The sequence below is a fragment of the Clostridium lapidicellarium genome (assembly GCF_041224415.1).
Lineage (GTDB): Bacteria > Bacillota > Clostridia > Clostridiales > Clostridiaceae > Clostridium_B > Clostridium_B lapidicellarium.
In genome coordinates this window covers 115,344-157,184 of record NZ_JBGFFE010000004.1, presented here as the reverse complement: position 1 = coordinate 157,184, position 41,841 = coordinate 115,344, and the positions used below count along the sequence as shown (strand labels likewise).

Here is a 41,841-nt window from a genome sequence, read left to right as displayed (position 1 = left end):
TTTAACAAGGGAGGGATTTTTATGAGTGGAAAGGCCCTTGGTATTATAGAAACTGTTGGAATGGCTGCAGCCGTGGAAGCTGCAGATAGTTGTGTGAAATCAGCAAATGTAACTCTTATAGGTTATGAACTGACAAGAGGGAGAGGCCTTGTAACAATAAAAATAGAGGGAAATGTAGGAGCTGTCAAAGCTGCAATAAATGCGGCAAAAGTAAGTGCAGGCAAAGTCAATAAAGTTTATTCCAGTGTTGTCATACCAAGGCCTGCAAAAGATTTAGACAGTATCATAAAGTCAAAATATACGGTCGGTCTTGAAAAAGATCGGGAAAATTTAAATTCAGGAGAAGAGAAGAATTCCGACGTAGGGGAAAAACCTGAGGAAAAGAAAAGTCAGGAGGTTGAAATTGAGTATGATGCCGGTGCCGTTTATGACCAGCAGGATGAAAAACCTTCTGAAGATGAAAAAATTCAAGAAGAGAACTCAAAGAAAGACAAAAAGGAAGATAAAGAAGTATGTAATATATGCCATGATCCCAAATGTCCCAGAAGGAAGGGGCAGCCGAGGAACCTGTGCATCCATTACAAGAAGACAAAAGAAATACAGGAGGGTGACAGAGAGTAATGCAGGTCAGTGAAAAATTTGTAGAAGATCTAGTAGCAAATATAGTAAATGAAAGTAAAATTAAGAACAAGGAATTTTCCATACCGGTAGGTATATCAAACAGGCATATTCACGTTACCCAGCAGGATCTGGAGTGTTTGTTCGGCAAAGGGTATGAGCTCACGGTCAGGAAGGAAGTAAAACAGCCGGGCCAGTTTGCCGCAAACGAGACTGTTGCCATTGCAGGTCCCAAAGCATTTTTCCCAAAGGTGAGGATTTTGGGTCCGGTTAGGAAGTACAGCCAGATTGAAATATCCAGAACTGATTCATATAACCTGGGAATAAAGGCCCCGGTCAGGAAATCCAGGGATCTTGGAAATTCTGAAACTCTCACAGTGATAGGTCCCAGGGGAATTCTGGTTTTGAAAAATAAAGTTATATGTGCCAGCAGGCATATCCATATGCTCCCCTACCAGGCCGAATCCTACGGTGTAGAGGACGGAGACATGGTGGATGTGGAAACCAAGGGCCCCAAGGGAATTATATTCAAGAACGTACTTATACGGGTGAGCAACGCGTCCGCACTGGAATTTCACATAGATACGGACGAAGCCAATGCGGCAGAGCTAAAGAGCAGTGACTTGATTAGAATAATAGGTTTGAGCAGGTGATTAAATGGTAAAAAATGTGCTTGATCATGCGAATTCATTTATCGCAGAGGTGGAAAAATCTTTTCAAAATCCACATAAGGTACCTGAGGATCAGGATCTGAAAGTTGGAGTTGACCTTGGAACTTCAAATATCGTAGTAACGGTGCTGGATAAGAACGACAGGCCCGCTGCCGGGAAGCTGTATTCTGCCAGTGTTGTGAGGGACGGAATAGTTGTGGAATATCTGAAGGCGGTAGACATAGTCAGGGATTTGAAGAGGAAACTGGAAAATATCCTGGGGAGGAAGCTCGAGCATGCAGCTGCGGCCATACCACCCGGAATAAGTTCCGGCAATACCAAGGTTATTTCAAATGTAGTGGAGGCTGCCGATTTTACAGTCACAGACATAATAGACGAACCCACTGCGGCTGCGGATGTTTTGAAAATAGATGAAGGTGCGGTAGTGGATGTAGGAGGTGGGACCACCGGGATATCGGTATTGAAAGGCGGAAAAGTGGTACACTGTGCAGACGAACCTACGGGAGGACACCACCTGAGCCTGGTGATAGCCGGTGCACTTGGCATGGATTACGATAAGGCGGAAAAATATAAGATTGAAGAAGAGAACTATGACAGGGTGTTTCCTCTGGTGAGGCCGGTAATTGAAAAAATGGCAGATATAGTACTTAAAAATATCAAAGGTTATGATGTAAATACAATTTACCTGGTGGGCGGCACCTGCTGCTTGAAAAACATAGAGAGCATATTTGAAAAATATACTGATATAAGGACTATCAAACCCTGCAACCCCCTTCTTGTGACACCTGCGGGAATTGCCATGAATGATGCCGGCATATGAGAAGCCTGCACGGGAGATATGTAAGCGAGGTGAACAGATGGATATAGAAAATTTGGTGAGGACCATAGCTGAACGAATTATAGGCATGCTGGACAAAAGGGTGCTTGTGTTTATATCGGGAGGGGCTGTAAATTTAAAAGATATATTTGAAACGCTGGCTTCCATGGATATCCTCAAATATGACATAGTCATGACGAAATCCGCAGAGAAAGTTATTCCCGGAAAATATGTAGACGGCCTGAATGGAAGGTTGATAGACTGTAAGGAGGAGATGACAGGTGCGGTAAGAAGTGATGATCTGGTACTTGTGCCTGTCATGACTAGAAACACCCTGTCTAAATGTGCCCTGGGCATAGAGGATAACCTGGTAACCACAGGTATAGCGGAATCCCTTATGATGAACAAGAAGGTAATTGCAGTATCGGACAGTTTTGATCCTGAAAATCCGAGGAATATGAGCCTGGGACTTAGTAAAAACAAGGCCTATAATAGATTGATATCGAACTACAGAGATAATTTGTGCAGCCTCGGGGTTGATTTTATCCGGGGAGATGAACTGAAAGGGACTTNACAGTTTTGATCCTGAAAATCCGAGGAATATGAGCCTGGGACTTAGTAAAAACAAGGCCTATAATAGATTGATATCGAACTACAGAGATAATTTGTGCAGCCTCGGGGTTGATTTTATCCGGGGAGATGAACTGAAAGGGACTTTGGAAAATGAATTTATTCTTTTAAACGGACGCGGCGGCGGTCCGCTCACAGAGAGTAAAAAAGAAGACGGCGTGCCTCCCGCTGCCGGCAGTGATCTGGCTGGTACGGGCAGAATATTATCTCATGTTGTAACTGCAGAGGATATTTTAGCCAATATGGATTCAAGGGAAATTTATATAAAAAGAGACTCGCTTGTAACTCCTCTTGCAAAAGATTATATGGACAATAATAATATAACTGTGAAATATTATTGAACACCTGAAATTGATCCGAACGCTACCATTGCTAATACTCCCAGCTTTTCAAAGTGGGAGATAAGCACTGCTACGCGCCTGGATAAGTTCTTCTAAGGTTAAGGTGGAGAAAACATTTTTTATAAGCAAACTCCACCTGGACCTAAGAATCACTTGATGAGAGGGGGATATACATGTTTTTAGCCAAGGTAGTTGGAAATGTCGTTTCCACACAAAAAAATGAAAAACTTACAGGAAGCAAACTGCTTATAGTCAAGAAAATAGATGAAGATGAAAATATAATAGGCGAGCCTGTTGTTGCCATAGATACAGTTGGTGCTGGAGTCAATGAAATTGTAATTGTAGTTACGGGAAGCGGAGCCAGGAATGCAACCGAAGTGGGAAACAGCATACCTGCGGATACCTCCATTGTTGGAATTGTGGATGAAGTTGAATGGAATAAGCACTAGCATGGCATTTAGGTGGTGATTTATATGAAAATATACACTAAGACTGGTGATAAAGGGACTACCAGTTTAGTAGGCGGTGAGAGAACAAACAAATATGATTTGAGAGTATGGGCCTATGGAAGCATAGATGAGGCAAATTCATCAATTGGTCTGGCAAGAGCTTATGTTAAAGATAAAAAACTGAAAGATAAATTGTTAAAGATACAGAAAACTCTCTTTGAGGTTGCAGCAGAACTGGCCTCACTTGGAACCGAAAATTACAAGGATCGAATAAAGGATGAAGATGTTGTATCTCTGGAAAACACTATAGATGAACTTGACAAGATGCGTCCCATACAGAATGGATTTATAGTGCCAGGCGGAACTGTGGAATCTGCCCACCTTGATGTGGCAAGAACGGATGTGAGAAGGGCAGAAAGGTATATATCTGAACTAAAAAACCATTACGAGGTAAGCAGCAATCTGCAGAAATATGTAAACAGGTTATCAGATGCTATTTATGCTGTAGCTAGATATTTTGACTATAAGGATATTTTAAAGAAGGCAAAAGAAAGATTGGCTGAATTTACAGATAATGAGAGAAATCACAACGGCGGCGGTTCTGAAAATGGACTGTTGGTAAAAAAATCTCTCAATAGGGAAATTGCCAGTTATATAACTGAGAAATGTATAGAAAAGTCTAAGGAAATAGGAGTTCCGATGGTGATATGTATTGTGGATTTTGATGGCAATGTCATAGTAATGGAACGAATGGATGATTCTCTGCTGATAAGTTTGAAAGTTGCTTTCAAAAAGGCGCATACAGCTGCAGCACTTAAAAGCCCGACAGGAGATTTATATGATGCTTCGCTGCCAGGAGGGGATTTCTATGGACTTACTCATGATGGAAACGTGCTGACTTTTTCAGGGGGATTTCCTTTAAAGGTAAATGGCAATATTGTGGGAGCTATAGGAGTTAGCGGAGGTACAGTAGATGAAGATACTAATGTTTCAAAATATGGAGNCGGATACCTCCATTGTTGGAATTGTGGATGAAGTTGAATGGAATAAAAACAGCAGAAAATAAAAGTTTTTGAGGAGGTAATAAGAGATGGAATTAAATGGTAGTGATTTATCCCAGATAGTAGAGAGGGTATTGAAGGAATTAAACGAGAAGGACACTAAGAAACAGGAAGTGAGCGACGGAGTATTTGGCAGCATGGACGAGGCTATAGATGCAGCCTATGAAGCCCAGAAAAAATTTAAAAATTATACTCTGGAACAGCGTGAGAGATTTATAGCTGCCATGAGGAAGGCAACAATGGACAACGCCATGTCACTTGCCAACCTTGCCGTTAAGGAATCTGGAATGGGGAGAGTTGACCATAAGTATTTAAAATTGAAACTTACGGCTGAAAAGACGCCGGGCACGGAAGTACTTAAGCCAGAGGCTATCACAGGTGACAAGGGACTTACTTTAATTGAGCGTGGGGCTTTCGGTGTAATAGGATCCATAACACCGTCCACAAACCCGGTATCAACTGTTGTCTGCAATGCAATATGCATGCTGGCCGGGGGGAACACTGTGGTATTTTCACCTCACCCCGGATCTTTCAAGACATCTGTGACAACCATGAAAATTTTAAACAAAGCCATAAGGGAAGCAGGCGGTCCGGACAATTTGCTTACTGCAGTGTCGAAACCTTCACTTGAAAATACAAACATACTTTTAAAGGACAGAAGAATAAGGATGCTCGTTGCCACAGGTGGCCCCGGAATAGTAAAGATGGTGCTTTCTTCCGGGAAAAAGGCCATAGGTGCGGGTGCAGGAAACCCTCCTGTAGTGGTTGACGAAACTGCAGATATTGAAAAGGCGGCAAAGGACATAATAAATGGATGCAGCTTCGACAACAATTTGCCCTGCATAGCTGAAAAGGAAGCAATAGTCGTAGGAGACGTGTACGAGGATTTAATTGGACATATGAAGGAAAACAGGGCTGTCTACGAAATAAATGATGCCCAGGCTGGGAAACTGGTAGATACGGTTTTGAACAGGGACAGCCAGACGGGAAAATACTCTATAAACAAGGCCTTTGTAGGCAAGAGCGCCAAATATCTGATGGAGAGCATAGGTGAGAGGGTTTCAGATGAAATAGAGTGCCTTATATACAGGGCCAAGAACTCTCATCCATTTGTACAGCTTGAGCTAATGATGCCCATACTTTCCATAGTCAAGGTCAAGGATTTTGATGAAGCTCTGGAGACAGCCGTAGAAGACGAACATGGCAACAGGCATACTGCCATAATGCATTCGAAGAACGTGGATAATCTGACTGCGATGGCAAGGGCAATAGACACAACCATATTTGTGAAAAATGCACCTTCCTATGCAGGAATAGGATTTGGTGGAGAGGGCCCCACCACATTTACCATAGCCGGACCTACAGGTGAGGGACTTACAAATGCAGTTTCATTCACAAGGATTAGAAAATGCACCATGGTGGATTCCTTTAGAATAATTTAATCTTTACATGTGCAATCAGGGCAATTAAAATTCCGTGATATAATTATTATATCATGGAATTTTTTAATTCATTTTGAAATAAAATTTTGCTGCAAATACGTTAAATATTAANATTCACAAGGATTAGAAAATGCACCATGGTGGATTCCTTTAGAATAGTGTAGATGAAAGATAAAATAAAGTGTCATATAAATTCCAGTAATATATCTCTTTGCTGGAATTTATAATTTTTTGACACAATTAAAGATAAAAATTGTCTTTTCGATTCATGCAGGACTTGTAGATTTTGCTGCTCCCGTATTTTTAAACGGGAAAGTTATTGGAAATATGTTTGGGGGACAAGTTCTTACCGAAAAACCGGATGAAGATAAATTCAGAAAGATAGCAGGGGAGATAGGTGTTGCTCCAGAAGAATATATAAAAGCTCTTAGGAAAGTCAAGATTGTAGAGAGGGATAAGGTGGAAGCTGCCGCAAATGTGCTGTACATGATTGCAAATGTGCTTTCAAAATTGGGATACAATCAGTATAAAATGAAGAATTTGAGCCAAATTGCAAATGAAAATTTGGATCAGATAGCTGCATCTGTAGAAGAACTCTCTTCATCTGCCGTAAGTGTATCGGAAAATCAGCAGTCCCTCAATAAGGAAATACAGAATATAAGGGAACTTTCGGAAAAGATCCATAAGATTATAGGATATATAAGAAATATTGCAGATCAGACAAAGATGTTAGGATTAAATGCAGCTATTGAAGCTGCAAGAGCTGGAGAATATGAGAAGGGTTTTGGCGTAGTAGCTGATGAAATAAGAAAACTCTCGGATAATTCCAAAGAAACAGCTGAAAATATTGTAAAGCTCACTTCAAGCATTCAGAAGTCGGTTTCAAAAACCGTGGAGGTTTCAGCTCACACTCTGAAGGCCAGTGAGAATCAAGCGGCATCTGTTGAACAGATCAATGCTAGCTTACAAGAGGTGCTCTCTTTAGTATCCAATATGAATGAAATGGCACAAAAACTTAAATAATTTTAATCCATTGGAAGTAGCACATGTAATTAAAATATGTCAAATTATCAAGTATATGAATGATTAAATAAAGGTAAGCATGGATTAGAAAAACATATGGGATATGATGCATTCGCAATTAAATTGTCGTATTCCGTTAAAAATAGCCTTAAAGTCTTGAAAAGAAAACTGTTATAAAAGTGAATAATAATATATAATCATTCCATACTAAAGTTAAGGTAAAATTTACTTTTAGGGGTGCAAAAAATGGTATCTAAATTGGGAAGATTATTAATTGGCAAAAGTTTGAAAACCAATGAGTTGAAATCCGAAAAATTCAATGTATTTTGGGGACTGCCCGTATTGTCAAGCGATGCAATATCCTCTGTAGCATATGCGGGTGAAGAGATACTTTGGGTTCTCATACCTGTTCTGGGTATAATGTCGTATAAATACATGTTTTATTCGGCACTTTGTATTGTATTTTTAATGATTTTAGTCACACTTTCATATAGACAAACTATAGATGCTTACCCTCAAGGGGGGGGTTCCTATATTGTCGCCAAGGATAATTTGGGAACAATTCCCGGACTTGTGGCAGGGGCATCTTTAACTATTGGCTATATTTTAACGGTGGCTGTAAGTACGTCTGCAGGTACGGCAGCTATAATTTCTGCAATACCTGTATTATTGCCCTATAGGGTTGCCATAACATTGTTGTTTATATTTATTATAACTATAGGTAATTTGAGAGGGATAAGAGAGTCCGCCAAGGTATTCGGCACTCCCACTTATTTATTCATGGTCGTCATATTGATTATGATATTTTTTGGAATATTTAAAGTAAAGGTACTGGGATATGTACCCAAGCCAATTTATAAAATACCTCCGGTAGTTTCCGATATAACCGTTGTATTGTTTTTGAGAGCCTTTTCTTCAGGGTGTACGGCACTTACTGGAATAGAAGCGGTGAGTAATGGCATCCCAAACTTCAAGGAACCTTCACAGAAAAACGCCAAGAGGGTCCTGGAGCTTCTTGCGCTGGTAGTGCTTGTGATATTTGGGGGAGTTTCCTATCTTGCTACCTTGTACCATGCAGTGCCTAATCCCAATATGACCGTGGTTGCCCAAATAGCTCACCAGGTATTTGGAGGAACCGTCATGTTCTATTTGGTTCAGGCAACTACTGCCATTATACTCATAATGGCCAGCAATACTGCATTTGCAGGATTACCGCTGCTTTTGGCCTTCATAGCCAAAGACGGATTTGCTCCAAGACAGTTTGCCAAAAGAGGTAAAAGACTTGGATACTCAAATGGGATAATAAGCCTTGGATTGGTATCATCTCTGCTAGTTATTATGTTTCAGGGAGATACTCACTATTTGATGCCCCTATATGCAGTGGGAGTTTTCATATCCTTTACGTTGTCCCAGGCGGGAATGTTTAAAAGATGGATAAGACTTAAAAGCAAAGGCTGGATCCGCAGGGCTGCCATAAATGGTATAGGTGCACTTGTTACTTTTGCGACGGCTGTCATATTGGGAATAACTAAGTTTTTGAGCGGAGCATGGGTTGTATTCGTACTGACGCCTCTGATAGTTTATATTATGATGGCTATTAAAAATCATTATTCTGAAGTGGCCAGACAGTTAAAACTTCCGGTGAGCGAAAGGCCCAAGGAAAAGGTGGACTTGTCCAAACAAAAACGATATGTAATAGTACCTATAGACACTTTAAATAAATCCTTCCTGAAAGCACTAAATTATGCCAGGACCATTTCGGACAATATAATAATTTTTCATGTGTCTGTAGATGATGAAGCTACTGCCAGACTTTTGAAAAGGTGGCATGAATACAATGTAGATATACCAATAGTGGTAAAGAAATCTCCCTACAGGAGTATATTGGGTCCCCTGGTTAAATTTATCAAGTCAGAGGAATATGCAGCAGGACCCAAGGACACTGTAACAGTGGTTTTAGCCCAGCTTATAGTTACGAAATGGTGGGGCAATATCCTTCATAACCAGACGGCACTGTTTATCAGGACGATGCTTCTCAGAATGAGAAATATAGCCGTAGTTACAGTTCCATATATAATATTTGAAGATTGAACATATAAGACGGCATTTTGTCGTCTTTAATTTTTTTTATAAAAGTTGTTGATTATTTGTAGTAGTTGTGTTATCATAGTTTACATATTCAAGTGGACATGTGTATTTTATTTACGGACAAGGACGGGATTTTTTATGAATGCTAGGTTTCTTATAATTGATGCCAGGATACTTCCAGATATATTTACCAAGGTAGTAAAGGTAAAGGAACTTTTGAGAACTAAAAAGGTAAAGGATATATCAGAAGGGGTAAGACGTGTTGGAATAAGTAGAAGTACTTATTATAAATATAAAGATGCAGTTTTTTCATTATCCGAAGGTATAGTTGGACACAAGATAACGGTTGGTTTGGTTTTAGCCCATAAGGCAGGTACCTTATCCAAGATACTTGATATAATAGCTCAAAAAGAGGGCAACATACTCACTATAAATCAGGACATACCTATTAATAATGCTGCAACTGTATCTATAACTTTTGATGCCTCTAAGCTTGAAATAGAGGTGAACGAGCTGTTGGGATATATAAGAAATTTGAAAAATGTCATAAAAGTTAATTTGCTTGCAGTAGAATGAATATGATTTTGTTCTTATATGGAAAAAACCATGACGAGGAAGAGTAAACAGTAAACCGCTTTTAGAGAGGGGAATTCACAGGCTGAAATATTCCCCAGGTATGAACTGTCGAAAACCACCTCTGAGTTGTATATTGAAGTTTAAACAATAGATATTTCCACAGGTCTGTGTTAAAGACGTAGAGATGGCAGTTGATTTTACTGCCAATTTGGGTGGAAACGCGACAAAAACTCGTCCCATGATGGGGGGAGTTTTTTTTATTTAATGATTTTGGCTATTGAATAAAAAAAGGGGGCTTTTAAATGATAAATATAGCAATGCTGGGTTATGGGGTAGTAGGAAGCGGCGTGGCTGAATTGATATTGAGGAATAAATATAAGTTCAAGCGTAAGCTAAATGAAGAACTGGTATTGTCAAAGATCTTGGTAAGAAATATTGAAAAACATGCAGATAATAGGAATTACAGACTTTTAACCGAAAATATAGACGATATTTTTAAAGAAAAAGTGGATATCATAGTAGAAGCTATGGGAGGGCTTGATCCTTCCTATGAATATGTGAAAAGAGCTTTAAACATGAAAAAACATGTAATTACGGCCAACAAGGACTTGATTGCAGAGTATGGATATGAACTTCTGAAATTGGCTAGGGAAAATGGGGTTACTATTCATTTTGAAGCAAGCGTAGGAGGTGGTATACCCCTGTTAAAGCCGATAAACGAGTGCCTTGTGGGGAATCAAATAAAAAGTATAAAATCCATATTAAATGGTACTGCAAATTTTATATTATCCAAAATGAACCATGATAAAATGAGCTATGAAAATGCTCTGAAACTTGCACAAAAATTGGGATTCGCAGAATCAAATCCCGAGGCTGATGTAAAAGGATATGATGCCGCTAGAAAGCTCTCCATCTTGTCAACTATTGCCTACAACAGGAGAGTGAACTGGAAAGATATAAAAGTCAAGGGAATTGACGGAATTGACAGCGATGATTTTAGGTATGCCAAGTTGAAAAAATGCAGTATAAAACTTTTGGGGATCAGCAGAGCTTTTGAAGAAAGTGTATATGCCTCTGTTATGCCGGTGATGGTAAGAGAAAATTCACTTCTTGGAAATATTGAAGATGAATACAATGGAATATTAGTAGAGGGCGATGCAGTCGGAGATGTGATGTTCATGGGAAAGGGTGCAGGTATGTTTCCGACAGCCAGTGCGATTTTCGGTGACATAGCAGATGTGATTGAGCATAAAAGTGAAGAGCCTGTTATATTCGGCAAAGAAAGGGCAAGGGTGAATGGAAACTGGGGACTGAAGAGCAAGTGGTTCATGAGGATAAAAACAGTTAATAGGGTTAAAATCATAGAGAGCCTCTCCATGAATTTTAAAAAATGCTATATTTTATCCAATGATTTTTCAGAAAATAGGTACGAGGTGGTAGCTTTTGTAATCTCAGATAATGAAGATACTTTAGACAATTATATTGAAAAAGTAAAAGACGAAAAATATGCTGGCTCAATAAAAAAAATTTTGGTTTTGGATAAGGAGTGATTGAGAGATGACTAAGATAAGAGTTAGGATTCCTGCAACTACCGCCAATATGGGACCGGGATTTGATACTTTGGGTATGGCCCTGAGATTGTATAATGAAATTGAGGTTGAGGAAATAGATGGACAAACAGAAATATACAACGGCGGCCTGAAATCAGAGAAGGATTTTAAAGATAATCTCATATATGAAAGTATAGTTAAAACTATGGATGAACAGAAATACCCCTATAGGGGGTTTAAAATAAATGTAGTTAGATGCGACATACCTATTTGCAGGGGGCTGGGCAGCAGTTCCGCCTGTATAGTTGGCGGTATAGCAGCTGCCAATGCTATTATGGGAAACAGGATGAACTTGGAAGATATGATTGATCTGGCTGTGAAAATAGAAGGGCACCCAGATAATGTGGTGCCGGCTGCTTTGGGCGGGATGTTAGTATCTCTTAAAGCAGGGGGAAAGGTAAAGTATTCAAGGGTAACTGTTCCAGATGAATTGAAGTTTGCCGCAATGATACCATCTTTTCAAATTAATACCGATTTTTCGAGGAAAGTGCTGCCGAATACCTATTTGAAAGAGGACTGCATATTCAATATATCGAGGTCCGCCATGCTTATAAGTGCACTTTATAACAGTGAATTTGATAAATTGAGAATATGTTTCGGAGATAAGGTGCACCAGCCTTATAGAAAAAATTTAATAAAAAATTCTGAAGCCATATTTAAAAGGTCGAGAGAGCTTGGCTCTATAGGTGAATTTATAAGTGGCTCCGGTTCCACACTTATGGCTGTCCTTGATAAAAATACAGACGAGTTTGTGGAATCCATGAAAGGTTTTTTGGATGAACTGGAAGATAATTGGAATGTGATATTGCTTGAGCCGGATTTAGAGGGAGTTAAAATTGACATCTAGAGGTTATATTTTTTTTCATACCCTAATAATAATATATAAATAACGTAAATAGGGGTGAAAAAAATGAGATACACACGGTATGATTTAAAAAAGGATAAAAATTCTAAAACTTTCGTGATTTTGATATCGTCAATACTTTTGTCAGCATTTATACTGGGGACTTTTATATTTCAAGTTATGTTGAAAGATCCAGGCAATTTAAACTATGAAGGCACATCCCAAAGTACTTCCACCTTAAAAAAGGGAGATATAAAATTTATAGCTGTTCAAGGTGGAATTTACAGAGATAAAAATAATGCGGAAAAAGAAAAAGAGCTGCTTTCTAAATATGGACTTCCCTTTTATATTGCAGAGCCGGATAAGACAAGAGTTTTTTTGGGAATTTTTCTGCAAAATGATGCGGATAAAATTATGAAATCTCTCAATGGACAAAATGTGGAAACCTCAAAGATGGTGTTTACAGTGAAGCAGGAAGATGTGTGCAATACTGAAATAGTCCAGATAATAGATGCAAACTTAAAAATATTAAATAAGCTTTCATCAAAAGATGTAGAGTCCATACAAACTTCCGAACTGAAGAAATGGTGTTCTTCTCTTGAAAAGGACAGGGCTGCAGGCGGTAAAAATAAATTGGTTTTAGACGAATTAAACGAATATATAAATAAGCTTCCAGGGGAAATAACGAAGGACAACAGTGAGGAAAATTATGTTTATCTGTTTAATGTATTGAAAAAGATAGGTTCCAATTGAACTTAGAATATTTTAGAGGCTATTATCATAAATGGCATGTATTAGTATATGAACTAATACATGCCATTTATGTATATTGAATTAAAAAATTTTTTTTAACAATAATATATATACTTGTTTATGCATTTATTAAATGATAAACTATATAGGATATATTATTAAGGTAGGGGGTTTTGTGTGAAAGGGTCGGGGAAGAAAAGAGGGCTCTTATGGATTTTTATATTTCTAGGAGCTGTATTGGGAAGTATTCTTGGAAATATTATTGGAAGCAGCTTGAGCTTTTTAAACTTTTTTAGAGATTCCTATGCAGTTGGGATGTCTAAACCCTTAGTTTTAAATCTGAAAGTTATAGTATTGACTTTTGGTGTAAATTTTAAAATAAATATTATGTCTATAGTGGGCATAATTATGGCTATAATATTATATAGAAGGTATTAGGAAGTGATGGCTTGAAAATTGTATTGGCTTCGGCTTCTAGCAGAAGAAGGGAACTTTTGAAAAGATTGGTAAAGAATTTTCAAGTGATAGTAAGCGATTTTAATGAAGATTCTGTTGCTTTTCAGGGGGATTGTTCCTCATATGTCATGAAATTGGCTGAAGGCAAGGCCAAAAATGTATGTAATAAATGTACATGTAGAGATTCAATAATAATAGGATGTGATACAGTAGTATTTCTTGATGGAGAAATAATGGGGAAACCCAGCGGCAGCAAGGAAGCTTTTTGTATGTTGAGGGCCTTGAGCGGAAAGGAACATCAGGTATATTCTGGAATATCGATTGTAGATAAGAGTTCTAATGAGATCTATAGTGATTTTGCATGTACTAATGTTAAATTTTCTAAAATAGATGATAGACAGATAGAAAGATATTTAAAAACCGGAGAATATAAAGACAAAGTGGGATCCTATGGTATACAAGGTTATGGAGGAATTTTCGTAGAAAAAATTCACGGATGTTATTACAATGTAGTAGGATTACCTTTAAATAAGTTGTATAATATGTTAAGAAAGATGGGGGTAAATTTATAATAGGAGTTTTTAAATGAATAATATGTTGAAAATTATGGATTTACCGGAAAATGAAAGACCAAGGGAGAGGCTGTTTAGATATGGATCAGAATCCCTGTCCAATGCGGAACTTTTGGCTATAGTACTTGGATGTGGTACTAAAAGAGAAAATATAATATCACTGAGCAGCAGAATTATAAAGAATAGTAGAGGACTAAATGGGCTTTTCAATTCTAGTCTGGAAGATCTTACCTGTATTTGTGGTGTGGGAAAGGCAAAAGCTGCCAAGATTATGGCGGTAGTTGAATTGTCAAAGAGATTTAGATCCTATAAAGGTGGAAATGATTGCAAAATATGTAATCCTGAGGACGCAGCAATGCTGGTTATGGAGGAAATGAAAGAGTTAAAACAGGAATATCTCAAAGTGGTGATATTGAACACCAAAAATGTAGTTATAGGAATTAAGAATGTATTTATTGGGAGTTTAAACTTTTCCATAGTTCATCCAAGAGAAGTGTTTTTTTATGCAATAAAAAAGAATGGCGCTTCCATAATAGTTTGTCATAATCACCCTTCAGGAGATCCATCACCCAGCGATGAAGATATAGATGTGACTTATAGATTAAAAAAGTGTGGTGAGCTTTTAGGTATACAGTTGATTGACCATTTGATAATAGGCGGGGGAGTATACGTAAGTTTAAAAGAAAAAGGAATTTTGAGAGATTGAAAGGAGAAAATATAAATGGGATTTTTTGGAATGACCAGAGATATGGGAATTGACTTAGGGACAGCTAATACGCTGATATATGTTAAAGGGAAGGGAATAGTGCTTAGGGAACCTTCTGTAGTGGCTATAAATATAAACAGCAATGTTAAAAAGGTGATGGCAATAGGTAACGAGGCCAAAGATATGATAGGAAGAACACCTGGGAATATAGTTGCTGTCAGGCCGCTTAAAGATGGAGTTATTGCTGATTTTGACGTAACTCATACTATGCTTAGGAAATTTATAGAAAAGGTAAGTCCTAAATCGGCATTCACAAGCCCTAGGATTTTTGTGTGTTTCCCTTCAGGTGTGACCGAAGTGGAGAGAAGGGCTATAGAGGAAGTTACAAAACATGCAGGTGCAAGAGACGTACTTCTCATGGAAGAACCTATGGCAGCTGCTATTGGGGCTGGTTTGCCTGTAAATGAGCCAACCGGAAGCATGATTGTGGATATAGGAGGTGGCACCACGGAGGTTGCAATAATATCTCTTGGAGGAATTGTGACAAGCAAATCTTTAAGAATTGCAGGAGATGAATTGGATCAAGCCATAATAAGCTACATAAAAAAGGAATACAATCTTATGATAGGGGAAAGAACGGCGGAAAATATAAAGATTGAATTGGGTTCGGCCTTTGAAATGGATGAAGAGGATAAATCCATGGAGATAAGGGGAAGAGATCTGATCTCGGGATTACCTAAAGTTATAAATATAACTGAGAGTGAAGTTAGAGAATCTTTGAAAGAGCCTATATCGGCTATAATCGAAGCTATAAAGACCACACTTGAGAAAACACCTCCGGAACTTGCATCAGATATAATGGACAAAGGAATCATGCTGGCGGGGGGAGGAGCTATGCTTAAAGGACTGGATTTGTTGATAAATCAGGAAACCCACATGCCTGTTCATATAGCTGAAGCACCCCTTGACTGTGTTGCACTTGGTGCGGGGAAAGCCCTAGATACTATTGATAAAATAGTAGCTAGTAGAAAATAGTGATAAGCCATGAAATTTTTAAAAAATAAGTTGATAGTAACTATAATAATACTTTCAATTATATTTTTGATTCTAATTCCTTTTAGTATCAGGGGCGGCGGCAAATCAGTCTTAAGAAATGGTATAGGTGTTACTTTTAACCCAATTCAAAAGGGTTTGTATGGTTTTAACAATGGGATAAAAAACTGCATAAGTTTTATTATAAATTTTTCTGAGGTAAAGGATGAAAATTTGACACTGAAAAAGGAAAATAGTTTATTGAAGAATAAGCTAGTAGAATATAATTCTTTAAAAAATGAAAACTCGCAGCTCAGGAAAGAACTTAATTTTAAAAAGCAGAGGGCAGAATATAGTTATATAGGTTGTGACATAATAGGCAAAAGTGCTGATGGGATTCTGGATGAATTTGCAATAAATAAGGGAAGTGCGGACGGAATAGGCAAGCAGATGGTTGCTGTTACTGCAGACGGCCTTGTGGGTCAAGTCATCCATGTGGAGAAGAACTGGTCCATAATTCAATGCCTGACTAATGAAAATCTGGCAGTGGGAGGCACAGTTGCAGGCTCATCAGCCTCAAGTGGGGCAACTAACAGTGGTATTGTGAAGGGATATAAGGACAGTGAGAATAAATATCTGGCCAAACTTTATTATCTTCCCCCGGAATCCACCATTAAGAAAGGCGATCAAATCTTAACTTCGGGAATTGACAATTCATATCCCCAGGGAATAAGAATTGGTTCTGTAATAAGTGTAGAAGATGATAAGGGAGAGGTAATGAAAAATGCTGTGATAAAACCTTATGTAAATTTTGATAAAATTCAGGAACTGCTCATAGTGGTTCCCAAAAATAAAGTGGATATTAAATACTAGGGTGGTAAAAGATGAAAAAAATATTAGTTCTTACTCTCTTGTCAATTGTATTATTTATCTTGGATAATGTGTTGATGCCTTTTTTTGCTATAAGAACATTTTATCCAAGTTTGCTGTCAATTTTTATAATCTGCTATTCCATTGTAAATGGAAAATGGGAAGGATTGTGGCTGGGAGTATTTGCGGGAATACTTCAGGATGTATATTTTTCCCAGGGATTTGGAATAAATTCTTTTACCAATATGATAGTTTGTATCATGGCGGGAGTTGTAGGAAACAGCATAATCAAAGAAAAAAGACTTATTCCCGTTATCTCCTGCTTTTTATTGATTCTGTTTAAGGGAATTTTAGTATGGAGTATCCTCTACTTGGGTGGAGTGTATGTAAATATGATAAATGTGTTTTTCTCTGCTTTTTATGATATGATTTTGTGTATCTTTATGTATAAACCGGTTTATAATTTCTGCAGGAAAGATTATATGCAGGTTAAATGGAAATTCTAAGGGGAGAAAAATTTATAAAAGTGGAGGTGGTACCTTGTGAGAGAAAAAAGGTATTCCAATGTTACAAGATACACTGCGCTTGTAGTAATTATGTTGGTTGTTTTTGCTGTTATTATTGGAAGACTTTTCTTTCTTCAAGTTGTAAAGGGCCAGGATTATAAGGAACAGTCCAATAATAAATCCATAAGAGAAATTCCGGATATAGCTCCAAGAGGGAAGATCCTGGACAACAAAGGAAGGATTTTGGCTACCAGCAGCCAGGGATATATGTTGGTGTATAACCAGGCGGATGAGAGTGATAAAGTTTTTTTCCCTACCATGAGTAGAGTATTTAAAATATTGGATGACAGCGGCGAAAGTCAGCAGGATGATTTCGAACTCAAGATAAATCCATTTAGATTTGAATTCAAGAGTGACGATGAAAAAACCAGGACAAATCTTGAAATTAAGTTTAAAAGGGACAGAGGATTGAATGAACCTATAGAAAAGAAAATCAAAAGTGAAAACAAGAATATTTCTGACGACGAGTTAAAAAGTATGGTTAACAAAGAACTTTTAAAGATATCTCCAAAAGATACTTTTAAAAAGCTTGTAAAACAGTACAATATAAGCACTGCCTATTCTCTGAATCAGCAGAGAAGATTTATGATTGTCAAGGATGCCCTGAAGATGCAGAGCTTTTCCGGGTATAAACCTGTGACTGTAGCCAGCAACATAAAAAAGGACACTGCTTTTAAATTTTTGCAGATGTTGAATGAACTTCCGGGAATAGATGTAACTACGCAGCCTATAAGATCCTATCCCAATGGTGATTTGGGTTCTAATTTTATAGGGTATATATCGAAAATATCCTCCAACTATGAAAAATATACGGAAAAAGGATATGATGTAAATAGTGATTATGTAGGTCAGGCGGGCATCGAAGGAGCTTTTGAAGATAGACTTAAGGGTTCAAAAGGTGGAAGAATAGTAAAACTCAATAAAAACGGAAGAATAACTGAAGAACTTGGCAAGAGGGAACCTTATCCGGGTCAAACAGTACAGCTTACAGTAAACAAGGATGTTCAGAAAGCTGCTGAGACTTCACTTGAAAATACCCTGTCGGATCTCAAATCCAATCCCAATCAGATGACAGGTTCCAATACTGCAAATGCTACGAGAGGTACTGCAGTGGTGATTGATGTCAATACGGGAAGTATAGTTGCAATGGCACAGGTGCCCAGGTATGATCCAAATTCTTTTGCAGTTCCGGGCAAACTTAGTTCGGAGATGTACAATCAGTATTTTAACCCTGATTTAGAGCAGTTTGGAAAAAATTATATTGAATCACGTGGAATTACGGCTAATTACCCGGGAGAAAGTGAAAATGAAGTGCTGGATACTCTTTTCCCGATAGATAAGAGCATAAAAAACAACAGCACTATAAGAAAAGATGTCTATGATATATATCCGAAGCCTTTTTATAACTATGCTACACAGTCACTTGTACCTCCAGGTTCAACTTTTAAGCCCATGACGGCCATTGCAGCACTTGAAAGTGGAACCATAACTCCAGCTTTTACTGTAAATGACCAGGGCTTTTTTGATCAGGGCGGTAAAATTGTACAGTTTAAGACAGATGGACCACAGGGAGTTGTAAATCTTATAACTGCCATACAAAAATCCAGCAACCCCTACTTCATGACAGTGGGGAAAAAACTCAGGGATGCTTTTGGAGATGATATCCTGGCTAAGTATGCATGGAAATTTGGACTTGGTGCAAACCCGAAGAGCAGTGTTAAACCGGCTACGGGAATAGAGATACCGGAAAAGTACGGACAGGTGTATAATACTGCTTCAAATAGAAATGTCTATGCAGACACTTATCTTTGGAAAACCATGTCAATACTTAAAAACGGTCAGGATGATTTTGGACACAAGGTAGTTACCGTGGATTTATATGACAGAAATGACGATTCCAATCAAACTACTGCGACCAAGAACAATATCAAGACACTGATAAGGAATTCTATAAAAGATGGGACCAGTTCCTTTGACAGGTCGGAATATAAAAAATTGTTTTCAGAACTTGCAGTTGAAGATCCCGATAATAAAAAAGATGTCAGTGACAGTCAGATGGACAATCTGATAAATGTGATATACAGTATAACTATTTCAGATGCCCATGCACAGTTGAAGGTACCTGCCAATATAGAAAATGCCGCTATAGGTCAGGGGTTAAACCAATTTACACCTCTTCAGATAGCAAATTATGTTGCAACTCTTGCCAATGGCGGTACCAGATATAAATTGCATCTTGTAAAGCAGTACCTGGATCCAAATGGAAAAGTTATTGAAAAGGTCAATCCGGAAGTTATACAGAAAACCGGCATAAGCCAGGATAATTTACAGGCAGTTAAAGCCGGAATGAGCGCTGTTAATGAAAGAGGTACGGCAGCAAAAGTATTTGCAGGATTTCCAATAGGTACTGCAGGTAAAACCGGTACTGCCCAGAGTTTGGGAAATCAAGAACAGGTGGGAAGAACCGATTATGCTGAATATATTGGCTTTGCCCCAAGTGACAAACCTCAGATAGCTGTGGCCGTGGTTCTGTTTGATGGTGGACAGGGTGGAAAAGGAGCAGCTACTGTGGCGAGAGATATTTATTCTGCATATTTTACTTCAAATGGTACTCTTACCGGACAGAACAGCAATAAATAAAAATAACTTGCGAATAGCTTAGTCTATTCGCAAATTTTATGTCATAATATAGTTTGAGAAGGAATTATATAGAAGGTATTGAATTATTATTATATGTGACTTGTGGAGGCTGATATGATAGATAATAGTATAATGGTTAAGGGCAATAGAGATGGGATAAATGTAATTATAAATATGAATAGATTTAAAGATTTTGAGGAGATGCTCGAATACTTAATTAAAAGACTTTCCGTGGGAAGCATGTTTTATAGAGGATGCACTATCAAGATAACCACGGAATTAAAATACATAAATCAGAGGCAATTTGCCAAACTCAAAGATGTATTATTTGAAAAATTTTTAATAAAAGATTGTATATTTGAGGACAGCAATGAAAAACCAAACAAAATATTTTCGGGAATTTATGAGGGAAGGACCAAATTCTTGAGAAGGACCGTAAGAAGTGGACAAGTTATAGATTACTCGGGAAATATAGTTATAATTGGAGATGTAAATGCTGGCTCGGAAATATATGCAGGGGGAAACATAATAGTCTTTGGTTCACTTAGAGGTTATGTTCATGCCGGATTTGGCGGCAATTCCAAAGCCATAGTTGCATCGATTTGCCTTCAGCCGGAAATGCTCCAGATTTCAAATATAGTTACCAGGTCCCCTGAGGATAATGTTAGACCTGAATATCCCGAAGTAGCTAGGATAAAAGGGAATACAATCATAGTAGAACCTTATCTCCCCAATAAATATGTTTGAATTTGATGCTATTAGGGAGAGGATAGAATGGTAATTTTAAATGCATTGGAAAGTGTATTGAGTATAGTTATAATGGTTTCAACAGGCTATTTTTTATGTTATAAAAAATGGCTGGGTCAGGATTCTTCAAAGGCTTTTTCAAAATTGGTCTGCAATTTGGCTATTCCATGCCTTATGATATCCCAGTTTGAAGAAAATTTTAATAAAGACAAATTGATTAGTATGGCGAGAGGGCTGTATATTCCCTTTGCATCCATGGCAATTTGTTATGTAATTGCCGTGGTGATTTCTAAAATTATAAAAGTTAAAAAAGGGAGGATTGGCACTTTCAGATCCATGTTTTTTGTATCAAATTCGATATTTATCGGCCTGCCTGTGAATATGGCTTTATTCGGTACAAAGAGTATACCGGATGTACTGCTGTATTATATAGCAAATACTTCATTTTTTTGGACTCTTGGCGCTTATGAAATAAGCAGGGACGGCCAGGGAGATACTGCCAGAATATTCTCATTTGATACATTGAAGAGGATTATCTCACCGCCGCTTATAGGCTTTGTACTGGCATCCGCATTGGTGCTGTTAAATGTTCATGTTCCCAAATTCCTTCTGGATACGTGCAGATATTTTGGAAATTTAACTACTCCCCTAGCCATGATATTTATAGGAATAACAATTTATTTTGTAAACTTTAAAGAGTTGGAGTTTGGAAAAGATGTATTGGCAATACTCTTGGGAAGATTTTTTGTCTGTCCGGTAATCATGCTTTTGTTATGCCGCGGTTCTGTTCCAACACTTATGAAAAATGTATTTGTAATCCAGGCTGCCATGCCTGTTATGACAAATACGGCTATAGTTTCAAGAAATTATAATGCAGATTACAAATATGCTACAGTAAATACAGTTGTGACAACTATTGCCAGCCTGGCGGCTATTCCAATTTATATGTTGATACTGAGTTAAACTGGCATTCATTGGAATATGAAAGTTTTTTAATATTATGGATTATTTTTATTACATTTAGTATAATGTGTTGTAGATGGTTTTTTGTTCAAGACTTAGAATATTGAGAATAATTGATAATAGATAAAAATAAAAAATATAAGAGAGAAAGAAGAGGTGAAAAGGCCTGATTATTGGATAGCAGATTTGTCTAATGTTTGAAAATCAGGCAGCATATATGGGAGAAACAATTGTAGTAACATCAGGCAAAGGTGGTGTAGGAAAAACTACTACTACGGCTAATATAGGTACAGGACTTGCTCTCTTGGGGAAAAATGTTGTGGTGGTTGATGGAGATACAGGGCTCAGAAATTTGGACGTGCTCATGGGTCTTGAAAATAGAATTGTATTTACACTGTTGGATGTGGTTGAAAACAAATGTAAGTTAAAGCAGGCCCTTATAAGGGACAAAAGACTGACAAACCTTTATCTCATGCCTACGGCACAGACGAGAGATAAAGATGATGTGAGTTCCGATCAGATGATGAATTTAATTCATGAACTGAAAAAGGAATATGACTACGTCATAATAGATTGTCCTGCAGGAATCGAACATGGTTTTGAAAATGCCGTAGTAGGTGCGGATAGGGCACTTATTGTAGTGAATCCAGAGGTAACTTCTGTCAGAGATTCCGACAGAGTCATAGGAAAACTTGATTCTAAGGGATTGGAGGATCACCAGCTTATAATAAATAGACTGAATTATAAGATGACAAAAAGTGGGGATATGCTGGATGTAAATGATATATTGGATAGCTTGGCTATAAAACTTGTGGGAGTAGTGCCAGACGATAAAAATATAACAATTTCCACCAACAGAGGAGAGCCGATAGTATTAAATGATAAAACTGTATCAGGACAGGCTTTTAGGAACATATCCCGAAGAATTACAGGAGAGAAAATACCCATAATGGATTTAAGTGCTGGACAGGAAGGATTTTTCTCATCTATAAAAAAATTATTTGGCATTAAATAGGGAGGTAAGATAATGGACTTGTTTAAGATATTCTCCAGGTCATCTTCTAAAGATGTAGCCAAGGAAAGGTTGAGATTGATATTAATACATGATAGATGCTGTGTTTCTAAAGATGTACTTGAAAATATAAAAGAAGATATATTGAAAGTACTCTCGAAATATATGGAAATAGATTGTTCAGAAATAGATGTGAAAATGACAACTCCTGAAAAAGTAAATGGAGATTCAGCTGCGTTAGTGGCTAGTATACCTATAAAAAAAGTTAAAAACAACAGGTAACTGTTGATAATTTATTCATGGCTTTTTTATTTCCCTGTGGTATAATCATTATAGTTATATTGGAGGGGTATATGAAATGCTTGAAAAATTCACTATAAGTAGAAGACTTTTAAAAGAATTTGATTTTCCTATAATTATTACTGTTATAATTATATGTTTGTTTGGCAGCTTAAATATCTACAGCGCATCCCATGTAAACAGCGGTTCCTATTATTTAAAGGCCCAGCTTGTGTGGATAGCTGTAGGACTTGCTTTGGTCTATTTGCTGCTTTTGATAGATTATGCTGCTATAAAAGATTACGCTGCCATAATTTATTGGTTTGGCGTATTTCTGCTTGTACTTAATTGTATCCCATTTTTTAAATATACGGTAAACGGAGCATCTTCATGGATTAGAATTGGAAGTATTTCCATGCAGCCTTCTGAATTTGCCAAAGTCGGAATTATAGTAATGCTGGCTAAACAGCTGGATGATATGGAAGGCAGGATTAACAATTTTAAAAATATTGCTAAACTCACAGTATATGCCCTCATTCCCATGGCACTCATTGTAAGTCAGCCTGATATGGGGATGACTATGGTGTGTTTCTTTGCTGTTCTCGGGATGTATTTTATAGCAGGATTAAATTTCAAGGTAATATTGGGAGGATTTTTAGGAATTTTTACTTTGGGAGCAATTGCATGGAACTCATCGCTTATAGAATATTATCAAAAGATGAGAATTATATCTCTGTTTAATCCTGAAAAATATCAGGCATCTTTTTCCCTTCAGGTTACACAGTCAAAAATAGGAATTGGTTCCGGAGGAATTTTAGGGAAGGGTTTCCTGAAGGGTACCCAGATTTCAGGAGGTTATGTTCCGGAATCTCACACTGATTTTATATTTTCTGTAGTGGGGGAAGAATGGGGACTTATAGGGTGTCTGGTATTGATAATATTTTATATGATCATAGTGTACAGGGCTATAAAAATAGCTAAAGAGTCCAAAGATATCTTTGGAACTATGGTGTGTGTAGGGATAATATCTACTATATTGTTCTCAATTTTTCAAAACATAGGCATGACAGTTGGACTGCTGCCTATAACCGGTATTACTCTTCCCTTTATGAGTTACGGGGGTAGTTCTATCCTCTCGTCTTTTATAGAATTGTCCTTAATATTGAATATAGGTATGAGGAGAAGAAAAATTAATTTTTAGGGGGATATATTTATATGAAAATTGCTTTTATAGCACATGACAAGGAAAAAGATGATATTGTGGATTTTGTAAAGAGATATAAAGATGTATTTAAGGATCATGAGATTTTTGCTACAGGAACTACCGGGAAATTGATAAGCGATATGACAGGTATAAAGGTACATAGGTTTCTTTCGGGGCCAATGGGAGGAGATCAGCAGATAGGTTCAAAAGTAGCCCAGGGAGAAATGGATATGGTTATATTTCTAAGAGATCCTCTTACTGCCCAGCCCCATGAGCCGGACATTTCAGCACTGCTTAGAATTTGTGATGTACACTGTGTGCCATTGGCTACTAATCTCGGTTCAGCAGAGATATTTGCAAAGGCCCTGAGAAGGTAAAATTAGTTTTTGATTTTATATTTGGTAAGATTTGATACTGAAACATTTTGATTTTAGTGTTGAATCTTTTTTATTTTGCTGAAAATGAAAAAATCAGGTTAATGACGGCAAAGTGCAGGTTAGGAATAATTGCAGTTATGTTTAAATATATATTAATATATACATTTCAAAGGGGGTTAAAAAATGGGGCATTACGATCTGGAATATGAGAGGTACTATAAGTCCCTGAAAGGAAAAATGAACTATTCACCTTATCGAAGCGGACCAAAAAAGACAAATTACTTAACTAAGAGAATTATAAGAGACTTAGCCGGAGTTCTGATATTATTTGTATTTGTTATAACCTGCAAACTGGTTTCAAATTCTCAGGGCAAATATTTGTATAATTATTCCAAGAAAATTGTCAGTGAGAATTATGATTATGGTAAATTAAAAACCCAATTGAAAAGTATAAATATAAATTATATTGGGGACAGAGTCAAAGATGTAGTTGAACAGCTTAAAATAGACGAAAAAGATTAATGGTTAAGAGGTATTTCCGTGATTAGAATGAGCAAATATTTTATACCCTATGTGGCATTTTTAATTGTCGTAGGTTATAAAGGACAACTTATTTGTACATTTATTGTAGTTTTTTTTCATGAAGTGGTTCACTACCTTACAGCTAGATATTACAACTTTTCAGGGTTTGACATAGAGTTTATAGCGGTAGGTGCAGTGGTAAAGCTTAAAGATATAGATGAAGCATTCCCCAAAGAGGATTTGATGATTTCAACCTCCGGACCTGCAGCTAACCTGGTTTTAAGTATGTTTTTTTATTTGATATATCATATTTCTAACTCAAGCCTGTGCTATATGCTTTTTTCTGTAAATCTAGTCATAGGCTTATTTAATTTGATCCCGGCATTTCCGCTTGATGGAGGGAGAATACTCAGAAGTGCGCTGAACTTGAAGATAACCTATAAAAAAGCAAACAGGATAATGATAGTTTCAAGCATATTTATTGGAATAGTACTCATGTTCTTTTATATATTTCTGTTTTTTAATGGAAATAACAATTTTAATATTGGAATAATAGGAGTACTTATAGTGGCGTCGTCCCTAAAAGAAAATGAAAGGGTATCATATATAATAATGGGTGATATTATCAAGAAAAAATATAAATTTCTAAAAAGGGGATACATTGAAAACAGAAATGTATCCATATATTACAAACAGGATTTGCTCACTGCAATGGGTTTGTTTGATAAAAGCAAATACAATATATTCATGGTACTGGATGAAAATATGAATGTAGTGGATATAATTTACGAAGAGGAAATAATAGAAGCTTTAAAGTTGTATGGAAATATAACTATAGAAAAATTTATCAAAATAAGTGAAACAAAGGATCCCTGAATTTGACATTTGCATTGTGAACCGTGCGGGCTTATGCTAAAATATAGAGATGATGTCTAACAGGAGGAATTTGTTCATGAATAGAATTTCTGATGATATATTATTTAGAGTGGAAAAACCTGCGCGGTACACCGGAGGAGAGCTGAATTCATATGTGAAGAATAAAGACAAAGTTGATGTCAGATTTGCATTTTGCTTTCCCGACGTATATGAAGTGGGAATGTCCCATCTTGGAATGAAAATACTTTACTATATATTAAACGAGAGAGATGACACTTATTGTGAAAGGGTTTTTGCACCGTGGCCAGATATGGAAGGGCTTATGAGGGAAAATAATGTTCCCCTATATGGATTGGAAAGTAAAGATCCCATATCAAATTTTGACTTTATAGGATTTACACTTCAATATGAGATGAGTTATACCAATATTTTGAATATGCTGGATCTGGCGGGCCTATCTGTAAGAGCCTCAGAAAGAGGTGAGGGGGATCCGGTAGTTATATGCGGCGGACCCTGTGCCTATAATCCAGAGCCACTTTGGAATATAGCAGATCTATTTGCCATAGGCGAGTCGGAAGATCAGATAAACGAAATCATAGATCTTTATAAAAACTGCAGGGGAAGTAAATCGGAATTTCTGAGAAAAGCATGTCACATAGGAGGGGTTTATGTCCCCTCGTTTTATGACGTAGGTTATAACGAGGATGGTACTGTAAAGAGTTTTGAACCTATTTATGAAGATGTTCCCGCAAAGGTTACCAAGAGAATAGTCAAGAACCTCAATGAAGCGGATTATCCAGATAAACTTGTAGTACCTTTCACAGATATAGTACATGACAGAATAGTTCTGGAAACATTCAGGGGGTGTACTAGGGGATGCAGATTTTGTCAGGCGGGTATGATATACAGACCTGTAAGGGAAAAAAGCACTTCCAAATTGTTGGAACAAGTAGATAAGCTTATAAAGAGCACGGGCTATTCGGAAGTTTCACTTACATCTCTGAGTATATGTGATTATTCAGATTTAAAAAATCTGGTATATAACTTCATTGAAAGATATGGAGAAGACAAGGTAGGTGTTTCTCTGCCCTCACTCAGGGTGGATTCTTTTTCTGTAGGGCTTATAAATGAAATACAAAAGGTAAGGAAAACCGGGCTTACTTTCGCACCTGAAGCGGGAAGCCAGAGAATGAGGGATGTTATAAACAAAGGTGTTACGGAAAAGGATCTTATGGAATGTGTAAGCAGCGCCTTCAAGTCGGGGTGGTCTACTATAAAATTGTACTTTATGGTGGGACTTCCCTATGAGACTATGGAAGATATACGGGGAATAGTGGATTTATCTGAAAAGGTTGCAGGGGAATACTACAAGATCCCGAAAAAGGAGAGAAAAAAGGGACTTAAGGTAAATATGAGCACATCTATATTCGTGCCTAAGCCATTTACGCCATTTCAATGGGCACCTCAGATATCCATGGAGGATGTGAGAAGGGAGATAGAAATCATAAGAAAGTCCATAAAAAGCAAACATATATTCTACAACTGGCATGAAACTCCACTCAGTTATTTGGAAGCTGTATTTGCCAGGGGGGATAGAAAGATGTGTGATGTTCTAATAAAGGCCTATGAGAATGGGGCTAAATTTGACAGCTGGTCGGAGTATTTCAATTTTGATATATGGAAGAGAGCTTTTAAAGAGTGTGGTGTAAGCGGAGATTTTTATGCCTATAGGGACAGAAGCTACGATGAAGTGCTCCCCTGGGATTTTATAGATACAGGAGTCAACAAGAGCTTTCTGATAGAGGAGAATGAAAAGGCCAAAAGTGCTCTTGTTACCCCGGATTGTAGGCTTGGATGCAGAAATTGCGGTGTTAATGTCAATTTAGGGGGGAAATGTTTTGAGGGAACAGTATTTGATAAAGTTCAGTAAAGGTGAGAATATAAAATTTATAAGCCACCTGGATCTAATGAGGACTCTGCAGAGAATGATAAGAAGATCGGGAATACCTGTAGAGTATTCCAGGGGATTTAACCCGCATATAAATATGTCTATAGCGCAGCCCCTTTCCGTGGGAATTTATTCTACCGGCGAATATATGGATTTATATTTGAAAGAGCATATTCCGAAGGGCGAGATTGTGAGAAGACTGAATTGCAGTGCTCCTGAAGGTATAAGAATATTGAGAGCCTGCAGGGTCAAAAGGAATGAAAATTCCAAAACGTTTAAATCCATGGCAAGTATAAGTGCTGCTGAATACGTTATTGGTATTGAGTATGACGACACCGGCAAGCTGCGTGAAAATTTGAGCGTTCTGGAGAAGACAGATCACTGGTATGATCTGAAGAAGACCAAGAAAGGGGAACACAGAGTGGATATCAGAAAACTCATAAAGTCAATAAAATATGCCGTTGAAGATAATAAACTGACTATCCATACTGTGCTCTGCTGCGGAAGTGTAGAAAATCTGTCCCCACAGCTTTTAGCCCACTTTATACAGCATAATACGGAAGACGTAAATGTTGATCATTTTGTAAATATAGTTAGAAAGGAAATGTACGGTAAGATAGGGAACAAACTGGTACCTCTCTGTGAATACATAAAATACGTGCAGTAGGAAATAATTTTAAAATAAAGGGGGGCTGTATTTGAAAGAAATATTTGTTGAAAGAAGAATGGAACTTCTGAGAATTGTTATAAGAGAAAATGGAATTTTGAAGGAATGTCTTATGGAAGAACAAAATGGTGCTGCTTACCCGGGTGATATATACAAGGGCGTTGTGAAAAATATAGTTCCTGCTATAAAGTGTGCCTTTATAGATATAGGATGCAGTAAAAATGCCTATATGTATATGGACAGCAGATTTGAAAATCTTAATTTGAAAAAAGGTCAGGATATTTTGGTTCAAGTTGTTAAGGAAAGCTATGGCAGTAAAGGACCAAAAGTTGTAAAGAATATAAGCATACCCGGCAAATACTGTGTTCTGTGTGGCCCTCCGGGAAACATAAGGTTTTCAAGAAAGATAGACAATGTGGACTTTGAAAAAAGTGTAAGGAAAAAGGTGAAACTTCCTGCAGACACGGGTATTATGATAAGAACCGATGCCCAGAATGTAAAACCGGATGTTATAAATAATGAAATAAATAAATTGTCCAAGTGCTGCAGCAGCATAAAAAGAAAGGGAACATATTCTTTGAAACCAGGGCTGATATTTGAGGAAGGCGGGATACTTGGTGAAACTTTAAGAGACAAGTTAAATGGCAGCAGACTCAAGATATATTTAAATGATGAAAGGGATTATTCCTATACGGAGAAGTTCTTAAAATATGTAAGCAATGCGGAGATAGAACTGGTATTACATAAAGGCGGCAGAAATTTGTTCTCGGCCTATGATATTGAAAGGGATATACTTGGATTGCTAAACAGAAGGGTTGAATTAAGCTGCGGGGGTTATATAATTATAGACAGGACGGAGGCCATGTTCGTCATAGATGTTAACTCAGGTAAAAATATAAAAGGTAGGACAATGGATAAAACCGTGCTTATTACAAATTTACAGGCCGCAGAGGAAATTACGAGGCAGATAATACTTAGAAATTTGAATGGAATAATTTTAATAGATTTCATAGACATGGACAAAAAAGGCGACAGAAAGAAAGTGCTGGATAAATTAAAAAGTGGATTTGTAGATGATAAAAATAAAACTGTGATATATGATTTTACAGAATTGAATTTAGTCCAGATAGCCAGAAGAAGAAAGGGAAAACCAATATATGATTATATGGAAGAAAATTGTACATATTGCCGTGGAAAGGGTAAAAAGATAAAATTATCTTACATGACAGTACTCATTGGAAATGAAGTCCTAAATATAAAGGAGAATGAAGAGATAAGAAATATTCATATCAGTATGAATCCATTTTATAAAAAAGATATAGAAAAGAATATGAAAAAATTCATAAAGGATATAAATGCCGAAGACATGGGAGTGTATATTACCTATGGTGGCAGCAAGTCATTCTATAAATTTGAGCCGCTTGTGTTTGACAGCCAGCTTGACGATTTTAAGGGATTCAAAGTGAATTGAAGAAATTCAAAAAGCTTTACAAAGGAAGGTATATGTGCTAAAATGACACCTGTAGACCGCACAAAAAAGGTTTTTTTAAAATATGTGAAAGTATTTTTGCATATACCTTTTAGGCGAGACTGGAGTGAGGAGGTGTTTTGAATGTACGCAGTTGTGGAAACTGGAGGAAAACAGTATAAAGTTTCCGAGGGCGATGTTATCTACGTTGAGAAATTGAACGGTGAAGTGGATTCAACAGTCGAACTCGATAAAGTACTTATGGTGAATAAGGATGATACAGGAGTAGTTGTTGGGAAACCTGTAGTTGAAGGAGCTAAAGTCAATGCTAAAATTTTAGCCCAGGGAAAATCCAAGAAAATCTTAGTATTTAAGTATAAGGCCAAAAAAGATTATAGAAAAAGACAGGGACATAGACAGCCTTATACAAAATTACAGATCGAAAAGATCGATGCATAGTTATGATTGAGGCAGTTTTTGAAAAAAAATCCGGCAATTTGGTTTCGGCTTTGCTTCAGGGGCATGCAGAATATTCAAAGGGAAAGTATGATTTGGTCTGCAGTGCTGTTTCTGCTGTGTCTCAAAGTACTGTTATTGGAATAACGGAAGTGCTGAAATTGGACCTTGATTATTCCATAGACGATGGACTATTGAGTTTTTCGCTTGAAAGTATGAAAAAAGAAGATATTTTGAAATGTCAAGTACTTGTGGAAACTATGTTGCTTGCTTTAAAGAGTATGGAAATTAATTTTAGTAAATATATAAGTGTAAAAGTTAAGGAGGTGTAGCTGTATGTTGATTATGAACCTTCAGTTGTTTGCCCATAAAAAAGGAGTGGGCAGCTCAAAGAATGGCAGGGATAGCGAATCCAAGAGACTTGGAGTTAAATCCGCAGACGGCCAGTTTGTTTTGGCAGGAAATATACTGGTGAGACAAAGAGGAACCAAGATCCATCCCGGAGATAATGTAGGCAGAGGATCTGATGATACCTTATTTTCAAAAATTGATGGTGTAGTCAGATATGAGAGAATTGGCAAGAATAAAAAGAAAGCAAGTGTTTACCCGGTAGAGGTAGAGAAAGCGGCAGCAGAATAAGTATTTTATTAAGGCATCCTGGTAAGGGTGCTTTTTTAAAACCTGTTTAGGTGTGTATAATATAATTACAGGAGGGAAGTGACTTGAAGTGTTTGTAGATACTGCTAAGATATTTGTAAGATCTGGCGACGGTGGAAACGGATCCGTATCTTTTAGAAGAGAAAAGTATGTTCCACTTGGAGGCCCGGACGGCGGAGACGGAGGAAAAGGCGGAGATGTCATACTTGTAGTGGACAAAAATATGACTACTCTGCTGGATTTTGCGTATAGGAGGAAGTATAGGGCAGAAAAGGGCGGAGATGGTTCCGGTTCGAAATGCTCAGGAAAAAATGGGGAGAATCTTTATATAAAAGTTCCTCTGGGTACAGTTGTAAAAGATGTGAATAGCGATAAAATAATGGCAGACTTGTCCCATACCGGTGACAGGTGTCTGGTGGCAAAAGGCGGGAAGGGCGGAAGAGGAAATGTGAAATTTACTACTTCCGTAAGACAGGCGCCGAATTTTGCCGAACCTGGAATGCCAGGTGAAGAAAGATATATAAGCCTTGAATTAAAATTATTGGCGGATGTGGGCCTTGTGGGTTTTCCCAATGTAGGTAAATCGACGCTTCTGTCGGTGGTTACCAAAGCCGAGCCTAAGATTGCAAATTATCATTTCACAACGTTATCGCCCAATCTTGGGGTAGTTGATGTAAAGGGAATTAGAAGTTTTGTAATTGCCGATATACCTGGTATAATTGAGGGTGCGGCAGAAGGTGTAGGATTGGGAACGGAATTTTTGAGGCATATTGAAAGAACCAGAATTTTGATACATGTAGTGGACATATCCGGTATAGAAGGGAGAAATCCTGTTGATGACTTTGTCAAGATAAATAATGAATTAAAAAAATATGATGTGAAACTCTGGGATAAACCTCAGATAATTGCTGCGAACAAGGCAGATATTTTATATGACAATAAGTCCTTTGAGAATTTTAAAGATGAATTGAAGAAATTGGGATATACCAGAGTATTTAAAATATCCTGTGCTACAAGGAGCGGTATGAGGGAACTCATGCAGGAGACTGCCAGAATGCTTGATTCCATACCTATCACGGATGTGGAAATAAATGAAGAGGATAAATTTATACCGGAGGAAAAGAAATTCACCTACAGCATAAGAAAAGAAGGAAATGTATATATAGTTGAGGGAGACTTTGTTGACAGGCTGCTTGACAGTGTAAATGTAAATGATCCCGATGAATGGAGGTATTTCTATAAGGTTCTGAAAAATAAAGGTGTTATTGAAGATTTAGAAAAAAAGGGAATTAAAGATGGGGATGTAGTTAGGCTCAATGATTTTGAATTCGACTACGTCATATAATTATAAGTAAATGGGGAGAAACATATGATTAAAAAAGCTATTTTTGGAGGAACCTTTGATCCAATACACATCGGTCACATACACATAGCTTATGAGGCGCTTTATAGATTAAAACTGGATGAGATAGTATTTATGCCGACGGGTAATCCGCCTCACAAATTGAAAAAGTATGTTACGGATGGTTCCCTGAGATATAAAATGGTGAAAAGTGCTATTGAGTCGGAAGGTAAATTTACTGTGAGTGATTACGAAATAAATAGACCCAATTTGAGTTACACCTATAACACATTAGAACATTTTAGCAAATTAGAAAAGGATACTAAATGGTATTTTCTTGTTGGCATGGACTGCTTAATGGATATTCAAAATTGGAAAAGGGTAGATGATATATTTAAATTATGTCAGTTCATTGTATTTAACAGGCCGAACTTTCCGGCTTTCACCAAGGAAAGCATAAAAAGACAGAAGAAAAAAATTGAGGACAGATATTCTACTGAGATAATATATCTAAATGCACCGCTTTTGGATATCTCTTCCACTACTATAAGAAAAAACATGAGAGAAGGGAGAAGAGTTGATTATCTTCTCCCGGAAAATGTTTCTGATATTATTGAAAAATTTGGCCTGTATAGATGAATAATTATAATTTTGATTTTGGAGTGATGAACTATGTGGGATGAGGGACAAATTATCGAATATTTGAAAGAAAATTTAAAAGAGAGCAGATACGAACACAGCCTCAGCGTGAGAGATACAGCTGTTAAAATGGCAAAAATCTATGGCGCCGATATTGATAAGGCACGTACAGCAGGGCTTGTTCATGATTGTGCTAAGTATATGTCAAATGAGGAAATATTGGATATAGCAAGTAAAAATAATATAAATGTAGATGAAGTGGCAAAAGCAAATCCCCAGCTTTTACATGGGAGTATTGCTTCCGTAATAGCCCGAAACGATATGGGGATTTATGATGAGGAAATACTGGATGCCATAAAATATCACACTACGGGAAAAAAGAATATGAATCTTTTAGAGAAAATAATATATATCTCAGATTATATAGAACCTCTGAGGGATTTTCCGGGGGTAGAAGATCTCAGGAAAAAGGCCCTTGTAAATTTGGATGATGCCCTGCTTGATGCTTTTAACAATACTATAGAGGTTGTTATATCGAGGAATCAGCTGCTTCACATGAATACGATTGAAGGCAGAAATTATTTAATTTGCAAAAAAATGAATATAAAAAACATTTACCGTTAGGGTAAATATTTGATATAATGATATTGTTATAGTAATAATATTTTGCAAGTTGTTTTTTAATTAAGTTTTCTAGGAGGTTTTATTATGGAAAAAAATATAATAAGTACAAAAAAAGCACCAGGAGCCGTGGGACCGTATTCACAAGCTGTTAAAGTTGGGAACTTTTTGTTCACGTCAGGTCAGATTCCACTGAATCCTGCTACGGGAGAACTTGTTTCAGGCGATGTTAAGAAAGCTGCTAAACAATCTTTGGAGAACATAAAAGCTCTTCTTGAAGAGGCGGGAACATCCTTTGACAAGGTTGTTAAAACTACTGTGTATGTAAAAAATATGGCAGATTTTGCAGCTGTAAATGAAGTTTATGCTACGTATTTCAAAAAAGATATGCCTGCAAGATCCTGTGTAGAAGTAAAGCTTCCCAAAGATGCTTTGGTAGAGGTAGAAGTGATAGCACTGCTGGACTAAAAATAGGATAGATTTAATAAAGGAGTGAACTTTTGAAAGTTCACTCCTTTCAAAGTATAAAGTATATTGAAGTGCTTTAAGGAAGGGACTTTATTAAATGGAAGAAAATAAAATAGTATTTGAAGTCAAAACTGAAGAAGAAGGATTGAAATTGAGGGCATATTTAAAAAAAGTTCAGAGACTCTCAAGCAGGCTTATAAGAGGGGCAGCTTTAGACGGACGGCTGGAAGTAGATGATAGGAGGGCAAAGTTAAATCATATAGTGAAAGCAGGTGAAAATATTTCTTTGAATCTTGCAAAAAAAGAATCTCAAAATATAGAACCTGAAAAAATGGATATAAAAGTCATATATGAAGACAGAGATATGTTGGTTGTGGATAAACAGCCCGGTGTAGTGGTCCATCCTACAAAGAGTTATCCCAGCGGTACCCTGGCCAATGGAATTACATATTATTTTAGAAAAAAAGGTGAAGACTGTATAGTTAGGCTGATTAATAGACTGGACAGGGATACTTCAGGTCTTATAATAGTTGGCAAAAATCAATTTGCACATATGTCTCTGGCAAGAGATATGAAAGACAAAAACTTTGAAAAAAATTATATAGCTGTTATCCACGGAAAAATGGAAAATGAGGAAGGTATTATAGATCTGCCTATATACAGGGATAGAGAAGCCGGTATAAGAAGAGTCATAGATAAAAGAGGACAAAAAAGTATAACCCGCTATAAAGTAGTGTGTGATTTCAAGAAAGATCAATTGTTGAAGCTTACCCTGGAAACCGGCAGAACCCACCAGATCAGAGCCCATCTAAGCTATTTGGGTCATCCGCTGTATGGAGATACCCTGTATGGAACGGAGGATGACAGCCAATATATAGACAGGCAGGCACTTCATGCCTATAGACTCAAATTTCCACATCCGAGGGGAAATGGAGTAATGGAACTCAGGGCCGATATTCCCCAGGATATTGTGGACTTAATAGGAAAAATAAAATAGGTTTCAACTATTTAGAATATGAATTTTTTTATAGCGAATACAGCTATCACGATCAGCAATACTGCTGCAGCTGGAACTATATATTTGTTTTTCATTATTATGTTCTCAATAATATCTGAATTCAGTATCTGTTTTTCACCGTGGCTGATTCCACTTGAAAGATTTAATTCCCCTATATTTTCTCCTTTAAAATACACATTGGCTTTACTTACTATATCTCCTACCTTAAAAAATTTAAAATTCAGATTTTCCTTTTTGACAATTAGGTGAGGAAGATTTTTATCATCCTTTTCCCTGATATAATAGAAATCAGAGCCTGCCAAAAGGGGGACAGATAGTTTATTCTTACTATAAGTGGTAACTAAATCCCCCTTAGAATACAATTTTACCAATTGAAAATTGTTGAATCCAAAATTAAATAGGGATATTGAATCCGGGAAGAAAGTTTTATTTTTATCATGTATTAAAGCTATGATTAATGTTTCGCCATTTCTTGTGGCTGCTGCCGTATATGAGTGAAGAGATTGAATAGTATATCCTGTTTTTCCACCTTCACATCCGCTGTAATAATATTTGGATTGCTTCTGTACAAGCCTGTTTTCATTCCAGACAGTTCTCGGTTTTGCAGATTTATTTGTAGGTGGAATTGTATAGGATATAGTGGTGGCAATCTTCGAATATTCAGGATTTTTGCATAATTCTCTCATTATGAGGGATAGATCTTTTGCAGAGGTTTTATGTTTTTCATTAAACAATCCGGTGGGGTTTATAAAATTTGTATTTTTTGCCCCAAGTTCCTTTGCCTTTTTATTCATTTTTACTGCAAATTTATCTGACGAACCGCTGACGTGCTCTGCCAATGCTTCAGCACAGTCATTGTCGGAGGCCAATAACAGTCCATATAATAAATCCTTTACAGTAACTTCTTCACCTGGAAGAAGTCCCAACCTAGTTCCATCTACCTTTGGCGGATTGTTTCCTATTATAACTTTGTCATTCAGATTTGTATTTTCCAGTGTGAGCAAAGCGGTCATTATTTTAGTGGTAGATGCCGGTGGATAAGCTGAATCTGGATTTTTAGCATATAAAACCTTGCCGGTGGTTGCATCCAGTACGACTGCACTGTCGGCAGAAACGGAAGGAGGTGTTTCTCTGGCATAAACATCATTATATGAATTGCCCGAGTAGATAAATAAAAGCAGCAATATGAATATAATTGTTTTTTTCATTTTTTCCTCCTTTGAAATTATCCTCAAACAGCATAAAAAAATAATATTGTCAATAAAATTTTTTAAAACTGTCAATAATTTAAATTATAAACTTAAATACATTCTGATGCAAATTATGCTGTTTGAGGCAGTATATTTTAAGTTTGATGCTGAAGATTGAAAGGAGGAAAAAAATGAAGTATAAAAAGCAAATAATAGGCTCCCTTGTGATTTTAGGCGTATTTCTTATATTTTTAATTGTAGGATATTTCAATTCAAGAGAAGTGAAAGTTGACGAGAGTACCGGCGGGGATATATTTAAGGAAGAATCTACTGCTAAAAATAACTCCGGTGGGATAACTGTTTACGTAAATGGGGAGGTTAAAAAGCCGGGAGTGTACAGGTTAAAAAATAATAGTAGGGTGGAAAATCTAATAAAGGCTGCCGGAGGTTTTACAGATGAAGCCGATAACTACAGATTGAATTTGGCCAAGAAACTGAAAGATGAAGATTACATATACGTGGACAGTAAAAAGGATAATGCTTCAGGAAACCCTGTTTCTCCGGAATCTTCAGGGAATCATATAGGAAATGACGGCAAGGTTGATGTAAACAGGGCGTCCAAGGAAGAATTGAAGACTATTCCCGGGATAGGTGACATAACTGCACAGAAGATAATTGATTATAGAGAACAAAATGGAGATTTTTCTTCTGTGGAAGATTTAAAGAAAATAGATAGAATAGGAGATAAAACCCTTGATAAAATTAGGGATAAAATAGATATAAGATAGATTTATTTGTTCAAAAATATTGCAGGATATTATATAATTGTAATGAAAGAATGGAGGTGGCAAAGATGGCTAAAAGATTGACCGAACTTACGAGAACTTCAGGTTGAGCCGCAAAAATAGAGCCGGGGACTCTTTCGAACATATTGAATAAGTTACCAAAAATGAATGACAAGAATTTGATGGTTGGAATAGAAACTTCAGATGATGCCGCTGTATATAAATTGAATGATGAAACAGCGGTGATTCAAACTCTTGATTTTTTTACTCCGGTGGTAGATGATCCATATACCTTTGGACAGATTGCTGCGGCAAATTCTCTCAGTGATATATATGCCATGGGCGGAAAACCTAAAGTGGCACTTAATATAGTTTGCTTTCCTTCCTGTCTTTCAGTTGATGTACTGGGGGAGATACTGAAAGGAGGGGCTGATAAGGTTATAGAAGCGGGAGCTGTTGTAATAGGCGGCCATACGGTAGATGATAATGAACCCAAATACGGATTGTCCGTTATGGGTCTGGTACATCCTGACAGGATACTTAGAAATTTTGGATGTAAAATAGGGGATAGGATAATGCTTACCAAACCTATTGGAACAGGCATAATAATTACTGCTATAAAAGGTGAAATTGCATCTAAAGATGCATATGAAAAAACAGTTAAGGTCATGTCTACCCTGAATAAATATGTGGGTGAAGTGATAGCTAAGCATGACATAACTGCCTGCACGGATGTAACGGGTTTTGGGCTTATGGGTCACAGCTATGAGATGGCATCCGCATCCAATGTGACATTGAAACTGTATGGAAATAAAATTCCGTATATAAGCGAGGCCAGAGAATATGCTGAAATGGGAATTGTTCCTGCAGGTGCATATAAGAATAGAAGGTATATAGAAGGTAAATACAATATAAAAAATATTCCAGAGTGGATGGAAGATGTTTTATTCGATCCTCAGACTTCAGGAGGTCTTCTTTTTACATGTCCTGAAAAGGAAGCTTATAAAATCATGAATGAAACCTGCAGTTTGGAGATAAAACCTTCTATAATAGGTGAAGTCATGCCTTTAGAGGGGAAAAAATATATAATTGTGGAGTAAAAAAACTGTATGTAATTGTATGAGGAGGGCGTAATTTGGAAAAGAATAGATTACTGAGAAAACTTCCCAAAATTGATGAACTTCTGAATTGTGAAATTGTAAAAATTGAATTGAACAATACTATGAGAGTGCTTGTGATGAATTCACTGAGGGAGTCTATAGATTTTTACAGAGATCTTATTTTGCGTGATAAAATAGAAGATTTTTCTGAAAAAGAAATACTTGAAAAATTCAAGGAAATAGTTGACAAGAAAAAACAATCGAATTTCAAGGGCTTGATAAATGCTACGGGTGTTATTATACATACTAATCTTGGAAGATCACTTTTATGTAAAAACGCCCTGGAAAACGTAATTAATGTATCCAGTAACTACAGCAATTTGGAATATAACTTGGAAAAGGGCACTAGAGGTTCAAGATATGAACATGTTGAGGAAATAATTGAAGATATCACAGGAGCTGAAAGTTCACTGGTTGTCAACAATAATGCCGCTGCAGTGCTTTTGGTTTTAAATACCATGTGCAGCGGGAAAGAAGCTATAGTGTCCAGGGGACAGCTTGTAGAGATTGGAGGCTCTTTTAGAATACCGGAAGTGATGAAGTACAGCGGTTCTAATATTGTGGAAGTTGGAACCACCAATAGGACGCATATTCAGGATTATGAAAATGCAGTAAATGAAAATACAGGTGTTTTTATGAAAGTGCATACTTCAAACTTCAGGGTGATTGGATTTTCAGAGGAAGTGCCTGCCGAAGATTTGGTCAGACTTGCGGCAAGAAAGAGGATACCTGTGGTAGAGGATATAGGAAGCGGTACCTTGATAGATTTTTCGAAGTATGGATTTACACACGAGCCAACAGTACAGGAAAGCGTAAAGTGCGGCATAGATGTGATCACTTTCAGCGGCGATAAGATGTTGGGAGGACCGCAGGCAGGAGTAATTGTGGGGAAAAAGAAATATATAGACAAAATGAAAAAAAATCAGCTTTTGAGGGCATTGAGAGTGGATAAAATGACTCTTGCCGCCCTTGAAGGTACCCTTAAGTATTATGTGGATGAAAAAGAAGCTGTAAAAAATATTCCCACACTGTATATGATGTTAAGCAGCAGCCAGAAGCAGGAGAAAAGGGCTCGTATTTTAAAAGAAAAGCTGGAAAATAAAGTACCTGATTTTGAATTTACGGTAGACAGTGATTATTCTATGGTAGGCGGGGGCTCTATGCCTGAAGAAAAAATACCCACCTATGTAATTAGAGCCAGGAGCTGTAAAATGCCTCCTGAGGAAGTAGATAGAAAATTGAGAAAGGCACGTATTCCAGTAATCGTCCGCATAGCCAACGATGAAATTGTAATGGATTTGAGAACTATGTTCGACAAGGATTTTGACATTTTAGTGGATGAGTTTGCAGATCTGTAAACTTGTTGGCTTGAGTTGGAGGTAATTTATATGAAACATGTTGTAATAGGGACAGCAGGGCACATAGATCACGGTAAAACCGCTCTTATAAGAGCTCTTACGGGAAGGGAAACCGATACCTTAAAAGAAGAGAGGGAAAGGGGAATATCCATAAATCTCGGATTTACTTTTTTCGACTTGCCTTCTGGAAAGAGAGCTGGAATTATAGATGTACCAGGTCATGAAAAATTTATAAAAAATATGCTGGCGGGAGTCAGCGGAATAGATTTGGTACTTATGGTCATTGCAGCAGATGAGGGAATTATGCCCCAGACTAAGGAACATTTTGAAATACTTCAGCTGTTAAATGTAAAAAGGGGTATCATAGTGATAACCAAAATTGATTTGGTTGACAGAGAATGGCTGGACATGGTGGTGGAAGATGTGAAAAATGAATTCAAGGGAACTTTTCTGGAGAATGTCCCCATTCATAAAGTCTCTTCTAAAACGAAGGAAGGACTGAATTCTCTCGTAGAAGATATAGATAAACTTACAGATGTAGTGCCTCAGAAAGATACCACCGGTCATTTCAGGCTCCCTGTGGACAGATCATTTTCCATAAGTGGTTTCGGAACTGTTGTAACCGGGACTGTAATCAGTGGAAAAATAAGAGAAGGTGAAAATGTACAGATATACCCCTCGAAGATAAAATCCAAAGTAAGGGGGATACAAATTCATGGACAGCAGGTAAAGGAGGCGGAGGCAGGTGAGAGATGTGCAGTTAATTTAGCTAATGTCAAGACCTCAGATATAAATAGAGGTGATGTGGTATCTGTAGAAAATTTTATGGAACCCTCTCTCATGGTGGACTGCAAGTTATATTATCTTAAAAGCGCCTCCAGACCTTTGAAAAACAGGCAGAGAGTGAGACTTTACCACGGCACCAGCGAAATTATATGTAGAGTTGTAATACTTGACAGGGAGGAGATAAGTCCCGGAGGGGAAGCTTATGTTCAGTTAAGACTGGAAAAACAGCTTACTTCCCAGAGAAATGACAGATTTGTAATAAGGAGCTATTCCCCGATGTATACCATAGGTGGCGGCATTATAATAGAGCCTGCAGCCAGAAAGGCAAAGAGGTTCAATTTGGAATATATAAAAGAATTAAAACTGAAAGAAAGCGGCAGAACTGAAAATATACTTGAAAATACAATTAAAAATTTAAGCGGCAGATATCCTGGAAAAGAAGATATATTAAAAGCCATTGGGAAAAGAGATGAGAATATTCAAGAAGAGCTTGAAAAACTCGTAAAGAGCGGATCGGTAATCGTGTTGAATGAAGGAGAAAAACCGGTATACCTTCACAGGGGTTTTTTAGACGAAAAGGTAAAAGTTCTTCAAAGTATTTTAAAGGATTTCCACAGTAAAAATCCTTTGAAAACCGGTATGTCCAAGGAAGAAATAAAAAACAGGGTGTTTGGCAGCAGAATAAAGCAAAAACTATACAGCTGTATAGTTGAGTTACTGGAAGATGAAGGTAAGGTAAAAGCTTGCGGCAGTTTTATATCCTTGAAGAACTTCAAAGTAAAATATACTCCGGTGCAGAAAAAAATTAAAGAAAAAATACTGTCAGAATTTGATAAGGAAGGGTTTATTCCCCCTAAATATACGGAAATGGAAGCTGGCTGTGAGGATAAGGGGAATTTTAAAATGGTATTTGAATCTCTGATAGACAGTGGAGATTTAGTGAAAATTGGAGAAAACTGCTGCTTTTTATCCAGGGATTACGAGAAAGCAAAAGATGTTGTAGTAAATTTTATAAGATCACGGGGGAGTATGTCTCTTGCCCAGTTGAGGGATGAACTGAATACCAGCAGAAAATATGCTACTATATTTATGGAACATTTTGATAGTATAAAGCTCACAAAAAGGGTTGGAGATTCGAGAGTCCTGTATTAACACCCAGGAAAATACTGTATATAATTGCTGCATTATGGTTATAGTAAGTGTAAAGTTATTTATAGGAAATACTGATAGAATATATAAATTTATTTTATGGGTTCTGCTTTATTAATTTGTTGACATTATAGCATAGTGTACTTATAATGATACATGGTGCTTTTAAATGGGAGTAGATAGGTGCTGGTGTGCCTGCCGGTCTTCAAAACCGTGTTGCCGTGCTAAGACCACGACGGGTGGGTTCGATTCCCACATATTCCCGCCAGTTGATATAGCTTAAACCATTGAATTTACTCAATTTGATTACATATTTTAAAGGACTTTTATAACAAAAAAATGTTATAAAAGTCCTTTTTTGTATCAAAAAAAACTGTTTTGCGG

General features: G+C 37.1%; 45 protein-coding genes, 1 tRNA gene and 1 other annotated feature. Of the genes, 45 read left to right on the top strand and 1 reads right to left on the bottom strand.

Features of this window, described 5'->3' with window-relative positions:
- Positions 1–21 precede the first annotated feature (21 nt).
- From AB8S09_RS05185 to AB8S09_RS04990, 40 genes are all read left to right on the top strand, one after another.
- Positions 22–621 (top strand): BMC domain-containing protein, encoded by a 600-nt coding sequence (locus AB8S09_RS05185; RefSeq protein WP_294185344.1) that lies wholly within the window; start codon positions 22–24, stop codon positions 619–621.
- A complete protein-coding gene (locus AB8S09_RS05180; protein WP_294185345.1) occupies positions 621–1,271 on the top strand; it encodes a phosphate propanoyltransferase in 651 nt (216 codons plus the stop codon). The genes AB8S09_RS05185 and AB8S09_RS05180 overlap by 1 nt, the downstream gene beginning before the upstream one ends.
- Before the next feature lie 4 nt (positions 1,272–1,275).
- A complete protein-coding gene (gene eutJ, locus AB8S09_RS05175) occupies positions 1,276–2,109 on the top strand; it encodes an ethanolamine utilization protein EutJ (protein ID WP_294185346.1) in 834 nt (277 codons plus the stop codon).
- Entirely contained in the window at positions 2,093–2,689 is a 597-nt protein-coding gene (locus tag AB8S09_RS05170) for a flavoprotein (protein WP_369868603.1), read from the top strand. Before eutJ ends, AB8S09_RS05170 begins: the two co-directional genes overlap by 17 nt.
- A gap of 19 nt (positions 2,690–2,708) precedes the next feature.
- Positions 2,709–3,077, top strand: a complete 369-nt coding sequence (locus tag AB8S09_RS05165; protein WP_369868602.1) for a hypothetical protein — start codon at positions 2,709–2,711, stop codon at positions 3,075–3,077.
- 173 nt (positions 3,078–3,250) lie between these two features.
- Complete coding sequence (locus AB8S09_RS05160) at positions 3,251–3,526, top strand: EutN/CcmL family microcompartment protein (protein WP_369868601.1); 276 nt, start codon at positions 3,251–3,253, stop codon at positions 3,524–3,526.
- A gap of 24 nt (positions 3,527–3,550) precedes the next feature.
- Complete coding sequence (locus AB8S09_RS05155; RefSeq protein ID WP_369868600.1) at positions 3,551–4,561, top strand: cob(I)yrinic acid a,c-diamide adenosyltransferase; 1,011 nt, start codon at positions 3,551–3,553, stop codon at positions 4,559–4,561.
- 55 nt (positions 4,562–4,616) lie between these two features.
- Complete coding sequence (locus tag AB8S09_RS05150) at positions 4,617–6,029, top strand: aldehyde dehydrogenase family protein (protein WP_369868599.1); 1,413 nt, start codon at positions 4,617–4,619, stop codon at positions 6,027–6,029.
- 231 nt (positions 6,030–6,260) lie between these two features.
- A complete protein-coding gene (locus AB8S09_RS05145) occupies positions 6,261–7,052 on the top strand; it encodes a methyl-accepting chemotaxis protein (protein ID WP_294183571.1) in 792 nt (263 codons plus the stop codon).
- Between the two features lie 246 nt (positions 7,053–7,298).
- Positions 7,299–9,143 carry an APC family permease gene (locus AB8S09_RS05140; RefSeq protein ID WP_294183573.1) on the top strand — a complete coding sequence of 615 codons (1,845 nt, stop codon included), beginning with the start codon at positions 7,299–7,301 and terminating at the stop codon, positions 9,141–9,143.
- A 135-nt stretch (positions 9,144–9,278) separates the two neighbouring features.
- Positions 9,279–9,716: an ACT domain-containing protein gene (locus tag AB8S09_RS05135; protein WP_294183575.1), complete on the top strand. Its 438-nt coding sequence runs from the start codon at positions 9,279–9,281 to the stop codon at positions 9,714–9,716.
- A gap of 21 nt (positions 9,717–9,737) precedes the next feature.
- Positions 9,738–9,958 (top strand) — a binding site (T-box leader).
- A gap of 60 nt (positions 9,959–10,018) precedes the next feature.
- Positions 10,019–11,266, top strand: coding sequence for a homoserine dehydrogenase (locus AB8S09_RS05130; RefSeq protein WP_369868598.1), 1,248 nt, complete (start codon positions 10,019–10,021; stop codon positions 11,264–11,266).
- Between the two features lie 7 nt (positions 11,267–11,273).
- Positions 11,274–12,173 carry a homoserine kinase gene (gene thrB / locus AB8S09_RS05125; protein WP_294183580.1) on the top strand — a complete coding sequence of 300 codons (900 nt, stop codon included), beginning with the start codon at positions 11,274–11,276 and terminating at the stop codon, positions 12,171–12,173.
- A 63-nt stretch (positions 12,174–12,236) separates the two neighbouring features.
- A complete protein-coding gene (locus AB8S09_RS05120; protein WP_294183581.1) occupies positions 12,237–12,923 on the top strand; it encodes an SPOR domain-containing protein in 687 nt (228 codons plus the stop codon).
- 177 nt (positions 12,924–13,100) lie between these two features.
- Positions 13,101–13,361 (top strand): DUF4321 domain-containing protein, encoded by a 261-nt coding sequence (locus tag AB8S09_RS05115; protein WP_294183583.1) that lies wholly within the window; start codon positions 13,101–13,103, stop codon positions 13,359–13,361.
- An 11-nt stretch (positions 13,362–13,372) separates the two neighbouring features.
- Positions 13,373–13,951, top strand: coding sequence for a Maf-like protein (locus AB8S09_RS05110; RefSeq protein ID WP_294183587.1), 579 nt, complete (start codon positions 13,373–13,375; stop codon positions 13,949–13,951).
- A gap of 13 nt (positions 13,952–13,964) precedes the next feature.
- Positions 13,965–14,657, top strand: a complete 693-nt coding sequence (gene radC / locus AB8S09_RS05105; RefSeq protein ID WP_294183589.1) for a RadC family protein — start codon at positions 13,965–13,967, stop codon at positions 14,655–14,657.
- 15 nt (positions 14,658–14,672) lie between these two features.
- A complete protein-coding gene (locus AB8S09_RS05100) occupies positions 14,673–15,692 on the top strand; it encodes a rod shape-determining protein (RefSeq protein WP_294183591.1) in 1,020 nt (339 codons plus the stop codon).
- A gap of 9 nt (positions 15,693–15,701) precedes the next feature.
- On the top strand, positions 15,702–16,562 hold the full coding sequence (gene mreC / locus AB8S09_RS05095; protein ID WP_294183594.1) for a rod shape-determining protein MreC: 861 nt from the start codon (positions 15,702–15,704) through the stop codon (positions 16,560–16,562).
- A gap of 11 nt (positions 16,563–16,573) precedes the next feature.
- Positions 16,574–17,065 (top strand): rod shape-determining protein MreD, encoded by a 492-nt coding sequence (gene mreD, locus AB8S09_RS05090; protein ID WP_294183596.1) that lies wholly within the window; start codon positions 16,574–16,576, stop codon positions 17,063–17,065.
- Between the two features lie 36 nt (positions 17,066–17,101).
- Positions 17,102–19,765 carry a penicillin-binding transpeptidase domain-containing protein gene (locus AB8S09_RS05085; protein WP_369868597.1) on the top strand — a complete coding sequence of 888 codons (2,664 nt, stop codon included), beginning with the start codon at positions 17,102–17,104 and terminating at the stop codon, positions 19,763–19,765.
- Positions 19,766–19,879: 114 nt separating this feature from the next.
- Positions 19,880–20,512, top strand: a complete 633-nt coding sequence (minC, locus tag AB8S09_RS05080; RefSeq protein ID WP_294183600.1) for a septum site-determining protein MinC — start codon at positions 19,880–19,882, stop codon at positions 20,510–20,512.
- A gap of 27 nt (positions 20,513–20,539) precedes the next feature.
- Positions 20,540–21,475 (top strand): AEC family transporter, encoded by a 936-nt coding sequence (locus tag AB8S09_RS05075; RefSeq protein ID WP_294183601.1) that lies wholly within the window; start codon positions 20,540–20,542, stop codon positions 21,473–21,475.
- Positions 21,476–21,692: 217 nt separating this feature from the next.
- Entirely contained in the window at positions 21,693–22,490 is a 798-nt protein-coding gene (gene minD, locus AB8S09_RS05070) for a septum site-determining protein MinD (protein WP_294183702.1), read from the top strand.
- Between the two features lie 12 nt (positions 22,491–22,502).
- Positions 22,503–22,769 carry a cell division topological specificity factor MinE gene (gene minE, locus AB8S09_RS05065; protein WP_294183602.1) on the top strand — a complete coding sequence of 89 codons (267 nt, stop codon included), beginning with the start codon at positions 22,503–22,505 and terminating at the stop codon, positions 22,767–22,769.
- 76 nt (positions 22,770–22,845) lie between these two features.
- Positions 22,846–23,967, top strand: a complete 1,122-nt coding sequence (gene rodA / locus AB8S09_RS05060) for a rod shape-determining protein RodA (RefSeq protein ID WP_294183604.1) — start codon at positions 22,846–22,848, stop codon at positions 23,965–23,967.
- Positions 23,968–23,981: 14 nt separating this feature from the next.
- On the top strand, positions 23,982–24,347 hold the full coding sequence (gene mgsA / locus AB8S09_RS05055; protein WP_294183606.1) for a methylglyoxal synthase: 366 nt from the start codon (positions 23,982–23,984) through the stop codon (positions 24,345–24,347).
- Between the two features lie 183 nt (positions 24,348–24,530).
- On the top strand, positions 24,531–24,869 hold the full coding sequence (locus AB8S09_RS05050) for an endopeptidase (RefSeq protein WP_294183607.1): 339 nt from the start codon (positions 24,531–24,533) through the stop codon (positions 24,867–24,869).
- 18 nt (positions 24,870–24,887) lie between these two features.
- Positions 24,888–25,745 carry a M50 family metallopeptidase gene (locus tag AB8S09_RS05045; protein ID WP_294183608.1) on the top strand — a complete coding sequence of 286 codons (858 nt, stop codon included), beginning with the start codon at positions 24,888–24,890 and terminating at the stop codon, positions 25,743–25,745.
- Positions 25,746–25,821: 76 nt separating this feature from the next.
- Positions 25,822–27,675, top strand: coding sequence for a TIGR03960 family B12-binding radical SAM protein (locus AB8S09_RS05040; RefSeq protein ID WP_369868596.1), 1,854 nt, complete (start codon positions 25,822–25,824; stop codon positions 27,673–27,675).
- On the top strand, positions 27,644–28,360 hold the full coding sequence (locus AB8S09_RS05035; protein ID WP_294183612.1) for a TIGR03936 family radical SAM-associated protein: 717 nt from the start codon (positions 27,644–27,646) through the stop codon (positions 28,358–28,360). The genes AB8S09_RS05040 and AB8S09_RS05035 overlap by 32 nt, the downstream gene beginning before the upstream one ends.
- Before the next feature lie 31 nt (positions 28,361–28,391).
- Positions 28,392–29,831 carry a ribonuclease E/G gene (locus tag AB8S09_RS05030; RefSeq protein WP_294183614.1) on the top strand — a complete coding sequence of 480 codons (1,440 nt, stop codon included), beginning with the start codon at positions 28,392–28,394 and terminating at the stop codon, positions 29,829–29,831.
- A gap of 141 nt (positions 29,832–29,972) precedes the next feature.
- Complete coding sequence (rplU, locus tag AB8S09_RS05025; RefSeq protein WP_294183616.1) at positions 29,973–30,287, top strand: 50S ribosomal protein L21; 315 nt, start codon at positions 29,973–29,975, stop codon at positions 30,285–30,287.
- A gap of 2 nt (positions 30,288–30,289) precedes the next feature.
- The gene (locus AB8S09_RS05020; protein WP_294183619.1) at positions 30,290–30,616 is read left to right on the top strand and encodes a ribosomal-processing cysteine protease Prp; all 327 of its coding nucleotides are present in this window, start codon (positions 30,290–30,292) and stop codon (positions 30,614–30,616) included.
- A 4-nt stretch (positions 30,617–30,620) separates the two neighbouring features.
- Positions 30,621–30,923, top strand: coding sequence for a 50S ribosomal protein L27 (rpmA, locus tag AB8S09_RS05015; RefSeq protein WP_294183622.1), 303 nt, complete (start codon positions 30,621–30,623; stop codon positions 30,921–30,923).
- A gap of 88 nt (positions 30,924–31,011) precedes the next feature.
- Complete coding sequence (obgE, locus tag AB8S09_RS05010; RefSeq protein ID WP_294183624.1) at positions 31,012–32,286, top strand: GTPase ObgE; 1,275 nt, start codon at positions 31,012–31,014, stop codon at positions 32,284–32,286.
- A gap of 24 nt (positions 32,287–32,310) precedes the next feature.
- Positions 32,311–32,922 (top strand): nicotinate-nucleotide adenylyltransferase, encoded by a 612-nt coding sequence (gene nadD, locus AB8S09_RS05005; protein ID WP_294183626.1) that lies wholly within the window; start codon positions 32,311–32,313, stop codon positions 32,920–32,922.
- A 33-nt stretch (positions 32,923–32,955) separates the two neighbouring features.
- Positions 32,956–33,546, top strand: a complete 591-nt coding sequence (gene yqeK / locus AB8S09_RS05000; protein WP_294183628.1) for a bis(5'-nucleosyl)-tetraphosphatase (symmetrical) YqeK — start codon at positions 32,956–32,958, stop codon at positions 33,544–33,546.
- A gap of 84 nt (positions 33,547–33,630) precedes the next feature.
- Entirely contained in the window at positions 33,631–34,011 is a 381-nt protein-coding gene (locus AB8S09_RS04995) for a RidA family protein (protein ID WP_294183631.1), read from the top strand.
- Between the two features lie 97 nt (positions 34,012–34,108).
- Complete coding sequence (locus AB8S09_RS04990) at positions 34,109–35,008, top strand: RluA family pseudouridine synthase (protein WP_294183634.1); 900 nt, start codon at positions 34,109–34,111, stop codon at positions 35,006–35,008.
- An 11-nt stretch (positions 35,009–35,019) separates the two neighbouring features.
- Here AB8S09_RS04990 and AB8S09_RS04985 read toward each other — a convergent pair whose 3' ends face one another.
- On the bottom strand, positions 35,020–36,237 hold the full coding sequence (locus AB8S09_RS04985; RefSeq protein ID WP_294183635.1) for a D-alanyl-D-alanine carboxypeptidase family protein: 1,218 nt from the start codon (positions 36,235–36,237) through the stop codon (positions 35,020–35,022).
- Positions 36,238–36,410: 173 nt separating this feature from the next.
- Here AB8S09_RS04985 and AB8S09_RS04980 point away from each other — a divergent pair, with 173 nt between their 5' ends.
- The 5 genes from AB8S09_RS04980 to AB8S09_RS04960 all read left to right on the top strand — a co-directional run bounded on the left by AB8S09_RS04980 (position 36,411) and on the right by AB8S09_RS04960 (position 41,725).
- Complete coding sequence (locus AB8S09_RS04980) at positions 36,411–37,007, top strand: helix-hairpin-helix domain-containing protein (protein ID WP_294183636.1); 597 nt, start codon at positions 36,411–36,413, stop codon at positions 37,005–37,007.
- A gap of 65 nt (positions 37,008–37,072) precedes the next feature.
- Positions 37,073–38,104: a selenide, water dikinase SelD gene (gene selD, locus AB8S09_RS04975; protein WP_367112695.1), complete on the top strand. Its 1,032-nt coding sequence runs from the start codon at positions 37,073–37,075 to the stop codon at positions 38,102–38,104.
- A gap of 35 nt (positions 38,105–38,139) precedes the next feature.
- Positions 38,140–39,522, top strand: a complete 1,383-nt coding sequence (gene selA / locus AB8S09_RS04970) for an L-seryl-tRNA(Sec) selenium transferase (RefSeq protein ID WP_294183640.1) — start codon at positions 38,140–38,142, stop codon at positions 39,520–39,522.
- 30 nt (positions 39,523–39,552) lie between these two features.
- Positions 39,553–41,460 (top strand): selenocysteine-specific translation elongation factor, encoded by a 1,908-nt coding sequence (selB, locus tag AB8S09_RS04965; protein WP_294183642.1) that lies wholly within the window; start codon positions 39,553–39,555, stop codon positions 41,458–41,460.
- 168 nt (positions 41,461–41,628) lie between these two features.
- Positions 41,629–41,725, top strand: a tRNA-Sec gene (locus AB8S09_RS04960).
- Positions 41,726–41,841 lie beyond the last annotated feature (116 nt).

Excerpts from the sequence above, each read along its gene's own strand:
- AB8S09_RS05185 (WP_294185344.1), top strand. The coding sequence starts at position 22 with ATGAGTGGAAAGGCCCTTGGTATTATAGAAACTGTTGGAATGGCTGCA.
- AB8S09_RS05180 (WP_294185345.1), top strand. The coding sequence starts at position 621 with ATGCAGGTCAGTGAAAAATTTGTAGAAGATCTAGTAGCAAATATAGTA.
- eutJ (WP_294185346.1), top strand. The coding sequence starts at position 1,276 with ATGGTAAAAAATGTGCTTGATCATGCGAATTCATTTATCGCAGAGGTG.
- AB8S09_RS05165 (WP_369868602.1), top strand. The coding sequence starts at position 2,709 with ATGAGCCTGGGACTTAGTAAAAACAAGGCCTATAATAGATTGATATCG.
- AB8S09_RS05160 (WP_369868601.1), top strand. The coding sequence starts at position 3,251 with ATGTTTTTAGCCAAGGTAGTTGGAAATGTCGTTTCCACACAAAAAAAT.
- AB8S09_RS05150 (WP_369868599.1), top strand. The coding sequence starts at position 4,617 with ATGGAATTAAATGGTAGTGATTTATCCCAGATAGTAGAGAGGGTATTG.
- AB8S09_RS05140 (WP_294183573.1), top strand. The coding sequence starts at position 7,299 with ATGGTATCTAAATTGGGAAGATTATTAATTGGCAAAAGTTTGAAAACC.
- AB8S09_RS05135 (WP_294183575.1), top strand. The coding sequence starts at position 9,279 with ATGAATGCTAGGTTTCTTATAATTGATGCCAGGATACTTCCAGATATA.
- AB8S09_RS05130 (WP_369868598.1), top strand. The coding sequence starts at position 10,019 with ATGATAAATATAGCAATGCTGGGTTATGGGGTAGTAGGAAGCGGCGTG.
- thrB (WP_294183580.1), top strand. The coding sequence starts at position 11,274 with ATGACTAAGATAAGAGTTAGGATTCCTGCAACTACCGCCAATATGGGA.
- AB8S09_RS05120 (WP_294183581.1), top strand. The coding sequence starts at position 12,237 with ATGAGATACACACGGTATGATTTAAAAAAGGATAAAAATTCTAAAACT.
- radC (WP_294183589.1), top strand. The coding sequence starts at position 13,965 with ATGAATAATATGTTGAAAATTATGGATTTACCGGAAAATGAAAGACCA.
- AB8S09_RS05100 (WP_294183591.1), top strand. The coding sequence starts at position 14,673 with ATGGGATTTTTTGGAATGACCAGAGATATGGGAATTGACTTAGGGACA.
- mreC (WP_294183594.1), top strand. The coding sequence starts at position 15,702 with ATGAAATTTTTAAAAAATAAGTTGATAGTAACTATAATAATACTTTCA.
- mreD (WP_294183596.1), top strand. The coding sequence starts at position 16,574 with ATGAAAAAAATATTAGTTCTTACTCTCTTGTCAATTGTATTATTTATC.
- minC (WP_294183600.1), top strand. The coding sequence starts at position 19,880 with ATGATAGATAATAGTATAATGGTTAAGGGCAATAGAGATGGGATAAAT.
- AB8S09_RS05075 (WP_294183601.1), top strand. The coding sequence starts at position 20,540 with ATGGTAATTTTAAATGCATTGGAAAGTGTATTGAGTATAGTTATAATG.
- minD (WP_294183702.1), top strand. The coding sequence starts at position 21,693 with ATGGGAGAAACAATTGTAGTAACATCAGGCAAAGGTGGTGTAGGAAAA.
- minE (WP_294183602.1), top strand. The coding sequence starts at position 22,503 with ATGGACTTGTTTAAGATATTCTCCAGGTCATCTTCTAAAGATGTAGCC.
- rodA (WP_294183604.1), top strand. The coding sequence starts at position 22,846 with ATGCTTGAAAAATTCACTATAAGTAGAAGACTTTTAAAAGAATTTGAT.
- mgsA (WP_294183606.1), top strand. The coding sequence starts at position 23,982 with ATGAAAATTGCTTTTATAGCACATGACAAGGAAAAAGATGATATTGTG.
- AB8S09_RS05050 (WP_294183607.1), top strand. The coding sequence starts at position 24,531 with ATGGGGCATTACGATCTGGAATATGAGAGGTACTATAAGTCCCTGAAA.
- AB8S09_RS05040 (WP_369868596.1), top strand. The coding sequence starts at position 25,822 with ATGAATAGAATTTCTGATGATATATTATTTAGAGTGGAAAAACCTGCG.
- rplU (WP_294183616.1), top strand. The coding sequence starts at position 29,973 with ATGTACGCAGTTGTGGAAACTGGAGGAAAACAGTATAAAGTTTCCGAG.
- AB8S09_RS05020 (WP_294183619.1), top strand. The coding sequence starts at position 30,290 with ATGATTGAGGCAGTTTTTGAAAAAAAATCCGGCAATTTGGTTTCGGCT.
- rpmA (WP_294183622.1), top strand. The coding sequence starts at position 30,621 with ATGTTGATTATGAACCTTCAGTTGTTTGCCCATAAAAAAGGAGTGGGC.
- nadD (WP_294183626.1), top strand. The coding sequence starts at position 32,311 with ATGATTAAAAAAGCTATTTTTGGAGGAACCTTTGATCCAATACACATC.
- yqeK (WP_294183628.1), top strand. The coding sequence starts at position 32,956 with ATGTGGGATGAGGGACAAATTATCGAATATTTGAAAGAAAATTTAAAA.
- AB8S09_RS04995 (WP_294183631.1), top strand. The coding sequence starts at position 33,631 with ATGGAAAAAAATATAATAAGTACAAAAAAAGCACCAGGAGCCGTGGGA.
- AB8S09_RS04990 (WP_294183634.1), top strand. The coding sequence starts at position 34,109 with ATGGAAGAAAATAAAATAGTATTTGAAGTCAAAACTGAAGAAGAAGGA.
- AB8S09_RS04985 (WP_294183635.1), bottom strand. The coding sequence starts at position 36,237 with ATGAAAAAAACAATTATATTCATATTGCTGCTTTTATTTATCTACTCG.
- AB8S09_RS04980 (WP_294183636.1), top strand. The coding sequence starts at position 36,411 with ATGAAGTATAAAAAGCAAATAATAGGCTCCCTTGTGATTTTAGGCGTA.
- selB (WP_294183642.1), top strand. The coding sequence starts at position 39,553 with ATGAAACATGTTGTAATAGGGACAGCAGGGCACATAGATCACGGTAAA.